Below are 56,011 nucleotides of genomic sequence, written 5' to 3' on the forward strand. Positions count from 1 at the left end.
GCCCGCACGACGACGTCGTATAGACGTTGCGCTCCAGGGTGATGTCCGGGACCGGGACCCCGGCCGCGAGCCGCACATCCACGACGTTGTAGGTGTTTGCGCCGCCCCCGCTCCCGGCGTCGCCACCGCTCGCCCCCGCGCAGTAGACGATGTGCGCCAGCTCGTCGGCGCTCGCCAGGACGCCTTCGCTGACGAGGAAGCCGGCGGCGAGCGCGAAGTCGTCCCCCGGAGTGCGCATCGTGATCGCCAGTGGCTTGCCGCCGAGCCGGATCTCCATCGGCTCCTCGGCGACGAGGGTGTCCGGGCGGGTGCTCACGACACCGTCGCGGATGCGGATGACGCGGCGTCGCTCGGTGACCCGTCCCATGTCTGATCAGTCCCGTCCCCACCGGCCCTGGATCCGGTGGTGTACGTGCGGAGGGCCGAAGCGGCCCGGAGGCAGAGGCTGTCGTGGGTCACCGGCGGCGTGGTGTGCCCCGGCGCCCTCGACCTTCTCATTCTCCTGCACGGGCCGGGGCGGGCTCCGCACGGGCCGGGCGGGTTCCCGCAGGGGCCTCAGCGCCCCGGCCCGGCGGGCCGCGCTTCCTTCAGCTCGCGGCCGCCGAACGCGCCCGAGCCGTCGGCCGCGGCCCAGGCCGCGTCCAGTCCGGCCTGGTCCAGCGTCCGCCAGTCCGGGGTGTCCTGGACGAGGGTCCGCCCCAGCCGCTGCCCCAGCTCGACCATGCTCCGGCCGGTCCCGCCGCGCTCGGTGCCGTACGCCTCCAGCGCGTCCGGCCGCTCCGGCAGGGCCCGCAGCGCGGCCTCCAGCGCGACGGCGTCCTGGAGTGCCTTGACCGCGCCGGCGCCGGTGTGCGGACGGGCGATGGTGGCCGCATCGCCCGCGAGCACCAGCCGGCCGGCGGTGTAGCGCGGCGCCGTGTAGTCGTACATGGGCTGGAGGAACAGCTCGTGACGAGGCGTCAGCCCGACCAGCCCGCCCCAGTACGGCGGCAGCAACTCGCCCGTGACGTGGCGGAGATGGGCGTACTGCGCGTCGGTGAGGGCGCCGGGCGGCAGGCCCTCGGGGGCGTGTGACCCCAGGGCGGGGCCGCCGGGCGGTGCGGTGTACAGCACCCAGTTGGCGCGCCGGCCGCCGTGGCCGTCGGGGATGCAGTAGATGATGACGTGGCCGCCGGGGAAGACGCCGTAGACACAGTCCTCTTGCGCCCACGGCTCGGACGGCAGGCCGGGAAGGTCCAGCGCCGCCAGCCGGTCGGCCGGAACGGTGCCCCGCCAGGCCAGATAGCCGGCGTAATCGGGCCGTACGCCGGGGAACGCGGCGTCGCGGACCACCGAACGGTAGCCGTCCGCGCCGATGACCAGATCGAAGCGCTCCGTACGGCCCCCGGTGCGGGCGCGGTCCCGCGGCCCGCTCACCGTCCCGCCGCCCTCGCCGGCTCCGTTCCCGCCGCCGAAATGCAGCACCGCGCCCTCCGCGTCACCGTCGACCGCGGCCACCGGGGTCCCCGTCCGGAACACCGTGTCCTGGGGCAGCCGTTGCCGTAACTCCCGCCAGAGCGGTCCCCAGCAGTACGAGCGGAACGGGAAGGGCTGGACGCCGATCTGGCGGCCGAGCGGAGCGGCGCCGTCCCGGACGTACCAGCGGCGGGTGGTCAGCTGCGCCCACGGCATCGCGGTGTCCAGATATCCGGCGGCCGCGAGCTCGGCGTACCGGGCGTTGTGCACCGCGAGGCCGACACCACGGTCCGCGAGAAGACCCGCGGTGCGTTCATGGAGGGTGATCCGGCCCGCGCCGGCGCGGTGTGCGGCCAGGGCCGTGGCGCATCCGGCGATGCTGCCGCCCACGACGGCGACATCGGCTCCTTCGATCGTCATGCGGTCCGTGCCCATACGGTGCCCCCTGCGCTGTCCCGCAGCCGAGGGTCGGTCGGCCGCCCGGTCCGATCGGGCGCATTGTCGCAGGAGTTCCCCTTCCGCGCCCGGTAATCAGGGAAGGAGAAGAGAAATCCGTACATGTGGAGAAGGAGGGATGGCCGGGCGTGGGCCTGGGTATATGCCTGAGCCGGGGCCGGCGCACACCGCGGCCCCGCGTCAAGCGGCCCGGTGGCGGGATCTGTGGGGGGTCCCGCCATCGGGCGTACGACGCGTCGCCGGAAGGACGCCGGCCGGCCGCGCCGGACCGCACGGCACCGCCGAAGCACCCCGCGCATGCTCCGCTTCCCGGGCATGCTCCGCTCCCCGCCGCTCCGACGCCCGCCCGGCCTTCGCGCCCCTGCTCAGGACCCTTCCCGTCCGCGTCGTCCGGTCCGGATTCCGACCGGTCCGCTCCGTGAGATCAGCCCGGGTCAACGGCCACCGTCCGGGTAATGTGCGTGTCGATCAGCCATGACATACCCGACGACCCATGACGTACCCGAAGCACCCCAGGGCACCGGGCAACCGACCGACCACGAATGGCGAGAACGCACATGAGCGAAGGGACAGCACGGGCGGCCGGCGACGCGAGCTCCGTCGCGGACGAGGCGGCCCGTGAGCGGCTGCGCTACCTGCGCGGCAGCATCGACAACCTCGACGCCGCCCTGGTGCATCTGCTCGCCGAGCGCTTCAAGTGCACCCAGCAGGTCGGCGAACTGAAGGCCCGGCACCACCTGCCGCCCGCCGACCCGGCCCGCGAGGCCGCGCAGATCGAACGGCTGCGCCGACTGGCCGAGGACGCCAAGCTGGACCCGGCCTTCGCCGAGAAGTTCCTCAACTTCATCATCGGCGAGGTGGTCCGCCATCACCGGGCGATCGCCGACCGCACCCAGGAGGGGGCGGCGGAACCGGCCGAACCGGCCGCGGGCTGAGTCCCGGGCACACGGCGAACGAGGGTGGGCGGGCCATGCGGGGCTCGCCCACTCTCGTCGTATTTCCGCGTGCGGCGGACCCGGACGTCCCGGGGTCGCACGGAGCCCTCAATCTGCGGGTTGGCGGCCCAAATACCCGAAGCAGAAGGTGACTTGAGCGCTACGGGAGACAGGGCACCGCTTTCCGGGCCGAGCCCCTCTCCGAGCCCGGCCGCACACGTCCCGCCGTCCTCGGACGGCACCGGCACCCGACCGCCATCCCGCCCCGGAGCGCCCACGGCCCGAAACCGGCCACCCCGGCCGCCCCGACCCGCCTCGCCCACCGGTCGCCTCACCCAGGTGGCCCCGTCGCCCGGGCCGAGTGACACTCGCCATACCTGACGCCGGACCGTCCCGCGGTGCCCCCTTGCCCACTACCGTCCAGTAACGCGGTTCCCCGGGGACCGCCCGAGCGCCACCACCCTGCCCCTCCGGCCGTGCACCGAGAGCGGAGACACCGATGGCACCCACCCCCGAATCCACCTCGAACCCGCAGCGGAACGCGCGCACCACGCCCGCCCCGACGCTCACTCTCAAACCCGGTACGTCCTGGCAGGACGCCTGGCAGCGCAGCCTGGCCGCGGCCCCCGAAGCGTTCCGGGACGACCGGGCGCTCAATCTGTGGGCCGGCGCCTGGCACCCGGACGGCGCTCCGATGCCCGCCACCAGCCCCGTCGACGGCACCCCCATCGCCGGCCCGCCCCGCCTGGAGGCGGACGCCGCGCTGCATGCCGTACGCGCCTCCCTCGACCAGCACCGGGCCTGGTGCCAGGTCCCGTTGACCGAGCGCAAGGCCAGGATCTCCGCCACCCTCGACGCCCTCACCGAGCACCGTGAACTGCTCGCCCTGCTGCTGGTCTGGGAGATCGGCAAGCCCTGGAAACTCGCGCAGGCCGACGTCGACCGCGCCATCGACGGCGTCCGCTGGTACGTCTCCGAGATCGAGCGGATGCTCACCGACCGCGCCCCGCTGCCCGGCCCGGTCAGCAACATCGCCAGCTGGAACTATCCGATGTCGGTGCTGATCCACGCGATGCTGGTGCAGGCGCTGGCCGGCAATGCGGTGATGGCCAAGACCCCCACCGACGGCGGCCTGGTCACGCTCACCCTCGCCTGCGCCCTGGCCGCCCGCGAGGGGGTGCCGGCCACCCTCGTCAGCGGCAGCGGCAAGGAGCTCTCGCCCGCCCTGGTCCGCTCACCCGAGATCGGCTGTGTCTCCTTCGTCGGCGGCCGGGACACCGGCGGCCGGGTCGCCACCGCCGTCGCCGACCTCGGAAAGCGCCACATCCTCGAACAGGAGGGCCTCAACACCTGGGGGATCTGGAACTTCAGCGACTGGCCGGCCCTGACGCCGCTGCTGCGCAAGACCTTCGACTACGCCAAGCAGCGCTGCACGGCCTACCCCCGCTTCGTCGTCCAGCGCGAGGCCTTCGCCGACTTCCTCACGGCCTATCTCCCGGCCGTGCGCAGTGTCCGCTTCGGGCACCCACTGGCCGTCGCCCGCCCCGCGGACCCGCTCCCCGAACTCGACTTCGGCCCGCTGATCAACGCCGGCAAGGCCAAGGAGCTCGCCGACCTCACCTCCGAGGCGATCACCCGGGGCGCCGTCCCGCTGCACCGGGGCAGCCTCGCCGACGGCCGTTTCCTGTCCTCCCAGGACACCTCGGCCTACTTCCCGCCCACCACGCTGCTGGCGCCGCCCTCCTCCTCCCCGCTCCATCACGCCGAGCCGTTCGGCCCGGTCGACACCATCGTGCTCGTCGACACCGAGGCCGAGCTGCTCGCCGCCATGAACGCCAGCAACGGCGCCCTGGTCGCCAGCCTGTCCTGTGACGACAAGGACACCTACGACCGCCTCGCCCCGCAGATCCGCGCCTTCAAGGTCGGCCATGGCAAGCCTCGCTCCCGCGGCGACCGCGACGAGCTCTTCGGCGGCTTCGGCAACTCCTGGAGCGGCGCGTTCGTCGGCGGCGAACTCCTGGTGCGGGCGGTGACCGAGGGTCCGGCCGCCGAACGCCTGCCGGGTAACTTCCCGGACTACCACCTGATGCCGTAGCCCGGTCCCGGCTCCCTTTGCTCCGGCCCCGGGCGCGGACTTCGCCGACCGCCGGGGGCCGTCCGGCGGGCCGGGGCCGGGGGCCGGGGGCCGGGGACCGGGAGCCGGATCCGGGCGGCCGCGGTGCACTCCAGAAACGCCCTTGGCCTGCATGGACCATTGCTATGCGCATTTTGTCCACCATTGCCCATAAATCGAGGTTATGTGGCGGACGGATACGCAGGTGAAAGGCACTCCGAAACCTTGGTATTGTTGTCCATGTCGCCGCGGGGAACGCCCCGTGAAGATCACACCTAGTCCGGGTGGCGGAATGGCAGACGCGCTAGCTTGAGGTGCTAGTGCCCTTTATCGGGCGTGGGGGTTCAAGTCCCCCCTCGGACACCAGCGAAAACCCCTGTTGACCAGGGGTTTTCTGCATTTCTGGGGCACACTCCGAACGGGGTGCAATTGATGTCCAAATTACCCCTTCCATCCCCTTTGTTTGGGAGTATCCTGGAATCCGGCCTACGGGGCGAGCGAGGGAGTTCGATTGGACCGGGCCTCGGGGAAGGGAGCTCTGGCTCTCGCCGAGGATGATGACGAAGGCCGGTCGGGCTGAGAGGCTGAAAGGTCGTGAGACCGGACGGCGACCTCCAAGTACCTGATGCGGACAATGCCGCCGAAGGGAGCCCACCTCGTAGGTCTTTGGTGTGCCCGGATCAGCCGCCGCGCATCAGGTCCGCACACCTCTCCCCGATCATCATCGTGGTGATGCACGGGTTCACGGCGGGCAGGAACGGCATCACCGAAGCGTCCGCGACCCGCAGACCGGTGACGCCCTTCACGCGCAGCTGGGGATCGAGCGGGGTCGCCTGGTCGTCCGCCGCGCCCATCCGCACGGTGCAGGCCGGGTGGTAGACGGTGTTGTGGGTGGTGCGGACGTAGTCGAGGAGCTCGGCGTCGGAGTGGGCGGAGGGCCCGGGGGCGAGTTCGGTGCCGGCCCACTCGGCCATGGGGGACTGGGAAATGATCTCGCGGGCCAGGCGGAGCCCGTGGGTCATCACGCGCACATCGTGTTCATCGGTGAAGTAGCGCGGGTCGACCTTGGGCTTGTCGCGGAAGTCGCGGGTGCGCAGACGGACGGTGCCCAGGGAGCGGGCGCGGGTCACGTTCGGGGTCAGACAGAAGGCGTTCTCCGAGGTCGGGTAGCCGCGGCGGAAGGTGTTCAGGTCGAAGGGCACCGAGCCGTAATGGAACATCAGGTCCGGGCGGTCGAGGCCGGGTTCGGTGTCGGCGAAGATGCCGATCTCCCACCACTGGGTGGACGAGGTGACCATGGGCTGCTTGGCGTCCCACATGATCACGCCCTCCGGGTGGTCCTGGAGGGCGGAGCCGACGCCGGGGGAGTCGACGAGCGGGTCGATGCCGGTGGCGCGCAGATGGGTGGCCGGGCCGATGCCGGAGAGCATGAGCAGCTTCGGGGAATCGATGGCGCCGCAGGAGACGACGGTCTCGCGGCGGGCGTGGACGGTGCGGGTGTGGATCAGGTCGGGGGCGAGGTAGTCCACGCCGGTGCAGTGCCGGGCGGAGTCGAAGTTCAGGCGCTTGGCCTGGAGTCCGGTGCGTACGTCGAGGTTCTTGCGGGTGCCCATGACGGGGTGGAGATAGGACACCGAGGCCGACGAACGGGTGCCGTCGGGAAGGCAGTTGATCTGGAACCAGTTGGCGCCGCGGATGACGGTCTCGCCGGTGTTGAACGGCGTCGTCGGGATGCCGGCCGCCGCGCAGGCCTTCAGGAGGGCCTCCCCGCACGGATCGTTGGGCGCGATGGTGCGCAGGGTGACCGGGCCGCTGCGGCCGTGGTGGTCGCCGGGGGCGTCGTTGTTCTCCAGCCGCTGGTAGAGCGGGAAGCAGTCGGCCGCGCTCCAGCCCGTACAGCCCATCGCGGCCCACTCGTCGAGGTCCTCGGCCGGGGCCCAGAAGGCGATGCACGAGTTGTGCGAGGAGCAGCCGCCGAGCACCTTGGCGCGGGCGTGCCGCAGGAAGCTGTTGCCGTTCTCCTGCGGCTCGACCGGGTAGTCCCAGTCGTAGCCGGACTCCAGCAGCCCCATCCAGCGGTCCAGCCGCAGGACGTTGTCGTCACCGACGTCGCTGGGGCCGGCCTCCAGGAGGCAGACGCTGACCGCCGGGTCCTCGCTGAGCCGGGCGGCGACGACGGCACCGGCCGTGCCGCCGCCGACCACCACGTAGTCGAACTCGTCCTCAGGGGTCTCTTGGGCCATCGTGCCGCTCCAGATCAGGGGGTGGGGGCGCCGCTGTCGCCCGGGGTGTCGCTGCCGGAGGTGACGGCGGCGTGCATGGCCAGGACGCCCGTCTTCTTGCGCTGGACGAACCAGTAGTAGGCGAATCCGCCGAGGCCGACGACTCCGATGAACAAGAAGGCGCCCCAGCGCAGATACCAGTGCTGGGGGCCGGTCGCGTTGTAGACCGTGGCGCGCGGCCAGGCGAGGTTGACGGACATCGCGAAGCCCCAGAGCACCGCGAGGACGTTCACCGGAAGGCCGAACTTGCCGAGGGAGAACCTCCCCTTGACCGGCGTCCAGTTGCCGCGCAGCCGCTGGACCAGCATCGGCAGGGTGACCGACAGGTACGCCAGATAGATCATGATGATCGCGATGCTGGTGATCACCGAGAAGATCTGCGGCTGGTTGACGTTGATGAGCAGGATGCCGATCCCCACCAGCCCGATGATGACGGCCGGCAGCACCGGGGTCTGGAAGCGCGGGCTGACCTTGGCGAGCAGCGAGGCGGCCGGGAGGTTGTTGTCCCGGGCCATCGCGAACGCCAGCCGGATGCCGGCGGTGTGCACCGCCAGCTCGCACACGGTGATCGCGATGACCACACACCAGAGCACGATCTGTCCCACGGTCGACCCGAGCGTGGAGAGCACCACGTACTGCAGACCGTCCACGGACAGCTGCTGGGCGTGCAGATCGGGCACGGCCAGCAGGGCGAACAGCAGGATCAGGCCGCCGATGATGAAGGACGCGACCAGTGCCCGCAGGATCGCGCGCGGGGCGTTGCGGCCGGGGTCCTTGGACTCCTCGCCGAGCGAGGAGGCAGTGTCGAAGCCGTACATCACGTATGCCGAGGCCAGCGACGCGGTGAGGAACGCGCCGAAGTAGCCCAGACTCTGGCCCTGGCCCAGGCCGAAGGTGTCGGTCACCGCCGAGGGGCCGCGGGTGATGTGTGCGGCCAGGAGCAGGACCAGGACGATGGCGGCGATCAGCTCGATCGCCACGCCGGCGGAGTTGATCCGTGCCATCAGCTTCACGCCGAAGGCGTTGACCAGGGTGGTGAAGGCGATCAGCACGGTGCCGAGGAGTACGGCGTTCTCGGCGGCGGATTTGCCGGTGCCGTCGCCGATGAACTGGAACCACGACGAGATCTGCGGCAGCGTCACCTGGTACGCCAGCGCCACCGCGGACAGCGAGACCATGGAGGCGGTCAGCATCATCCAGCCGCCGAGCCAGCCGATGTGCGGGCCGCCGAGTTTCTTCGCCCAGTTGTAGATCGATCCGGCCACCGGATAGCGGGCGGCCAGCTCGCAGAAGCACAGCGCCACCATCAACTGCCCGAGGAAGACCATCGGCCAGGACCACCAGTACGCCGGACCGCCGTGCGCGATACCGAAGTAGAACAGCTGGAAGGTGCCGGTGAGGATCGAGATGTAGCTGATGCCGGCCGCGAAGGTGTGGAAGTTGCCCAGCGTGCGCTTGAGTTCCGGCTTGTAGCCGAGCTCGGCGATCGCCTCGTCCTCGTGCGGGTGGCCGGCCGCGGGATCGGGCCCGGATGCCGCGGGACCGGTCACTCGAACCACCTCTGCGGACGCGGTGCGGTATTGCGCCAGACGTGCTTGGCCTCCTGGTACTCGGCCAGCCCCGCGGGCCCCAGTTCCCGCCCGACGCCCGACTGCTTCATCCCGCCCCACTCCGCCTGCGGCACATACGGATGGAAGTCGTTGATCCACACCGTTCCCGCGCGCAGCCGGGCGGCGACCCGGTGCGCCCGTTCGCCGTCCTGCGTCCACACCGCGCCGGCCAGCCCGTACACCGTGTCATTGGCGAGCGAGACCGCCTCGTCCTCGTCCCGGAACCGCTCGACGGTCAGCACCGGGCCGAAGCTTTCGTCGCGGACGACGGACATGTCCGGGGTGCACTCGTCCAGCACGGTCGGCAGGTAGTAGAAGCCGTTGGACAGCGAGGGATCGTCGGGTGCCGAGCCGCCGCAGAGGAGGACGGCGCCCTCGTCGAGCCCGGCCGCCACATACGCCTCGACCTTCGCGCGGTGTGCGGCCGAGATCAGCGGGCCGGTGCGGGCGTACTCGTCGAACGGTCCGCCGAGCCGGATCCGCTGGGCGCGGGAGACCAGCTCGTCGACGAACGCATCGTGCAGCTCCTCCTGGACGAGCAGCCGGGCGCCGGCCGAGCAGACCTGCCCGGAATGCAGGAAGACCGCCATCAGGGCGTAGTCGACGGCGGTGTCGAAATCGGCGTCGGCGAACACGATGTTGGGGTTCTTGCCGCCCAGCTCCAGCGCGATCTTCTTCACGGTGGGCGCCGCCGCGGCCATGATGCGCCGGCCGGTGACCAGACCGCCGGTGAAGGACACCATGTCCACCCGCGGGTCCTCGGTCAGCACCGCGCCCACGGCCGGTCCGGTGCCCAGCACCAGGTTGGCGGCGCCGTCCGGCACGCCCGCCTCGGCCAGCAGCCGCATGAGGTGGAGGGCGGTGTGCGGGGTCAGCTCACTGGGCTTCAGGACGAAGGTGTTGCCCGTGACCAGGCAGGGGGCGACCTTCCAGGCGGTCTGCAGCAGCGGGTAGTTCCACGGGGTGATCAGCGCACAGACCCCGACCGGCTCGTGCCGCACCGTGCTGTCGACCTCCGGGGCGCCGGCGTCCACCACCCGGTCGATGCCGCCGGCGGCGCCGAGGTTGCCGAAGTAGCGGAAACAGTTGGCGATGTCGTCCATGTCGTAGGCGCTCTCGACCAGCCGCTTGCCGGTGTCCAGCGACTCGGCCCGGGCCAGCGCGCTCTTGTCGCGCTCCAGCAGCTCGGCGATCCGCAGCACCACAGCGGCGCGCTCGGCCGCCGGGGTCCGCGGCCAGGACCCGTCGTCGAAGGCGGTACGGGCGGCGGCGACCGCCGCCGCCGCGTCCTTCGGCCCGCCCTCGTCGACCGTCGCGACCAGCGTGCCGTCCGCGGGGCAGCGGATCTCGCGCAGCTGCCCGTCGGCCGCCGCGGTCCACTGACCGCCGATGAACAGATCCGGCATGGTGCTGCCTCCGGTCTCCGGGCTCGTACGAGGCACCAGCGGCGGGCGCGGCGCCCCGGCCGGCAGCGTCAGGCAGCCGGCTGGCCCGCCGTGCGGACCTCGGTGACGATCACTGCACCGAGAGTAAGGCGGGCGCTGCGCCTCCGCACGGTACGAGCGGCCGGGGGAGAGGAAGGCGGACCCGGGTGGGGCCGACGGAGTGACGGGGCGGGCGGACGGGAGAATGGGGGGATGGGCAGCGAGCGTGACCGGGGGCGACGGCGGGCGTCGGAGCCGGGGCCGTACCCCGGGCCGATGGCGGGCCCGGTGGCGGAGCCGGGCCCGGACCTCGCGTGTCCGCACCCGTACCCGGTGCCCGATGCCGCCGCCTATCTGGCCGGCCGCTGGGACGTCGAGCGCACCGTCCACGACCTGCGGACCGGTGCCGAGGGGCACTTCCGCGGTACCGCGGAGTTCCGGCCCGACGGGGTGGGGGACGCCCTGCTGCACCATGAGGAAGGGCAGCTGACCTGGGGCGGCACGGTGTCCCCGGCGAGCCGCACGCTGCGGCTGCGGCCCCGCCCGGACGGCACCGCCGCGGTCGACTTCGCCGACGGCCGGCCCTTCCACGACCTCGACCTCAGAACCGGCCGGTGGACCGCCGTCCACCCCTGTGCCGAGGACCGCTACGAGGGGTGCTTCACCGCCGTCACCGCGGACGCATGGCAGCTGCGGTGGCGGGTCGGCGGGCCGGCGAAGGACCAGCTGCTGTGCTCGGTCTACCGGCGCCAGGCATGAGCGCGGCAGGGCCGGCGGCCCATGGACACCGAAAGGCGCCCCCGGGGGCAGGAGCTCCCCCGGGGGCGCGGTCTTCGTCCGGCAGCGGCCGGGTCAGGCGGCGGGCAGCTTGCCGTGCCCGAAGAGCTTCCGCTCGTCGTGCAGGGCGAACGGAGTGGTCCGCAGATCGACGAGCTGGATGCCGAAGATCTTCAGTTGCAGCATCAGCTCGGTCTTCAGGTCGTAGCCCGCGCTGAGCGACCACGCCGGGGCCCCGCCACCGTGAGCCGCCGCGGCCCGTCCGGTGAGGTGGACGGACAGCTCGCCGCCGACGCCGGCCGTGTCGTAGAGGAACACCTGGGCGCGCGCCCCGATACGGGCCGTCGCCGTGGCCGCGCCCTCGACCCGGGGAGTGGAACCCTTCGTCCGCTGGTTCGCCGTGTGCAGCGGCTGCCAGCCGTTCGTCCGGTCGTACTTCGCGCCCACGGCGAACGCCCCGGAGGTGCGCTGGTCGGCGTCGAGGACGATGCGGCCGCCCGCGGTGAAGCGGTAGGTGAAGGTGACTTCGGTGCTCACCACGACCGGAACCGGGCCCACCCAGAAGACGTGCCGGCCGGTGACCGCCGCCAGCGGCACCGCGACCTGTCCGGTGTCGGCGGTCCCGCGGACCTTGCCGTGCACCTGCCAGCCATAGGCGTAGGAGCCACCGAGGCCGACGGCCGCGCGCTGCGGCAGCAGGTTCAGCCCGCCGCGCTTCTCGTACTGGAAGATCAGCTCGGGCCGGAACTTCACCTCACCGGACAGCCGGGCCGGGGACCTGTCGGTGGCCTGCACGTCCTTGGGCAGCGGCACGTTGACGCCCAGCCGCAGGGTGGTCAGCGCCTTCGCCGCGCCGGGCGGCAGCGTGTCGCCGGAGGCGGCGCCGGCCGTGCCCGCGGCGGGGTGGGCGAGCTGTGCGCGCATCCCCGGCGCGTTCGACGAGGCGCCGGCCGAGGGGCTCGGGGAGGTGCTGGGCGAGGCGTCCGGGCTGCCGCCGGCGGGCGTACCCGGCTCGCCGGACGGCGTGGACGAGGCGCCCCCGCCCTGGCCGGTGCCCGGGTTCTGCACGGTGACGCCGGACGACAGCGGCTTGACGGTCAGCTCATTGGCCCGCAACGCCGTGCGCTGGTCCACCTTCTGATTGCCGAGCAGCTCGGAGAGCGTCGCGGGGGCGGTGGTCACCCGGACCTCACCGTCACGGGAACCGGTGACCTTGCCCACCTTGAACAGCGCGCCCGACGGGGCGTGCCGGTTCGGTGCGGCGGCGATGACATCGCCGGTGCGCACGGTCTTGCCGGCGGACGGCTTGAGCACCGCCCGCTTGCCGTGCGCGTCGTACGACGAGAGCCGCACCGCGACCGAACGGCGGGGACCGGTGGGTGCGTTGGACGGCTCGGCGGCCACGGCGCCGCCCTCGGGGCCGGATGCTCCCGCGGTGCCGTCCGGCGCGGAGTCCGGGCCCGGGGACCCGGCGGCGCGTATGGCGGCCGGGGACGAACCGGAGTCGTCGGAGTGCGACAGGAGCGCATGGGTGCCGAGGGCGGCGGGGACGAGTACGCCGACCGCGGCGGCGGGCACCGCGATCCGGCGCCAGGAAACAGCCATGGAATTCCTTGGGGTGCGGGGGGTGGCAACGAGCCACTACGGAGCCGCGTGCCGAACGCCGGAACGATCCGGATGACGGGGGAAAAGTCATCCAACATCGAACATCTGTAGGGGTTCGGGCGGCTTCCTCGTAGCATGGCGACGAATGATCGCTTTCGCCATGGGGAAAGACACCGAGTCGGGAGGGGACGCGTGGAGACATCCACAACGGTGCCGGAGGCCGTCGCCGCGCTGCACACCGCCATCGACGCACTCACCGACGAGGTCGTCGACGGACTCCGGGCCCAACTCGCCTCCTACGCCGCGGTGTCACTGGGCCAGCTCCGGCCGCGGGTGATGGCGTCCCTGCGCAACAGCCTGTCGCTGGTGCAGCGCTGGTCCGAGGAACGGCGGAGCCCGCAGGGAGCCGTGCCCGGCACAGGCGCCGGCTACGGCATCCCGGAAACCCATCTCGACGAGATCACGGCGCTGGCCCGCGCCCTGCCGGTCGAGGACATCATCTCGGCCTACCGGATCGGCACGGACGTCGTCTGGCGGCGGTTCGGCGAGGAGATGGCGGCCCGCCGCGGCACCGCCGAGGACCTGCTGCCGATCGCCGAGACCCTGCGCGCCTGGGTCGACGCCAACACGCTGCGCATCGTCCGCAGCTGCCGCGTCGGGATCCAGGAGGACGCCCGGACGGACCGCCGGCGCGCGGCGCTGGTCCGTGCCCTGCTGCTCGGTCAGGCTCGGTGGGACGAGGCCCTGTCCGGAGAGGGGGCGGGCGCCGCCGGGCCCGGCGACGGGGAGCTCACGGACGGCGCGTACGACCGCAGCGCGCTCCGTCTCCCCTTCCGCGCGTGCCTGCCCGAGGCCGCCGCGTCCGAGGCCGTCCTGCCCGAGGCCGTCCCGTCCGGCGGTCCGGAGGCCGCCCCCGCGGAGCACACCCCGGGTCACCCCGGGCCGGGCGACCGTGCCTTCCACCGGATCGTGGCCGCGCTGCGCCCCTGGCTCGCGCTGGACACGACGGGCCGGCCCCTGGTCACGACCGTGGACGGCGAGGTGGCCGGGCTGCTGGCCGGGCGCCCGGCCGGGCTGTGCCGCACCCTGGTCCTGGGCCTGGGCGCCCCGGTCACCCCCTCCGGGATCGCCGCGGAATTCACCCGGGCCACCCAGGCACTGCGGGCCGCCGTCGGATTCGGGCTCGTCGGTGCGTTCACCCGTGAGGAACTGGGGCTGCGGGCCACGGTCGTGGCGCTCCCCGCCGTGGGGGAGGGGCTGGTGCGGCAGCGCCTGGCGCCGCTGGCCGAACGCGGCGAGGACGGTGCCCAGCTGGAGGAGGCGGCCGCCGCCTATCTGCGGCAGGGACTGCGTCTGGACGCCGCCGCGCGGACCCTTTACGTCCACCCCAACACCCTGCGCAACCGGCTCCGGCGCTTCGAGGAGATCACCGGAACCAGCCTGCGGGACCCGGCCGATCTGGCGGAGATCTGGTGGGCGTTGGCGCACCGGCGCCTGCACGGCCCGGCGGGCTGAGGCGGACGGCCGTGCCGCCGGGGCTCAGGCCTTCACCGCCCGCAGCGCGTACAGCAACGGAATGATCGGCTCCGAGGGGGGCAGCCGCCACCAGCCGTTCTCGGCCGGCACCATGGCATCGAACCGCTTCCAGGGCAGCAGTTCGGTCTCCCGGACCAGCTGGACGGTCATCCCCGCACCGATCACCGCGGAGATGACCTCCCCGAGGCCGTGCCGCCACTCATAGCTCGTCGTGGCGCCCTGCACCGGCGGACCGTCGGTGTAGGTGCAGGGGGAGTCGCTTCTGAGCGGGCCGCGTCCGCCCAAGTAGTCGTGGTGCAGCCGAAGTTGCTGCCGCTCCGGGCTCGGCGTCGGCCCCAGGGCGTCCAGCAGCGGATGGAACTCGACCAGATAGAACGTCCCGCCCGGGCGGAGCAGCGAGCTGACGACCTCCGCCCAGGCGGTCAGGTCCGGCAGATAGCACAGCGCCCCCTTGCCGGTGTAGATCACGTCGAACCGCCGCCCGCCGAGCGCCTCCACGGCCCGGTGCACATCGGACCGGACGAACTCCACGGCCCGGCCGGCCTCCGCGGCGAGCCGCCGCGCCTGGGCCACGGCCGCGGCGGAGAAGTCCAGCCCCACCGTGTGCGCCGCGCCCCGCTCGGCGAACGCGGCCGTCTCCGTGCCCAGATGGCACTGCAGATGCAGCACCTCCCGCCCCGCCAGATCCCCCAGATCCGTCCACTCGAACGGCGCGAACCAGTCCTCGGCGGTCCGTGAACCGTCCAGCCCGTAGAACTCGCTGGCCACATGGACCGGGGTGCGCGCGTCCCAGTTCGCCTGGTTGGCCAGGACCATCTCCTCGGTGGTGGGCAGGGTCCCCGGGAGCGGCGCCGGCTCGCTCTTCTCTGTGGTCATCCGTCTCTCCTACCCGCGGGGCGGAGGAAGTCCACTCCCCGCGGGCCGGAGAAGCCGCCCACCAGGCGGGCACGGCACGGTCGCGGGCTCCTACGGCGTCCCGGACGGTGTCGTCCACACCTCGCCGTCGAGCACATTGCGCATCCCCACCCACACCATGTTCATCAGCCGCAGGGTGATCCGCTCCGGGGGCTCGCCGGGGTGCAGCGCCATCCAGTCGGTGAGCGAGTCCGCCGCCCCGACCAGGGTGTACGCCACGAACTCGGCGTCGTCCTCGGGACAGGCCGGTCCGTCGCTCTCCGCGATGTCGGCCCGTACCAGCCCGGTGACCTCGGCCAGCAGCTCCCGACGCGACCGGGCCAGCTCCGCGGTGATCGCCGGGCTCGGCTCCGAGGACTGGCGGTGCAGCACCACCCAGCTGTCGCGGTGTTCGGTGACGAAGGTGAAGAACGCGAGCAGTCCGGCCCGCAGCCGCAGCTCGGGGGAGTGCGCGGGGCCCGCGGCGGCCCGGAACGCGGTCAGCAGGCGTTCGGCCTCGCGCCGCAGACAGGCGAGGAACAGCCCCTCCTTGGAGTCGAGGTAGAGATAGACCATCGGCTTGGAAATTCCGGCGAGTTCGGCGATCTCGTCCACTGACGCGGCGTGATAGCCGCGCCGGGCGAAGATCCGGATCGCCGCGTCGATGATCTGCTGCTCCCGGACCGGCCGGGGGACGCGTTGCCTGCGTATGTCGCTCATTCGCGTCAGCCTACCCCAACCTTACTGGCGAGTAAGGTTACGTAGAAGTACGTCTGCGGGGCGCAGGGAAGGGCGGCTGTCGTGATCGTCGGCAGGTGTAAAGCGTGCCGAGGGTGGTAGGCGGATCTCCGTAACGCCCCGCTCCGCAAAGGCTGTTGATCGGGTGACGGCCGAGGCGGAGCCGTATGTGGCACGAGCCGGGATTGCTCCTCGGCCGGGCCGTGTCACACGGGGCGGAGCCCGGCGCTGGGTGTCGCCGGGGGAAGTGAGAGCGGGCCGCCGCCGATGAGTGGCGAGGCGGCGGCCCGCACCCGACCCCCGGCAGGCCGCTGACCCGGCGGGGCCGACTCGGAAGACCTCTGGCTCGGCGGGCCTCTGGCTCAGTCGCCCCCCGGAGCGATTCCCGGCCAGAAGAGCCGTGCGGACGCCTCCCCCGGAACCCGCGTGGCCGATTGAACCCCGTTGATTCGTACGCCTGTTGGGTTTGCCGCCCGCGGGCGGAGCACCAGCCGCAACTCCGTCCACGGGACCCGGTCACTTGTCTGCAACAACCCCCGTCCGGTGGGTATGTTGGGGGCTTGCGGGGCGTGGTCGTACGCACACGGAACGATCGTGGCCGCCCCCTGGCTGAATGCTGCCGAAGCGACGGGAAAGCGTGGAATGAGCCAAGAAGCACGACCGCAGTCCAGCGTCGTCGACGTCAGCATCCCGAGCGTTGCCCGGATGTACGACTACTACCTCGGCGGCAAGGACAACTACGCCGTCGACCGCGAGGCCTGCGAAGAGCTGAGCAAGGTCGTTCCGAGCACTCAGGTGCTGGCGATCAACAACCGGCGCTTCCTCCAGCGGGTGGTCCGCTGGCTGGCCCGCGAGCACGGCATCCGGCAGTTCATCGACCACGGATCCGGCCTGCCCACGCAGGACAACGTCCATCAGGTCGCCCAGCAGGTCGACCCGCAGTCCCGCGTGGTGTACGTCGACAACGACCCCATCGTGCTGGCGCACGGCCGCGCGCTGCTGGAGGAGAACGCCAACACCGCCGTCATCCAGGCGGACATGCGGGACACCGACGGCATCATGGGCAGCCCCGAGGTGACGCGACTGATCGACTTCGACCGGCCGGTCGCCGCGCTGTTCGTCTCGGTGCTCCACTGCATACCGGACGCCGACGACCCGGCCGCTCTCATCAAGCGGGTCGCCGACCGGCTGGTGCCGGGCAGCTTCCTGGTGGTGTGCCAGCTGGTCAGCGAGGACGCCGCCACCCGCGACTTCGTCACCGAGTTCATGCGGGTCAGCACCCAGGGCCAGTGGGGCCGGGTGCGTCAGGCGCATGAGCTGGCCGGGTTCCTGGAGGGGCTGGAGGTCCAGGAACCGGGACTGGTGGAGGTCTCCACCTGGATGCCGGATGCGGACATCGGCCCCAAGCAGCTCACCCAGGAATGGATCGAGTTCGGCGGCGTCGCGCGCAAGCCGTAGCGGGGCCGCACGGCGAAGAGCGGCGGGCCCCGTCGAGGCCCGCCCCTCTGTCGCTCGGTTCGGCGCGTCAGCTCTCCTTGAGTAGCCGTTCCAGCATCGCCAGGGATTCCCGCGGTGACTCGGACTGTGCGCAGAGCCGGTCCATCACCGCGAGGTAGTGGTCGACGTCATCGCGCTTGTCCAGATAGAGCGCGCTGGTCAGCTGCTCCAGATAGACGATGTCCGGCAGATCCGGCTCCTGGAACCGCAGGATCGTGATCGGCCCACCGGCCGCCGCCAGGCCACCGAGGCTGAACGGCGCGATCTGCACCGTGACGTTCGGCAGCTCGGCCATCTTCAGCAGATGTCTGAGCTGACCCGCCATCACCTCGGGCCCGCCGAGCGGGCGGCGCAGCGAGGCCTCGTCGATCACGGCCCACACCCGCGGCGCATCCGGGACGGTCAGCAACTCCTGACGCTGGACGCGCAGCTGCACCCGTCGCTCGATCTCCTCGGCCGAGGCCCGCGGATGACCGAGCTGGGTCACCGCACGGGCGTAGTCCGCGGTCTGCAACAGGCCCGGCACGAACTGGACTTCGTAGGTGCGGATCACCGAGGCGGCCTCTTCGAGGCCGATGTGCGTCTCGAACCAGCCGGGCAGCACATCGCCGTACTGATGCCACCAGCCGGGAGTGCTGGTCCGGCGGGCCAGTTTGAGGAAGTCCGAGCGGATCGATTCGTCGGTGACGTCGTAGAGCGTCAGCAGATCGGCGACATCCCGCTCCTTGCAGCTCACCCGCCCCAGTTCCAGGCGGCTGATCTTCGCGTGCGAGCCGCGGATGGCGTCCCCGGCGGCCTCGCGGGTGATGCCGGCCCCTTCACGCAGCCGGCGAAGCTGTGTGCCCAGCACGATGCGCAGGACGGTCGGGCCGCCCCGCGGGTGTTCGAGGTAGCGGCGCAGAGACGGATCGCCGCTCGGCTGCGCGGCAGTCATGCCGAAACCTCGCACTCGCGCGGCGTGCACCTTTCCACGGTTGGCTCGCGGCGCTCGCTCATGCTGACTCCCCTGGGTGGTCGGGCGAACGCCCAGTGTCCCATCGCCCCCAGCCCTCGTACAGCGGGGGCGGGTATTCGGCCGACATATGCGTCAGTCGCGGCCGAGGAGATCGTCGAAGTCGCCGTCCTTGGCGCCCTGGACGAAGGCCGTCATCTCGTCGCGGGTGTAGATCAGCGCCGGGCCCGAGGCGAAGCGGGAGTTGCGCACCGCGATGCCGCCGTCGGAAAGAACCGCCACTTCAACGCAGTTGCCGCTGGGGTTGCTGCGTCGGCTCTTGCGCCAGACGGCCCCCTCGATACTGGTCGCCCGTATGCCGTTGGTCACCGGCTCCATCTCAGATGCTCCCTTGCTGGAGGACGCTCCTCCGACCGATCCCGAGCCTGCGCTCACCTTGGCGTGAACGCGCCCCTGTGCGGCCGTACTTACCGATGTAATTGCAGATGCACTTGCACCGACGGACGGCTGACGAGGATATTAGCCCTCGGAGGAAGTCCGGCCCAGTCCCGAAATCCCCCTCGCGGAGATGTTGATGACCACTCATCCGGCAGTGACCGTGCACCACGCCCTCCGGGACGAAGCGTGTGACGACGCCTGGTGGATGCCCGCCCCGGACGACTTCGCCGCGTGCGCCCTGAGCGGCTCCGCCCGCACCGTGGCGGAGGCCCGCCGGTTCACCCGGGTGACGCTCGAAGGCTGGGAACTGTGTGCCGGCGTCGCCGAGGACGCGGCGCTGGTCGTGTCCGAACTCGTCAGCAATGCGCTGCGCTACGGCGCCCGGGCCGCGGGGGAGTCCGGGCGCCGTGAGGGCTTGGCACCTTTGTGCCAGGCCTGGCTCGCCCTGACTCGGCAGGGTGCCACGGTGCTGTGTGCGGTCTCGGACGCGGGCGCCGGTGCGCCCGTCGTCCGGCCGCACGACACCCTTGCCGAGTCAGGGCGCGGTCTGCAGATCGTCGACCGGCTGAGCGACGCCTGGGGCTGGACGCCACCGGACCGGTCCGGGAAGACGGTCTGGGCGACGGTGTCGGAGCGCGGCTGAGGCAGCCTCGCACCGCTACGACGCGGCCCCGCCCCATGGTCGGGGCGGGGCGCGGGTGTGGTGCGGGCGGTCGCTCAGGCCGGCGGGGGAGCGTCCCCCAGGCCGAACGCCGTCAGCAGCCGCTCGGCCGCCAGCGTCGCGGTGAGCTCGCCGTCGCGCACCGCGCGTTCGACCTCGGGGCCCAGCCGGCGCACCTCCGGGTGCTCCTGGAGCCGGTCGATCATCCGCTCCCGGACCATCGACCACGTCCAGTCGACCTGCTGGGTGCGGCGCCGCTCGGCCAGCGCCCCGGTGGATTCCAGCAGGACGCGATGCTGCTCGACCCGCTCCCAGAGCGCCTTCAGACCGGTGCCCTCGCGGGCGCTGCAGGTCAGGACGGGCGGTGTCCAGGCGGCGTCCGCGGGCTGCAACAGCCGTAGCGCACCGGCCAGTTCACGGGCCGCGGACCGGGCGTCCCGCTCGTGCGGGCCGTCGGCCTTGTTGACGGAGACCAGATCGGCCAGCTCCAGTACGCCCTTCTTGATGCCCTGGAGCTGGTCGCCGGTGCGCGCCAGGGTCAGCAGCAGGAAGGTGTCGACCATGTTCGCGACGGTGGTCTCGGACTGGCCGACGCCGACCGTCTCCACCAGGACGACGTCGTAGCCCGCCGCCTCCATCACCACGATGGACTCGCGGGTGGCCCGGGCCACTCCGCCCAGCGTGCCGGAGGTGGGGGAGGGCCGGACGAACGCCGCCGGGTCGGTCGCCAGCCGCTCCATCCGGGTCTTGTCGCCCAGGATGGAGCCGCCGGTACGGCTGGAGGACGGGTCCACGGCCAGCACCGCCACCCGGTGGCCCATCCCCGTCAGCAGGGTGCCGAGGGCGTCGATGAAGGTCGACTTGCCGACGCCCGGCACTCCGCTGATGCCCACTCTGCGGGCCGCACCGGAGTACGGCAGCAGCTCGATCAGCAGCCGCTGGGCGGCCGCCCGGTGGTCGGGGCGGGTGGACTCGACCAGGGTGACGGCGCGGGCGATCCAGGCCCTGGACCCCGCGCGGACCCCCTCGGCGTACCGTTCGACATCGATCCTCGCCGGCATGTCCCCCCGCTCACAGCTCGTGGCCGAGGACCGCTGCCAGGTCCCGCACCAGATCGTGGGCGGCCTCCGGAATGACCGTGCCGGGCAGGAAGACCGCGGCGGCGCCCATGTCGCGCAGCGGCTGCACGTCCTGCGGCGGGATCACGCCGCCCACCACGATGGTGATGTCCTCCCGGTCCTCCGCGGCCAGTGCCTCGCGCAGCGCGGGCACCAGCGTGAGATGGCCGGCCGCCAGGGAGGAGACGCCGACGATATGGACGTCCGCCTCCACGGCCTGGCGGGCCACCTCGGCCGGGGTCTGGAAGAGGGGACCGACATCGACGTCGAAGCCCAGGTCGGCAAAGGCCGTGGCGATCACCTTCTGGCCGCGGTCATGGCCGTCCTGGCCCATCTTGGCCACCAGGATGCGCGGCCGGCGGCCCTCGGCGCGCTCGAATTCGGCTACCAGCGACCGGGTGCGCTCGACACCGGAGGAGGGGCCCGCTTCGTCTCGGTACACACCGGAGATCGTACGGATCTGGCCGGAGTGCCGCCCGTAGACCGACTCCAGTGCGTCCGAGATCTCACCGACGGTCGCCATGGCCCGGGCCGCGTCCACCGCCAGCGCCAGCAGATTGCCCTCCAGCCCCTCGCCGGGACCGGACTTGGCCGCCGCGGTCAGCGCCCGCAGCGCCTCCTGGCAGGCCTGCTCGTCGCGCTCGGCACGCAGCCGCTTGAGCTTCTCGATCTGCTGGGCCCGCACCGAGGAGTTGTCGACCTTGAGGACCTCGATCTCCTCGTCGGTCTCCACCCGGTACTTGTTGACGCCGATCAGCGCCTGCCGCCCCGAGTCGATCCGCGCCTGGGTCCGGGCCGCGGCCTCTTCCACCCGCAGCTTCGGGATGCCCGCGTCGATGGCCTTGGCCATCCCGCCGGCCTCCTCGACCTCCTCGATGTGCTGCCAGGCGCGCCGGGCCAGATCGTGGGTGAGCTTCTCGACGTAGGCGCTGCCGCCCCACGGGTCGATGACCCGGCAGGTGCCCGACTCCTGCTGAAGGAACAGCTGGGTATTGCGGGCGATCCGGGCGGAGAAGTCGGTGGGCAGCGCCAGCGCCTCGTCGAGGGCGTTGGTGTGCAGGGACTGGGTGTGGCCCTGGGTGGCGGCCATCGCCTCCACGCAGGTACGGGTGACGTTGTTGAACACGTCCTGCGCGGTCAGCGACCAGCCAGAGGTCTGCGAATGGGTGCGCAGGGAGAGGGACTTGGGGTTCTTCGGGTCGAAGCGCTGCACCAGGCGCGCCCACAGCAGCCGGGCCGCGCGGAGCTTGGCGATCTCCATGAAGAAGTTCATGCCGATCGCCCAGAAGAAGGAGAGGCGCGGGGCGAAGGAGTCCACGTCCATCCCGGCCGCCAGGCCCGCGCGCAGGTACTCGACACCGTCGGCCAGCGTGTACGCCAGCTCCAGGTCGGCCGTCGCACCCGCCTCCTGGATGTGATAGCCGGAGATCGAGATGGAGTTGTAGCGCGGCATCTTCTGCGAGGTGTACGCGAAGATGTCGGAGATGATCCGCATCGAGGGCTGCGGCGGATAGATGTAGGTGTTGCGGACCATGAACTCCTTGAGGATGTCGTTCTGAATGGTCCCGGCCAGCTTCTCGGGCGGTACGCCCTGTTCCTCCGCCGCCACGATGTACAGCGCCAGCACGGGCAGCACCGCGCCGTTCATCGTCATCGACACGGTCATCTTGTCCAGCGGGATGCCCTCGAAGAGCTGCCGCATGTCGTAGATCGAGTCGATCGCGACGCCCGCCATCCCGACGTCACCGGTGACCCGCGGGTGATCGCTGTCGTAACCGCGGTGCGTCGGCAGGTCGAAGGCGACCGACAGGCCCTTCTGGCCGGCCGCGAGGTTGCGGCGGTAGAAGGCGTTGGACTCCTCGGCGGTGGAGAAGCCGGCGTACTGCCGGATGGTCCAGGGCTGGTTGACGTACATCGTCGGGTACGGGCCGCGCAGATACGGCGTGATCCCCGGGTACGTCCCCAGGAAGTCCAGTCCGTCGAGGTCCGCCTCCGTGTAGAGCGGCTTGACGTCGATGCCCTCCGGCGTCTCCCACGTCAGGTCCGCCACGCCCTTGCCGGTGGCCTGCTCGACGGCCTCGGTCCACCGCGCGCCGTCGCCCGCGCCGTGTGCCGCGTCCGGTTCCCCCAGCTCGACCGTGCTGAAGTCGGGGATGGCGCCGGCCTGTTGCGTCGTCTCTGTCATCACGCCACCTCCGTGACATCAAGGGCCGAGGACAGCACCTCGACCGCGTCGCAGCCGGCGAAGACGAAGGAGTCCACACCGGCCGCGGTGAATTCTTCGCGGCGCTCGCCCGGCTTGCCGGCCAGATGCACCCGCACCGCGCCCGCCGACTTCAGCGCGGCCGCCACGGCCGCCGCCTGCTCGCCGTACACCGCGTCGCTCGCACACAGACAGGCGGTCCGCGCGCCGCTGCGGGCGAACGCCTCGGCCACCGACTCCGCATCCACCGGCCCGTCTTCCTGGACCGTCTCGATGCCGCCCGCCTGGAACAGATTGGCGGCGAAGGCCAGCCGCGCGGTGTGTGCCGCCACCGGGCCCAGCGCGGCCAGAAAGACCTTCGGGCGGGCGCCGCTCGCCGCGAGATGGGCGTCGGAACGCGACCGCAGCCGCTCGTACGCGTCGTCCCGGCGCACCCGCGGCAGCCCTCCGCCGATCGGCGCGGGCGCCGGCTCGCGGTGCACCGGGGGCTCGGCGAGATGGGGGAACTCGCTGACGCCGGTGATCGGTTCACGCCGGCGGGCGAGGTCGTCGGTGCGGCGCTGCCAGGTCTCGGCCAGCCTGCCGGCGATCATCCCGGAGCGCAGCGCCGCCGCCTGGCCGCCCGCGCCCTCGATCTCCTGGAACCACGCCCAGGCGGCGCGGGCCAGCTCGTCGGTGAGGCTCTCCACGTACCAGGAGCCGCCCGCCGGGTCGATGACCTTCGACAGGTGCGACTCCTCCAGCAGCACGGACTGGGTGTTCCGGGCGATCCGCCGGGCGAACGCGTCGGGCAGGCCCAGCGCGGCGTCGAACGGCAGCACCGTCACCGCCTCCGCACCGCCCACCCCGGCGGACAGCCCGGCGACCGTGGTGCGCAGCATGTTCACCCAGGGGTCACGACGGGTCATCATCACCGTGGAGGTGACGGCGTGCTGGCGCTGCGCGGCCGCGGCGGGCGAGGCCCCGCACACCTCGGCGACCCGCGCCCACAGCCGGCGCGCCGCGCGCAGCTTGGCGATGGTCAGGAACTGGTCCGCGGTGGCGGCATAGCGGAACTCCAGCTGCCGGCAGGCGTCGTCGATGCCGAGCCCGGCTCCCGTCAGCTGCCGCAGATAGGCGACGCCGGTGGCCAGTGAGGCGCCCAGTTCCTCGGCGGCCGAGCCGCCCGCCTCGTGGTACGGCAGCGCGTCGACGGCCAGCGCCCGCAGGCCCGGCGCCTCGGCAGTGCAGCGCTCGGCCAGCCGGGCGGCGGACTCCAGCTGGAGGCGCAGCTTGGCGTCGTCACCGGTCCGGGCCAGCAGTCCGAGCGGGTCGGCGCCCAGGCAGCCGGCAGCCTCGCCGAGCGGTGCGCCGGACACGGTGTACAGCCGCAGCAACTCCTCGGCGGCCGCCGCGAAATCGGCACCCGCGTCCAGCACTACCGCGGCCAGGTCCAGATAGACGCCCTGCAGCGCCTGCTCCAGACCGGACACCGGCACCCCGCCGTCCCCGACGGTCAGCCAGACCGAGGTGACACCGTTCTCCAGGTCGGCCAGGACCGACGCGTTGGCCTGTCGCGGATCGGTGTGGACATGGCGCTGGCGTACGTCCCACCCGGCCACGGTGGTGCCCTCGGGCCGTCCGGCCCGTACGAACGGCGGGAAGCCCGGGTGGCCCGGGGCGGCCGCACCGTCCTCGGCGGTGTAGAGCGGGCGGATGCGGATGCCGTCCTGGAGGTCGGTGGCGAGCGCGTCCTCGGCGGCGGCGCCGGACGCCTCGGTGACGCCCGATTTGCGCAGCACACCTTCGACGAGGCGCTGCCACTGCTCTCGGTCGGCATCCGGGAAGGCGGCGGCCAGGGGGAGTTCGGGGGACTCGGCGGTCATGGCAGCAGGCTAGGCGAACGACCGTTAGCTGGAGCAGGGTCTCCGGCTGTGACGTTGCCCTCGTTGACCATTAGTGGTTCTCCCTGTTTTTGCGCGAGAACGGGCAGGTGGGACGGGTCGCCCGTATCGTGCCCCGTCGTGCTTTCCGGTACCGGACGCGCCTGCCCCGGCGCATGCGCCCGGTTCACTACGGTGGGCGCGGCACCCCCTGAGGAACAGGGACCTCTCCCGAGGAGCGCGATGTTCCAGGCGCCGCCGATCCGCACCGCAACCGTCGTCGGAGCGCTGCTGCTCACCGCCGGGCTCGCGTGGCTGCCGGCGCGGGACGCCGACCCCGGCCCCCGCCCGCACTGCACCGGACACCGGATCGCCTCCTGGTCCCCAGATTTCCGGCATACCGCGGATTTCGCCCGTTACGGAAACGACAACAGCCGGCTGGACGACTGGACCGGCGGCGACGGCACCCACTCGGTGCGCCTCCCCGACGGCCGCACCCTCTGGCTGTTCTCCGATACCTTCCTCGACCGGATCCACGAACCGCCCGGCCCGCACGGGCAAGGCCACCACTGGCGCACCTCCGGCACCGGCGCCGCGCCCCTCCTGCGGCACAACTCCGCCGTGGTGATGTCCCGTTCGGGCCGGCCGGAGCGCACCCTGACCGGCGGTGGGGCGGCCGCTCCCGGGCCGTTCTTCCCCGACCCGCCGGGCGGCGGGCTGCGCTGGCCGGTCGCTGCGCGCGTGGAGCCCCGGGCGCCCGGCGCCACCGGGAAGGTCGTCCGCGTCCTGCTGTGGAACCGCGCCCCCGGTACCGGGCCGTGGATCTTCGGCGAGCCGCGCGGCACCGAGGCCGCCACGCTCTCGCTCCCCGGACTGCGTCTGGAGGGGATCACACGGACCGTGGACCAGACCGCCGTCCCGGATCCGGGACGGCGGGTCCTCTACGGCACGGCGGCGGTCCGCGACGGCGGCTGGACCTACGTCTTCGGCGGCGACGACCCGCCGTCCGCACCGGCCTCCAGCGCCTTCCTCGCGCGCGCAGCGACCGGGCGGCTGGCCGACCGCGGCAGCTGGCGGTTCTGGGACGGCGCCCGCTGGCAGCGGCGGGCCGGACGGGCCCGGCCGGTGCTGCGGGGCGGCGGCCGGCGCGGTGTCGGCAGCGCCTTCACCGTCGTGCGCGACGGTCCGGCCTGGGTGCTGTTCACCATGGACACCGGCGGCGACGGCACGGCCGGGCTGCGGGCGGTCACCAGCTACTGGTCCTGCGCGCCGCAGGGCCCCTGGCACGGTCCGCGCGGCCGTCTCATCCCGCCCCGTCCGCCCGCCGCCGACCCGCGGTACGTCGCCGTCTACAACCCGCAGGCACACCCCGCCTTCACCACGCGCGGCGGGTTGCTGCTCAGCTACGACATCAACTGGCTCGGCCCGCCCGGCGTCCCGCCCGGCCCCCGGATCAATGGCGAGGTGGAGCTGTACCGGCCGCGGTTCCTGCGGGTACGGATGGCGCCGGACGCGCCGTGAGGACGGCCCGGATGCGTCGTGACGACGGCCCGGATGCGTCGTGACGACGGCTCGGCTCGGCGTGCGCCGGCCGTCGTGGATCCCTCGGCTGCTGGCGTCAACTCCCGTGTTCCCGGCGCCAGATGAGGGCGGCCTCGTCGATGTCGAACGGGACGAGGTTCAGCGGCGGGCCGTCGAGGGGCGCCCGGAGCGCCGCGCGGATCCGCTCGTTGATCTCGGACAGGATGCGGCGCAGTGCCGCCTCGCTGGGCGCCGCGGCCGCGGCCTTCCGGGCGTCCTCGGCCTCCTTGCGCAGGACCAGGCTCGGCGGCAGACAGGAGAGGTGCTCGCGGCTCATCTTCTCCTTGATCCACCACATCTCGTCGTACGGCTGGTCGAGGTGGGGGAGGGGCTTGCCGGCCCCCGTGAGCCCGTCGAAGGCGCCGCGCTCGGCCGCCTCGCGGATCTGCCGGTCGACCCAGGTCTCGAAGCTGACACCAGGGGGTTTGCGCTCGGTCATGATCTGCGTCTCCCGAGGATTCCGGCGCCGGCCGGTCCGCTCCGTCCGGCGTGCGGGGAAGGCGGATGCCTGTCTTCACCGTAACGCGGCGCCACCGCCGTACGGGCGGTCCGCGAGCCGGAGGGCTCCCGCCGCCCGGACGTGGGCGAGCCGGGCCCGGCGGGCGGTCCGCGGCGGTTCAGCCCGCCGGGCCCGAGGTCCCGTCCGCCGGGCCGGTGCCGCTCGCGTCGGGGCCGGACCGCTGGGTGCCGGACGGGCTTGTGTCTTGAGTGCCCGCGCTCGTGTCTTGAGTGCCGGACGGGCTCGGCTCGACGACCGGGGAGGCGTTGTTGCCGCCGCACACCATGGGGCCGACGCGGACGGACTTGCTGGCGAGGGTCACCGGCACCCGGTCCGGCGGCTTGTTCCCGGGCACCCGGGCATTGGCCGCGGTGCACACCAGCTGGTTGAGCGAGGCGGAGTCCAGCAGCTTGACGTCCATCGGCAGGTTGATCACCACGCTGCCGTCGTGGGCGTCGGCGGTCAGCCGACCGGGGAACTTCAGCATGCTGGACAGACCGCGCATCCGCTCGGCGTGATTCGGCCCCATCCGCAGCAGATCGATTGCCTGCTGCGGATCGGCCGGTGACTTCGCCGGGCGGGTCGCGGAGCGCAGCCCGTTGGGGCCGTAGAAGAACAGCAGGACATCGGCCTCGGGCTGGCCCGGCGACTTCACACCGGAGGCGGGCTCGCCGGCGTCGATGACATCGGTGGGCGCGATACCGCAGCCGGCCAGCGCACCGCCCAGGACACCGGCGAGCACGGCCCCCGGCAGGTACCACCGGGCACGCAGCGCACGCAGGACGTTCCGGACGGACGGGGTGTTCATACGTGGTGCGCCTTCCCGGCCGCGGGACGTGCGCCGTCCCGGTCGTCGTCCACGGCCGGCTCCGCGGCCGCCCATTCCTCGTCCGGCGGACCGGAGCCTTCCTCGTCGGCCGTCCCGCCCGCCTCCTCCTGGCGCAGCGGCAGCTCTACGGTGAACACTGCACCCCCCTCGGGGGAATTGGCGGCGTGCAGGGTGCCGCCGTGCAGCCGGATGTTCTCCTGGGCGATGGCCAGCCCCAGGCCGCTGCCCTCCGAGCGGGCACGGGCGGAGTCCGCCTTGTAGAAGCGGTCGAAGACATGCGGCAGCACCTCGGGGTCGATGCCGGGGCCGCTGTCGGAGATCTCGATCCGCAGCCGGTCGGCGCCCGGCTGCGGGGCGTGCAGCAGCACCCGGACCGGCTCGCCGCCGTGCCGCAGGGCGTTGCCGACCAGATTGGCGACCACCACATCGAGCCGCCGAGGATCGAGCCGGGCCCGTACGTCCGCCGGCAGCTCCGCGGTCACCCGCTGCTGCCAGGCCCTGGCCTGCAGCGTCTTGCGGATCGCCTCGGCGACGTCCACCTCGTCCAGATGGAGTGCCGCGGCTCCCGCGTCGAACCGTGACACCTCCATGAGGTCCTCCACCATCCGTGCCAGCTTTCCGGTCTCCTGGCTGATCAGCCGGACCGCGGAGGCGGTGTCGGGGTCGAGGGACTCGGCGTCCTCGTCGAGGACATCGGTCACCGCGGTCATCGCCGCCAGCGGTGTCCGCAGCTCGTGCGAGACATCGGCCGCGAACCGCCGGGAGTTGGACTCCAGACGGCGCAGCTCGGCCATGCTCTCCTCCAGCCGGGCCGCCATGTCGTTGAACGTCCGGGACAGCTCGGCGAGTTCGTCGGCGCCCTTGACCTCCAGGCGGGTGTCCAGCTTGCCCTCGGCGATCCGCCCGGCGGCCTGCCGCAGGCCGCGGACCGGCCGCAGCACCCCGCGCGCGGCGAGCAGCGCCAGGACCACGGTCAGTACGAGCACCGGCACCACGCCCCGCTGCGCGGCGCTCACCAGCGCCTCGACGTTGGACTCCTCGGCGCTCAGCGGCAGTTGGGCGTAGACGGACAGCGCGGACGCCCGGCCGTCGGACTGCCGTACCGGCATCCCGATCAGCAGCCGGGGAGCCCCGTGGCGGCTCACCCGCTGGAAGGCCGGCACATGCCGCTTCTCCACGGACTCCTTGAGACCGGTCGGTACCGTGAAGCCGCCCTGCAGACTGGCTTCGGTGTCGCGCACCCCGCGGTAGTGCACCGAGATGTCCCAGTCCCGTGACGTGCCCGAGCGCTCCAGCTGGAGCCGGAAGTAGTCCAGGTCGGCCGCGGACGGCGGGACCGGCAGCTCGGGGGCCAGCGAATTGACCTGCGCACGCAGATCGTTGACGGCCGTGTCCTGGGAGCGCTGGAGGATGGCGTTACGGGCCTCCTGGTAGGTCAGCAGCGCGGTGGTCAGCGCACTGAGGACAGCCACCACCAGAAAACCGACGACGAGGCGGGCCCGCAGACCCCGCAGCAGCGTGCCGGTCGGTACCCGGCTGCCCGCGCGCTTCACAGTGGACCGAAGCGGTAACCGAAGCCGCGCACGGTCTGGACGTAACGCGGGCTGCGCGGGGTGTCCTCTATTTTCGTCCGCAGCCGCATGACACAGGCGTCCACCAGCCGCGCGTCGCCGTTGTAGCTGTGCTCCCACACCTGCTCCAGCAACTGCTGGCGACTGAAGACCTGCCCCGGGGTGGCGGACAGGAACAGCAGCAGCTTCATCTCCGAGGGGGCCAGCGCCAGATCCTTGCCGGCCTTGCCCACGACCAGACCGGCCCGGTCTATGGCCAGTTCGCCATAGGTCTCGACCGGGGCGGGGCCCGGATCGGCGGCGGCCGGCGCGTCGTCGGAGGGAAGTGCGGTACGGCGCAGCACCGCACGGATGCGTGCTTCGAGGACCTCACCGCGGGCCGGCTTGACGATGTAGTCGTCGGCCCCCGCCTCCAGTCCGAGCACCACGTCCAGATCGTCGCCCCGCGCGGTGAGCATGATGATCGGCAGCTGCCGCTCGGCCCGGATCAGCCGGCAGATCTGGAAGCCGTCCTTGCCAGGGAGCATCAGGTCCAGCAGCACGATGTCCGGACGGAAGACCGGCAGCACGTCGAGGCCTTCCTCGCCGCTGGCCGCGGCCGCCACTTCGTGGCCGCGCCGCCGTAGCGCGAGGGACACCCCGTCCCGTACGGCGGAGTCGTCCTCGATGAGAAGTACACGTGGCATGGGTCCAGTATCAATAAGTTTCATGATGGATCCGTAACAGGAGCAGCCTCCCCGGCCCCCGGTGCATCTGACGTAGTGCGAGGCGGCGTGCACAGCATCCCCCGCCGACCGCTACGGACACGCGCACGGTGATTGAGAGAACGGGATCGGACATGGCGAGGCGCTTCGGAGTTGAGAGCGGCATCATCGGAGTGACCGCGGCGGCGGTGGTATCGGTCGTGGTCGCGGGGGCACTTGCCTTCTCCAATGTCGGAGGCCCCTCCAAGGCAGAGGCGGAGGGCGTCGGCCAGCAGAAGGCGAAGCGGGCGGCGGCCCCGGTCGACTCCTCCATAGCGCACGCCTCGGACCGCCCCGGCCGCAGCCTGAACATCACCATCGACGACGGCCCCGACCCGGTGTGGACGCCGAAGGTACTTGAGGTGCTGAAGCGGTACAACGTCAAAGCGGTCTTCTGCATGATCGGCCCGCAGGCCGAGGCGCACCCGGACCTGGTCAAGAAGGTGGCGGCCGCGGGGCACAAGCTCTGCGACCACACCGTCAGCCACAACACCGGTATGGGCAGCAAGCCGGAGAGCTACCAGTCGCAGCAGATACTCGACGCCCAGAAGATGATCGAAAAGGCGGCGGGCGGTACGCAGGTCGAGTACTACCGCGCCCCCGGCGGTGCCTTCACCCCCTACAGCCGCAAGCTGGCCGCGGACCACGGCATGCGCCCGCTGGGCTGGAACGTCGACAGCAAGGACTTCGAGGGCGGCTCCGTCTCGACGATCGAGTCGACCGTGCGCGGCGAACTCTCCAACGGTCCGACGGTCCTGTTCCACGACGGCGGCGGCAACCGCTCCCGGACCGTCGACTCCCTGAACCGGCTGCTGCCGTGGATGCAGAGCCAGGGCTACGGCTTCGGCTTTCCCAAGCGCTGAGAGGCAGGCAGACGGGCAGGCACGGCAGCCGCAGCAGCACCGACGACGGATCGGGGCCGGACACCTCAGGGTGCCGGCTCCGGTCCGTCTTTGGTGCTGAGGGAGCCGCCGGTTGCGGTGGAGGGGCTGGGCGGAGTCGACGGATGTGGCCGACGGATGGGGGCGTTGGGCAGGGTCGTTGGACAGGGCCGTTGGGCTGGGTCGTTCGACAAGGCCTTTGGGCAGGGCCGTTGGACACGGGCGTTGGACGGTCCCTGGGCGGGACCTCACGTGACCGCAGGCCGGACGCTCCCGTGATCCCGCCTCCTGGCCCTCGCGGCCCACCCGGCTCCTTCCGGGCCACCGCCTCTCACGTCCCGGGCGCCGCTGCCTCACGCCGCGCCGAACAGCTCCGCGAGGTCGCGCTCCATGCCGAGGAACGCCGGCTCGCTGCCCGCGGGCACGGCCCGGTAGGAGCGGGCGAGGAACCGCCGGACATCCGCGGTCTGCAACTGGACCATGGCGATGCCCTCGTCCGAATGGAACTCCATCACCGTCCGGTCCGGACCGGACGGCCGTACCCGCACATCGCCCCGGCCCGCAGGCCTCCGCAGCCCCTCGTCCAGCAGCTCACGGGCGAACGCCCAGTCCACCCCGGTGCCCTCCAGCGAGATCTCCGGCGGGAACAACATCCGCACCGCCAGCGGGTCCGCGGCGTGGTAGTGCAGCACTGCGGGCGCGGCGTGGGTGGAGGGAGCGGTGGCGATGAGGCGGACCTGGACGGCTTGGTCGATGACGCGGTGCACGCGCTGCTCCCTCACGGCTGTCGGATCACGGGCAATGGCTCATCCAGTAGGACGGTGTGCCCGCTCCCGTAGTGCACGCGACAGGTGTGTGAGGTATCTCATACAGGCGGCCAATTGACCGGCGGTCCGGTTCCGGGGGGGCGGGGCGCCGTCCGATGGGCGGGCCGCCGCCTGCGGCGGATGAACTGTCCCGGTGGGCCCGGGCCCGGGCCCGTCCAGCCCCGGCCCACCGGACGCCCCGTCCTGAGGGGCGCCCACCGGACGCCCCTCAGGACGATCGCTGTTCCGGAAGGTGCTGCCCCGGTTCCCCGGGGTGCACCAAGAACTCCTCCAGGATCCCCGGGGCCGCCGCCGCGGCGAAGCCGGCGGCCTCGGTGGCCGCGAGGTCCGGGATGCGATACCCGTCCTCGCCGGCCGCGACCGCGGCGGTGAGGGCGACGAGGCCGGCCCGGCGGGTGAAGGGCGAGGTCGTGAACGTCCAAGCGGCGATGGCCTCGCGCTGGAGGGCGAGGGTGTCACGGCTGAAGGTGCCCGAGCGGGCGACCAGATACGGGCCGTCCACGCCGTGTCCCAGGTTGCGGTACGCGTCCCGGGCCAGCCACCACACCAGCGCCGTGGTGAGCACCGCGTAGATCCAGGCGCAGTGCAGCAGGACGGGCGTGAACGCCGCACCGAGACCGGCGAGGACGGCGGTGCCGGGCAGCACCGCGAACAGCAGACCACGTACCCGGCGCCGACGCAGGGCAACGCGGGGGTGCGGCGCCAGCGCGACCGGTGCACCGCTGCCGGGGAACGGCGCCCGCAGGGTGCCGCCCGCCACCCGGAGCGCCTCCGTGCGGGGCGCCGGCGGCAGCAGGCCGCTGCGCTTGCGGTTCTCCTCCCGGTTGCCCAGACCGCCGGCCACCGCCCGCACCATCGCCCCGCCACCGGCCCGCAGCAGCAGCGGTTCGCGCAGCAACACCCCGCGCAGCCGGGCCCGTTCGAGGGTGACGGCGCGCGTGGTGAACAGCCCGCGGCGCACCCGCAGCGTGCGGGCGTCGGTCCACTCCAGGCAGTAGTTCCACCAGTTCTCGACGTACAGCACCACGGCGCCGACCGAACCGAGGGCGAGGACGGCCAGCAGGACCGCCGGGACCGTCAGCCAGAGGGCGCCGGCGCCGAGTTCGGTGAACGCCTGCTGGACGAAGCCGAGTTTCCAGGGCTCGATGCCGATGCCGTCCAGCACCCGGTAGGCCGATCCGGCCACCACGAACACCCCGCCGATGACCCAGAAGGTGAGCGGCGCGTACCGCAGCCAGCGCCAGTTGATGCGCGCCACCACCGGATCGTTCGTGGCCGCCTCGGCATCCGCGTACGCCAGCAGCTCCGCGCGCAGCCGTTCCGCTTCGGGCACCGCGAGCGCCTCCAGCGACAGCTCCTTGCTGCCGTCCCCCGAGCCCGCCGTGCCCGCCCGCAGCACGGTGACCCCCAGCAGCCGGTGCAGCGGCGAGGCCGTCAGATCGACCGTGCGGATCCGGTGCAGCGGCACACTGCGCAGCCGCCGGGTCAGCAGCCCGCTGCGGACATCGAAGGTGAGGGCGGCGCTCCCGCGGCCACTGCCGGCGGCTCCGCCCTCCGACCCGTCGCCACGGCTCCCGGGTGCGATCCGGAACTCCGTACGGGCCCAGCGGATCAGGCCGATCGTGGTCACCACGGCGAACGACGCGGCGAGGGCGGCGAGGGTGAACCAGGCCTTGGCGGGGATCCGGCCTCCGGTGGCCAGCGCCGTCAGTGCCAGCGAACCCAGCGGGGCGGCCAGCCAGCCGCAGTGCACCAGAAGGGTGCGCGGATCCAGCCGCCGCCACTCCGCCGCCCCGCCGGCGGGCGCGCCGGCTCCCTGGGACGCATGGTCTGCGCCGACCTGCGTTCCAGGTGCTTCGCCGGCCTGAATTCCGGGTGTCTCGGGGTCCAGTGGGGCGCTCATGCCGCATCACCCGGCACGTCCTGCGCGGCCTCGCCGATCCGCCGGGACAGCTCCTCGGCGTCCGCGTCGGACAGCCCCGCGATCTTGATGTCACCCGCGGTCGAGGCGGTGGTGACGGTCACCGTTGCCAGGCCGTACCGCCGCTGAAGGGGGCCGCGCACGGTGTCCACCGTCTGCACCCGGCTCAGCGGCGCGATCCGCCGCTTCTGCCAGAACCAGCCGCCCGCCGCGTAGACCGCCCGCTCGCCCAGCTCCCATGCGTGCACCGCGTACCGCCACCGCGGCATGACGACGAGATAGCTCACGGCCGGCACCACGAGCACGACCAGCAGCAACGGCCCCAGCCACGGCAGCGCGCCGGGGAAGAAGAGGAGGGACAGCACCGCCATGGTGAGCGCGAGGAGCAGCATCGGGCCGCTGAGGGTCAGCAGCGCCTGAAGCGTCCACCAGCGGCGGGCCCGGGGATCGACGCGGTGGCGGGGTGGACGCAGCAGCGCGGTGGCGTGCTCGGGCATGAAGGTCACCGGTTTCCAAGTCAAGCGTATGGAGTGGCGGTACGTTATAACGGTACAAGCGACTTGTAAAAACGCTCCGGGCTCCCCGAGCTGAAGCCCTGCCCGCGGGGCGCGCAGCGAAGTGCCGGACGAGGGAGGTCAGCCGTGCCCAAGAAGGTGGACCATGAAGCCAGGCGCCAGGAGATCTCCGAGGCGCTGTGGCGGCTCGCGAGCACCCGCGGACTTGACGGCGTGAGCCTGCGCGACGTCGCCGCCGAGGCCGGCATCTCGCTCGGCCGGCTGCAGCACTACTTCCGTTCCAAGGACGAGATGCTGCTCTTCGCCCTCCAGCGCATCAACCGGCTCGCGGGGGAGCGGATCCGCGCACGCATCGAGGCGCTGCCCGAGGAGCCGACGCCCCGCGAGGTGCTGCGCGCCTGCTTGTCGGGCATGCTGCCGCTGGACGAGAAGAGCCGGGTCGGGGTGCTGGTCGGCGCCGCCTACTTCGCCCGTGCCGTGTATGACGAGCCCCTGCGCGCCGAGGCCAAGGACGGCATCCCCCAGCTCCGCGCCTTGTTCGCCCACCAACTGCGGCGGGCCGCGGAGCGCGGCGAACTCCCCCCGGAACGCGCCACCGAGGACGAGGCGATGCTGCTGATCAGCCTGGTCGACGGGCTGTCCACCTATGTCCTGCTCGATGTGCACGACCCCCGCACCGCACTGCGGCTGCTGGACCTGCATCTGGCGCATCTCTTCGGGACCGAGGGGGGTGAGGACGCGCCCGCGTCGTCCGGCGCCGGGGCCGGGGCTGGGGCCAGGTCCGGAGCCAGGTCGGGGGCTGAGGTCGAGTCCGGGGCTGAGGCCGGGTCCGGGGCTGAGGCCGGGCCCGGGGTTGGGTCCGACGCGGCGGCCACTTCCGACGAGAGGTCGGAGCCGCCATCGCGCCCGGGGGAGGATGCGGCGAAGGCGGCGGGCCGGGCCTGACCGGGCCGGTCGGCGAGGTGGTGACGTGGCGATGTGCTGCTGCGGTGCTGCGGTGGCGACGCGGTGCTGCGGTGCCCGGCGGCCGCGCCAGGACGTTCTGTGCCGCTGTCCGGACGCGCTGGTGGTCGACGCATCCGGCCGCGGTGGCGGTTTACGCCTCCGGCCGCGTGGCGGTCTACGCTTCGCGCAACAGCGCGGCGAGATCGGCCTCGACGTCCAGGTGGCCTGCCTCGTCGCCCTTGGCGACGATCGCGTACGACCGGGTCAGAAAGGTCCGCAGCTCCTGCGCCTCGAACTGCACCACGGCCATGCCGCCGACGGCATGGAACTCCACGACCACCGCATCGGAGTCGTACGGCCAGATCTGCACATCGCCCGCCCCGGCCGGCGCGCACAGGCCCTCCTCCAGCAGGTCCCGCCCGAACGTCCAGGCCACTTCGGCCCCGTCCAGCGACGCCGCGGGCGGAAAGACCAAGCGCACCGCGAACGGGTCGGCACGGTCGTATCGCAGGTTTGCCGGAATCACCTGCGACCGGGGAGCAGTCGCGATGAGACGGGCCTGAACGGCTTGGTCGATGACGCTGGACATCGCCGGCTCCCTTGCATTCGTTGCGGACACTTGCGGCTTTGGTCACTAGGACGCACGGGATATCGCGGTAGTGCATTGGATTCCTGCGTGACATGCATCACGGGCCTTCGAATGTACGTATTTGCCCTCTTTGCTGGGCGTTCGGAGGCCCAATCGGCCGCCGGGGGCTCGGCCTGACGTCACATCACGTGCCGGTGGCGGTGGCTGTCTGGGCGACAATCCAGGCTTCCGCGCCGAGCAGGCAGGCCAGCGCCAGTGCAATGCCCGACGCCGAGAGCCATCGATGCCCAGCCCGCCGGCACAACCGGCAGCGACCCGCGCACCGATCGACAGCAGCGGTGACCTCGGAGTGAGCCTGACAAGCACCGCCCGCACCCCGTGCGGATGTCCGGGCGCGGGCCGACGCAACAAAGAGAAAGAAGGGCGACGAGGGGACGAGACAGTGACGCCAAGGAAGCGACAATGGCCGGGTGCCAGCCGCCAAGAAGAAGACGACGACCGCGAACGCGTCCCCCGAGCGTCGCCGCGAACTGCTCAACACCGCGGCGGAGGTCTTCGCCGCGCACGGCTACAACGCCACCACCGTCCGCCGTATCGCGGACGAGGCCGGGATGCTCGCCGGCAGTCTCTACTACCACTTCGATTCAAAGGAATCGATGCTGGACGAAATCCTGTCCAGCTTCCTGACCGAGTTGTGGGACGGCTATGACGCCGTACTCGCCGCCGGGCTCGGACCCCGGGAGACCATCGAAGCCCTGGTCACCGAGTCCTTCCGGGAAATCGACCGGCATCGTGCGGCCGTCGCCATCTACCAGAAGGAATCCAGGCACCTCGCCGCCCAGCCCCGCTTCGGCTATCTCACCGACTCCCAGCGGAAGTTCGAAAAGGCCTGGCTCGGCACCCTGGAGCGAGGCGTGGCCGGCGGAGTCTTCCGTGCCGACCTCGACATCCGGCTCACCTACCGCTTCGTCCGCGACACCGTCTGGGTCGCGGCGAGCTGGTACAGGCCGGGCGGACAGCACAGCCCCGAGGAGATCGCCCGGCAGTACCTCTCGATGGTGCTGGACGGCATCGCCGTACGAGGGTGACCTCACCCCGGCAGGCGGCGGCGCTCTCCCCGCCCGCCGAGATCCCTCTGCTACCGGCGGCCGGTCAGCAGGGGGTGTTCTTCACGTACAGCGCTCGTGGCCCCTGGGTCGTGCCGTAGCGGACGTCCTTCGTCGCTCCCTTGGGGAGGCTGCCGTGAGGGTCGCGGTGATGCGGGACGACGATGGTGAAGCACGAGGTCCGCTTGGTGCACAGATTCGTCAGGCGGACATAGCGCTGGCCGCCCTTGTTGAAGTACTTCCGGACCTTGACGCACTGCGGCGACCGGTCGGCGGCTGCCGCACTTGAAGCGGTGGTCAGCGTGACAGAGGCGCTGCACGCCACTATTGCCACCACTATGGCCAAGAATTTCCTCATGTGATCCCCCCGCTGGACAACTCGGTATTCCCCCGCGAAGCCCGTAGACGCTTCGCACGTTCATTCCCCATTGTCCACACTCACTCAGGGAAAATCAGCCCCGGGGGCCACACGGGGACACAAGCGCGACATGAGCGCGACCCTTTCGGAACCGGGCCGGGCCGCCGGGGTACGGCTCCTCAACCCGTCGCCCGAGGAACGCCCGGGGGTCCCGCTCGCCGGCTCATGGACTGTTACGGAGCAGGTCAGGCTCCTGTTATCGCCGCGGGGCCGGCGCCGACCTCCGATGCGCAACCGGGTCTGCCGCTCACCGTTGGGGAGATAGTTCAATGCGCGACGGGCCAGGTTGGTCACATTCTCCGGTATGCCTTGTCTGCGCCTTCCCCTGGCCCTGGCCCTGCCCCTAGCCCTGCCCCTTCCCCTGGCCTTGGCTCCTGCCCCCTCCCGCCCCCGCCCCGCCCCTCCCGCCTTGCCCGGACCAGCTCTGTCAGGACCCGCTCTGTCCAGACCTGCCGTGCCCGGCTCCACCGAGCACGGCAGGGCACTCCACTGCACGGCCTGCCCGGCCCGGCACTCCCCGGCGACCCTCCCGGCCTGGCACCCTGCGCAGACCGCCAGCCGTATCTCCACGCCGCCCTCCGGCGCGCTCTGTCCGTGGCAAGCACCGGCACCGTCGGCCCCGACCCCACATGCCTCGGGCCCCGGCTCTGCATCTCTCGCCCGGCCCCGTACGTCTCGGGCCCCGGCCCCGTAACTTTCGCTCAGCCCCCTATCTCTCGCTCAGCCCGGTACTCTCGCTCGGCCCTGCATGTCTCGCCAGGCCGCGAGCCAACGCCGCCGAAGGCCCGGAACGGTGCCCGCGATCCGGACCAGCCGAAGAGCCTGGCAGTGGGTCGGTGCGCCGCCGGATCATCGGCCGGGAGGTCACTCGCCCGCAGACGGGCGTGCCGTCACCACCCGCAGGCCCCGGTCCGCGAACTCACGGCGGGTTGCCTCCCTCGCTCCGCTGTCCGTGATGAAGGTGTCAAAGACATCCGCGTCGCCGACCCGGGCGAAGCAGCGCTCGCCGATCTTGGACGAGTCCGCGACGACCACGGCACGCCGGGCGCGCTCGGCCATGAGGCGGTTGACCCGGGCCTCGGCCTCGTCGTGCACCGTGGCGCCCATCATCGGGTCCATGCCATTGGCGCCGATGAAGGCGATGTCGATGGAGATCTGCTGAAGCACCAACTCGCTGAAGGGGCCAACCAGTTCGAACGACCGTGAATGCGCCACCCCACCCGTGAGCACAATCTTGATCTGTGGCCGCACGGCCAGCTCGTTCGCAATGTTGAGGGAGTTGGTGACAATCGTCAGATGCGGTTGTGGGCCCGCCTCCGCAAAGTCCGGACGGGTGGCGAGCACGCGGGCGATGGCCGTGGTCGTGGTGCCCCCGCTCAGTCCGACCACATCCCCCCGTTCGACCAGCTTCGCCGCTGCGTTGGCGACTGCCTCCTTCTCCGCCGAGCGGTGCGCGTGCTTGTAGCGGATCGGCAGGTCGTACGCCACGGAGCTGAGCACCGCGCCGCCCCGGGTACGGGTCAGCAACTGCTGCTCCGCCAGGGCGTCCATGTCGCGCCGCATCGTGGCGGCCGAGACCTCCAGCGCGGTCGCGGCCTCCTCGACGTCCACCCGGCCCCGGTCCCCGAGCAGCTCAAGCAGTGCGTTCATCCGTTCATGGCGCTTCATGGCGCGAGCCTAATTCGTTTCAGCAGGCCACGGTGGCGCGCGGTGGGCGCCGTCGTACTCCACTGGGCTCTCCTCCCTGTCGTTGCCCCGCCGGTGCTGCCGAGTCGTCTGCGTGATCATTCGCCGGGCGGGGCGGGGCGAGGCGTATGGATGGATGGCGTGCCGTGGCCACGCGCTGGGGGTGGGGCGGGTGGCCGGTCTGTCCGGCCGCCTCTGGCGGTCACGGGGGCGAGGCGGTGGTGATTGCTTGTCCTCCAAGCGGCTCTGCCGGGGTGAGCTGCCGAAGGGAAGGCCACTGCCTCTGCCGTCACCCCCGGGCCGGGGCCTGGGCTGCGTACTGGCCCGGGACCGCCGCCGGAGTGCCCAGGACGTCCAGGAGACGTGCCGCTTCCTCGGCCACTGCCGCCCGGGCCGGCTTGATGTACTTCCGCGAGTCGACGAGCGCCGGGTCGGCATCCAGCGTCTGCCGTATCGAGTGGGTGAAGACGGAGACCAGATGAGTGGAGATATTGATCTTCGTCATTCCGGCGGCGATGGCGCGGCGCAGTTCGTCGTCCGGCACCCCGGAGGAGCCGTGCAGAACCAGCGGCACCGGCAGGGTGGAGTGCAGCGCCGCGATGAGTTCCTTGTCGAGTACGGCCGTGCGTTCCTGCATCGCATGCGAGGAACCGACAGCCACGGCGAGGGCATCGACGCCCGTTGCGCGGACGAAGGCCAGGGCCTCATCCGGGTTGGTGCGCACCCCTGGTGCGTGGACCCCGTCCTTGCCGCCGATCTCGCCGAGTTCGGCCTCGACGTAGGCGCCGCGCTCATGGCACCAGGCCGTGAGTTCGGCGGTGGTGGCGACGTTCTGTTCATACGGGAGGGCGGAGGCGTCCACCATGACCGAGCCCACCCCGGCGGTGATGCCCTGCTGGACCAGCTCCGTGTCGGTGATGTGGTCGAGGTGTACCGCGATCCGGGCGGTGGACTCCTCAGCGAGGGCGAGGGTGGCACGTGTGAGGGGCCGCAGGCTGCCGTGATAGCGGATGCAGTTCTCACTGATCTGCAGGATCAAGGGGATGCCGGTGCGCTCGGCGGCGGTGACGAGTGCCTCGGCGGTCTCCAGATGGATGACGTTGAACGCCGCGGCACCGACCCGCGCCGCACGCGCGGCGTCGATGATCGATGAGGTCGGAACTAGGGGCATGGGACGCTGACTCCCTTGCGGGTGGGGCTGGTTGACGTGAGGCAGGCGGGTGAGGCGCGCGGAGAGGCGGGCGGCTACGAGGCGGCCGGCGCTTCGAGCATCACCGAACGGGTCAGGCTGCGCGGGTTGTCCGGATCCAGGCCGCGGGCGCGGGCCCGTTCCAGTGCCACCCGCTGGACCAGCACCAGGTCCGCCAGCGGATCGCGGGCATGGCGCACGAAGCGGGCACCGGTCCGCACCACATCGGCCTCCAGCCCGTCCGGAGCATGGCCGAACAGCCAGGTCACCCGGCCCGGTGCGGCTATCGCGATCGGACCGTGGCGGTACTCCATCGCGGGGTAGGACTCCGTCCAGCTCTGCGACGCCTCCCGCATCTTGAGCGCCGCCTCATTGGCCAGACCGAACGTCCAGCCCGTGCCGAGGAAGGAGAACTGCTCGGCGTCCACCCACTCCTTCTCCACCGGTGCGACCAGTGCCTCTTCCGCGTCGGTCACCGCCCGGGAGACGTCCTCGCCCAGATGCGCGCGCAGCAGCGTCAGCGCCGTCGTGGCGAAACGGGTCTGCACCACCGACTTCTCATCGGCGAACGGCAGCGCGACCGTCCGGTCGGAGAGGGTGACCGCCGGAGTCTCGGGATCGCCGATGATCGTCACCGTCGGGATGCGCCCCTTGACGGCATCGAGCACGCGCAGGACCTCGGTCGTGGTGCCGGACCGTGTAATGGCCACCACTGCGTCATAGCCGCGGTCGCTGCCGAGGAAGGCCTCGGAGGCGGCGAACGGATCCGTCACCCCCTGGCCGGCCGCCTCCCGCAGCGCCGCGTACGACTGCGCCATGAACCATGACGTTCCGCAGCCGATGACTGCCACCCGCTGTCCGGCCTCGGGCAGCGGACCGGCCGCCGCACCGAGCCGCGCGGCCTCCCGCCAGGTCTCCGGCTGACTGTGCAGCTCCTGTTCCATGTATGAGATCTCGCTCATGGCCACCCTCCCGTGACGTTCCTTGCACTGCGTAGAACTTGGTTGCACAAAACTGCAATATTCGGCTTCGTTGCAATCGACTGTACGCAGAAATCTCGCAGCGTTCCATCCCTCGAACGAGTGGGCGCACCAGAGGGGCGGGAAGGCTGCCGGCCTGATGTGGGCGCCTGATGTGGGCCTGATGGGCCAAGCGCGCACAGGACTGCGGCCTGCGATTGGTCGGATGGCCGGGCGGGGTGGATGCGGGGAGGAGGGGTGACAGGGAGGTGACGTGAAGGTGTTGACAGCTGCGTGAAAGGCGCCGAATACTCGCAAGATCAGTCACGCACGTTTCGTCATGCAGCAAGGCCCGCCCGCCGCACAAAGGACTTCCCGTGTCCACTGCCACGCTCTCCGCGACGCCCCCGCCGCCCTCACCCGAGACCGCACGCCGCACCGGCAGGCTGTTCGCACTCACCGGCGCCGTCGTCGGCGTCATCTACGGCTACGACACCGGCAGCATCTCCGGTGCCCTGGTGTTCCTGAGCAAGGACTTCCATCTCACCGAGGCTGAAAAAGGCCTGGTCAACAGCATCTTGGTGGGCGGCTCCATCGTGGGCGCCCTGATCGGCGGCAAGCTCGCCGACGCCCTGGGCCGCAAGGCCGCGATGCTGATCGTCGCCGGCTCCTACGCCGTGTTCGTCGCGCTCTCCGCCCTCGCGCCCGACGTCATCGTGCTGGACGTGGTCCGCTTCCTGCTCGGCGTCGCCATCGGCATCTCGATCGTCGCCGCCCCGCTCTATGTCGCCGAATCGACACCGGCACGTATCCGCGGAGCCTCCGTCGCCGCCTACCAAGTCGCCACGGTCGCGGGCATCGTCATCACATATTTCGTCAACTGGGGCCTGTCCGGCGGCGGTCACTGGCGGTGGATGCTCGGCCTCTCCGCGATCCCCGCCGCACTCGTCCTGATCCCGCTGCTCCGGCTGCCGGACACCCCACGCTGGTACGTCCTCAAGGGGCGCACGGAACGGGCCGTCGAGGTCATGGCGATGACCGACCCGGATGTCGATCCGCGGGCCGAGGTCGCCGCTGTGGGAGCGGCGCTCGCCGAGGAGAGCGGCGGCTCGGCGCGCTCCATGCTGCGCAAGCCGTATGCCCGTGCCGCACTCTTCGTCGTCGGCCTCGGGTTCTTCTGCCAGATCACCGGCATCAACGCCGTGACGTACTACAGCCCGCAGATCTTCGAGGAGATGGGCTTCACCGGCAACGGCCAGAACTTCCTGCTGCCGTCCTTCGTCCAGCTCGCCTCGCTGGCCGCGACGGTGCTCGCCATCCTCATCATCGACCGGCTCGGACGCCGGCTGGTGCTGCTCAGCGGCATCGGCACGATGGCCGTGATGCTCGCCGTCCTGACCGCGGTCTTCGGCACGGGCGAGCTGCACGGTGCCATGACCTGGGTGGGTTTCGCGGCCATTCTGCTGTTCACCGCCGCCTTCAACTTCGGCTTCGGCTCACTGATCTGGGTCTATGCGAGCGAGGCGTTCCCCGCCCAGCTGCGCTCGACGGGGGCGTCGGTCATGCTCACGGCCGACCTGGTGGCCAACCTCCTGATCGCCCAGTTCTTCCCCTCGCTGATGGCATGGGCGGGCGCCGCCCGGACGTTCGCCGGGCTCGGCGTCCTCGCGCTCGCCGCCCTGGTCTTCGCTTTCGTCACCGCGCCCGAGACCAAGGGGCGCCAACTGGAAGAGATCCAGGACTACTGGCGCAATGGGGGACGCTGGCCCGCACCACTTGCACCGGGCTCCGCGAGCCCCGACCCGCACCGCGATGCGGCGCTGCCTCCGACCACGACTGCGTAGAGGGGGGATGGCGGGGTCCCTGGAGTCCCGGTGCTCCCCGCCTGCCGCGGCACGGTGCAGCTGTGCAGCTGCCTGCTCACCGCGGGGTTGCCGTTTCAGGACGGCAGTTGCTCCCGGTACTGCTCCAGCGCGGGCGCCGTCGTCGTCGCCACGAACTCGGTGACCCGGTACTCACACACGCCGGCGAGGACGAAGGGGTCCTCGGCCACGATCCGCTCGACGGTCGCACGGTCCGGCCCGGCAGCGAGAATGACGCCGCCGTCGCGCGGCACCTTGCGGCCGGCGGCGAGGAAATGCCCCGCGGCGTACCCCCTCTTCAGCCACTCCACGTGGTCCTCAAGGGCCTCGTCGACGCGTGCGAGGGGTGCGGTATAGGTCAATTCCAGTACGAACATGGCTGCAATATAGAGGAGGTGCCGGGCGCGGCCGCTGCCTCTCCCGGTAGGGGACGTTCCGCCCCGGGCGGGCCACCCCTGGCTCGCCGTCGGCTCGGTGCCGCGGGCCCATCGGGATCCGCCCGCGAGCCGATCCGCCCGCTCCGGGCTCGCTCAGCGGTTCGGTAGCGTGGTGGCCACCATGGACACTCCCGGAACGCTCTCCTGCGACGACGAACTGCGGCACTGGCCCACCGACGAAACCCAGGCGCGCGCGGTGCAGGACCGGTTGCGGCCCCGTGTGCGGCTCGATGAAACAGGGCCGGAGCCGGGGTTCGACGGCACCGTGGTCGGCGTGGACGTGGCCTACGACGACGCACGCGATGTCGTCGCCGCGGCCGCCGTCGCGCTGGACGCCCGTACGCTCGCCGTCGTCGACGAAGCCACCGCTGTCGGGCAGGTCTCCTTTCCGTACGTCCCGGGACTGCTCGCCTTCCGTGAGATTCCCACCGTGCTCGACGCGCTCGCCCGCCTCGCCCGCGTTCCTGACCTCGTGGTCTGCGACGGCTACGGGCTGGCGCACCCGCGACGCTTCGGGCTGGCCAGCCATCTGGGGGTGCTGACGGGGCTGCCCACCATCGGTGTGGCCAAGAACCCCTTCACGTTCCGGTACGCACCCCCCGGGCCCGACCGCGGCGCCACCTCCCCGCTGCTGGACGGCGCCGAGGAGGTGGGCCGTGCGCTGCGTACCCAAAAGGGCGTCAAGCCGGTCTTCGTCTCCGTGGGGCACCGCGTCGACCTCGACCGGGCCTGTGCGCATACGCTCCGCCTGGCGGCCCGCTACCGCCTTCCGGAGACGACGCGCGCCGCCGACGCGCTGTGCCGGAAGGCGCTCGCGGCCGCCTGAGGTGGACCGGCGAGGGATCCGCGCTACTCCTGGACGACGCGGAACGTGATGCCCGCCTCCTGGAGGCGAGCGGTGAGCGCATCCCCCATGGCGACCGCGGTCGTCACCTGGCCCGCGGTCTCCGGCAGATCGTCGAAGGCCAGGCTGAGCGCCGACTCGGCAAGCATCTTCGCCGTCTCGTCGTAGCCGGGGTCGCCGCCCGCGACCTCGGTGACCAGGCGCCTGCCGCCGGCGGAGGCGACGAAGCGCACCTTGAACCAGCTGCGCGCACGGCGTTCGGGGCCCGGCCCGTCGCCCGGCTCCAGGCGCCCCGACAACCAGCGCCGTGCGGGCGGCACCTGGGCGAGCGCACACAGGGCCCCCGCTCCCAGCGCACCGCCGACGGCGATCGGCAGCCGCTGTACGCCCGCGTAGTGGCGATAGCGGAAATCGGGTCCGTAGCGCTCCAGCGCGGCGGCCGAGCGCGCGACGATCTGCGCGTCGACGGTGGGCAACGGCACACCCCAGGTCCGGGTTTCGCGGCTCTTGAGGGGCGGGCCGAGGGGCGCGCGCACCGTGCGGCCGGCCGGTCGCGGTGCGGCCCGCTGCCGTTCGCGGGCGGCCCGCGCCATGGCGACCGGGCGCGAGGCGGCGGTCAGCACGGAGGCCAGCGTGCCTCCGGAGAACGTGGCATTGCTCCGGACGAATCCGTCGATCCGCACGGGGACGCCTTCGGGGAGGAGCCCGACCGTGAAGAGCACGCCCAGATCGTGCGGGACGGAGTCGAAGCCGCCGGCATGGACGAGGCGGGCGCCCGTGGCGCGGGCGGTCGCGTGGTGCCGGAGGTACATCCGGTCGATGAACTCCGACTCCCCGGACAGATCGACATAGTCGGTGCCGGCCGCGGCGCACGCGGCCACCAGCGGCTCACCGTGGAGCACATAGGGGCCGACGGTCGTTACCAGTACCCGGGTGTCGGCGGCCAGCGCGCGCAGCGAGTCCGCGTCGCCGCTGTCGGCCCGCAGCAGCGGCAGCTCGGCACAGGCCGGGTCGATCTTCGCCAGCCGGTCGCGCAGCTGCTCCAGTTTCGCGGTGTTGCGCCCGGCCAGGGCCCAGCGGCAGTCCTTGGGGGCGTGTTCCGCGAGGTATTCGGCCGTGAGCGCGCCGGCGAAACCGGTCGCGCCGTAGAGGACGAGGTCATGGGCCCGTCCAGTGGTGTCCTGCCGTCGCATCTGCGTCCTCTCCAGCACCCGCGTGATCTGAAGTCCGGACCCTAGGCAGTCACCGTCGCCCCGTCAACGCCCGTTTGTGGCAACTCCCTTGGGCGTCCGAGGAACGGCGCGGAGCGCGGCGTGCAGTCTTGACAGTGCGTCGGCACGGGGCCAGATTCACGGAGAGCACCATGACGTAGGACGTCCGATGTCGGGTACGCCGCTCGTTGCTCTCACCCGTCTCACCTGTCTCTCCCTTCGTACGCCGGCGGTGAGCGGGCGGATGTTCCGGGGGCCAGTCGTCGCGCGGGACCCGGACGCCGGCGACCTAGCGGACATTTCCCCCGACGGCACCGCCCCCGACGACACCCGGCACCGAACCGCCCGCCTACTGCTGGAGGAGGCCGGATTGCTGTGACGATGCGCCCCTGGGACATCCCTGGCCGGATACGGAGCGGGCGGCTGGAGGTCACTGGATCCCAGTGGAAGGCGATGTTCGCCGCCTGGATCGGTTATCTCCTGGACGGCTTCGACTTCGTCCTGATCACGCTCGTACTGACCGACATCGCCGGCGAATTCCACCTGCGCACCACCACCGCCGCCTCGCTGATCTCCGGCGCCTTCATCACCCGATGGCTGGGCGGCGCCGCACTGGGCGCGATGGGTGACCACTACGGCCGCCGGGCCGCCATGATCACCAGCATTCTGCTCTATTCGCTCGGCACCTTTGCCTGCGGGTTCGCCTGGGATTACACCAGTCTATTCGTCGCCCGGCTGGTCATCGGTCTGGGCATGGCGGGGGAGTACAGCGCCGGCGCGACGTATGTGCTGGAGAGCTGGCCCACTCGATGGCGTAACCGCGCTTCCGGATTCCTGATCTCCGGTTATGCGGGCGGCACCGTCCTCGCGGCCGAGCTCTACACGTGGGTGGTCCCGCGCTGGGGCTGGCGCTGGATGTTCTGGATCGGCGTGCTGCCCGTCCTGGTCGCCGTGTGGGTGCGCAGATCGCTGCCGGAGGCCGGTGACTGGCAGCGGCAGATCGCCGCCCGTGCGGACGGGGAACGCCCCAACCCCTTCCGGCCGTTGTTCACCGGCCGCCTCCGGGGCTGGGGCAACATGGCCCTGGCGGCGACCGCCTCGGTCGCGCTGTTCTGCGTCTTCACGCCTGTCGGCGCCGGTGGTGTCCCCTGGCTGTCGGGCGTCGCCGCGCTGTGCCTGATCGCGTTCGCCGTGCAGCTCGGCGGTCGCCGGGGATGGCTGCTGTACGTCTCCCTCATGGCGACCGTCTTCTGCGCCTTCCTCTACAGCTGGCCGATCCAGGCCCTGCTGCCCACCTACCTCAAGACCGATCTCGGATACGCCCCCGCGCAGGTCACCGACGTCATGTTCTACGCGGGCTTCGGCACCATGGCGGGCTGTTGGCTGGCGGGCTTCGCCGGTGACCTGCTCGGCACCCGCCGCGCCTACGCGTACACCCTGCTGGCCTCACTGGCCTTCGTCTTCCCGGTCTTCGCGGTACGGGACAGTCTCCCGGCACTCGGAGTCCTCATCTTCGTGCTGCTCGCGCTCGGCCAGGGCATCTCCGGGATCCTGCCGAAGTACCTCGCCGGCCACTTCCCGACCGCCACCCGCGCCGCCTCCCTGGGCTTCGTCTACAACGTCGGGGCCCTGGGCGGGGCGGTGGCGCCCGTCCTCGGGGCCCGTCTGGCCGAAGGCATGCCCCTGGGGCGGGCGCTCGCCGTGCTCACCTTCGGGCTGACGCTCGTCGTCATCCTCCTGGTGGGCGGCAACGTCCCGCAGCGACTCGGACGCCTTGCGGACCGTCAGGCGCCCGACGACCACCTCGTACCGGAGCCCGGGGGAGCGGGAGCCCTGCCCGCGGCGGCGGCGCCCGGCCCGGCGTCCGGGGGCGCGGCCCCCGACGCGCCGTAGCGGTGTCCGGCTCGCCGGGTGCCACGGCCGGGCCGGACGGGGCGGGCGCCGAGCGGAGGATGGGCGCCGCGCCTCCCGACGAGCGTGGCGTCGTGCGCAGCCGGGCAGGCATGGCGGCAGGCGTTCCGCGGCCGACCGGGCGTCCGGCGCTCCGCGGGGCCGTTGTCAGTGGTCGCCGTTAGCGTGGAATGCGTTGGCCGGCCCGCGCGATGTGTGCGTGGGCCAAGCGGCACCGCGGACGGTGCCGTACGGGGGACGGACGTGGAGGAAGTCATGGCGAAGGCGTCGGATCCGGCGGCGGTGCGGGAGCGGGTGCGGGCGTTCGCGCTGGCCCTTCCCGGAGCCGTGGAGGAGTTTCCGTGGGGCGAGAGCGTCATCAAGGTCAACAAGAAGGTCTTCGTCTTCCTCGGGGCCGATGACGGCAGCCATCCACGCGGGGTCACGCTGAAACTCACGGACCCGGAGGCACATGCCCATGCGCTGACCTCGCCCGGCGCCAAGCCCGCCGGTTACGGCCTGGGCGCGTCCGGATGGGTTCAGGTCCCCCTGGAGGAGCGGGGCGCCCCGTCGGCCGAGCTGCTCTGCGACTGGGCGGAGGAGTCGTATCGCGTCATAGCCCCCAAGAAGCTCATCGCCGAGCTCGACGGGGGATAGCGGCGCAGCGGCAGCAGACGCGCAAAGGCCCGTGACGGCGATGGCAGTTGGCGCTTTCTAGGGGTCGTCGCAACACGTGGTCGTGTTGGTCAGGCCACGAGCAGATTATGCAGGCGCTCGGCTGGGGTTTCCCAGCCGAGCGTTTTGCGTGGGCGGCCGTTGAGCTCGGCGGCGACGGCGGTCAGATGCTCGCGGGTGTGGATGGACAGGTCGGTGCCCTTGGGGAAGTACTGCCGCAGCAGGCCGTTGGTGTTTTCGTTCGAACCGCGCTGCCAGGGACTAGCCGGGTCGCAGAAGTAGACCGGGATGTCAGTCGCGACGGTGAACTCACGGTGGCGTCCCATCTCCGCTCCTTGGTCCCAGGTCAACGACCGCTTCAGATGGGTTGGCAGCGTCTGGACCGTCTCGACCAGCGCGTCGCGGACCAGCTCGGTGCCCCGGCCGGCGGGCAGGTGGACCAGCAGCACGTATCGGGTGGACCGTTCGACCAAGGTGCCGATGGCCGAGGCGCCGTCCTTGCCGATGATCAGGTCGCCTTCCCAGTGGCCGGGCACCGCCCGGTCCTCCACCTCTGAGGGGCGCTCACTGATCATGACCATCGGATCGCGGAAGCGTGGCCGGCGCTGCTGGGCCAGGCGCCGGGGCTTGCGCCGGACGCGGCCGGTGCGCAGAGCGGTGGCCAGCTCGCGGCGCAGTTCACCCCGGCCTTGGACGTAGAGGGCCTGGTAGACGGTCTCGTGGACCACGTGCATCTCCGGCCGGTCGGGAAACTGGGCGCGCAGAGCCTGGCAGATCTGCTCCGGGCTCCACCGTAGGTCCAGCCGGCCCTGAACGAAGGTGCGCAGTTCGGGGTTGTTCCTGATCTTCCCGAGTTTGGGGCGGGGTCGACGGGCGTCCGCGCGGGCCTGGGCGGCGTACGGACGGTAGTGCCACAGGCCGCGGCTCCCGTCGGTGCGGTTGCGGCGTATCTCCCGGCTGACCGTGGACGGGCTGCGGCCCAGCTCAGCGGCAATCTGCCGGACTGACGCCTTCTCCCGCAGGCGGTCGGCGATGTAGATCCGCTCGTCAGTGCGCAGGTATCGGGACTGACCGGAAGGCGGCACCACCGGTCGAACTGGTGGTGCCGCCTTCTGCTTGCGGTCGGCGATACGGCCATTTCGCCAGCGGCGGCCGGTCTTGTCATTGATACCGACGATCCGGCACGCCTGATTGTTGCTGAAGCCCTGCTGCATGAGCTGGAAGTATGTCTCCCGCTCACGCAGCAGCTTCTTCGGCCCCTGAGCCGTCCGGATCTCTCGAACCTTGAAGTCCATCCCACCCCTTGAACTGGGGTGTTGCGACGACCACTAGAACGGAAGGTTGAGCATCGCCGGCGCGGGCCTTTTCCGCGGTTGCCGCCTGGCATGAGGGGCTTGTGGAAAGTGGAACACGTTCTTAACATCACGAGTGTTACATCAGAAGTGTCACAGTGCGGAAAGGCATGGGGCGCGATGACAGAGTCAGGGCACGGTCCGCTGAGCGGGGTGCGGGTCGTCGAACTCGCAGGCATCGGTCCCGGCCCCTTCGCGGCCATGCTGCTGGCCGACCTCGGCGCCGATGTCGTCCGCGTCGACCGCCCCGGAGGCGCGGGGCTGGGCATCGACCCCGCGTACGACCTCACCAACCGCAACAAACGCTCCGTGCTGGTGGACCTGAAGACCCCCGAGGGGGTGGCGCAGGTACGGGAACTGGTCGCCCGCGCCGACGTGCTGGTGGAGGGCTACCGCCCCGGGGTGGCCGAGCGGCTGGGCGTGGGCCCCGAGGAGTGCCTGGCGCTCAACCCCCGGCTGGTCTACGGCCGGATGACGGGCTGGGGGCAGCAGGGCCCGCTCGCCGACACCGCCGGACACGACATCGGCTATATCGCCATCACGGGCGCCCTCGGCATGATCGGATCGCCCGACGGCCCGCCCGCCATCCCCGCCAACCTCGTCGGTGACTACGCCGGCGGCTCCCTCTACCTCGTCATCGGCATCCTCGCCGCCCTCCAGCACGCCCGCAGCGAAGACGGCAGGGGCCAGGTCGTGGATGCCGCCATCGTCGACGGCACGGCTCACCTGACGGCGATGATCCACGGCATGTTGGCGGCCGGCGGCTGGCAGGACCGGCGCGGCAGCAATCTGCTGGACGGCGGCGCACCCTTCTACGGTGCCTACGAGACCGCCGACGGTGGCCATATGGCGGTAGGTGCGCTGGAGAAGCGCTTCTACGGCGAGTTCATCCGGCTGCTGGGCCTCGCCCAGGAGGTCCCTGACCGCGATGACCTCGCCGCTTGGGCAGAGCTGCGCTCGGCCATCGCCGCGCGCTTCAGGACCCGGACCCGCGAGGAGTGGACGGCGGTCTTCGAGGGTTCCGACGCCTGTGTGGCGCCCGTGCTCTCCCTCCGCGAGGCCCCGCGGCATCCGCATCTCGCCGCCCGCGGCACCTTCGTCGAGCACGAAGGGATCACCCAGCCCGCGCCCGCGCCGCGGTTCTCGCGCACGCCGGGTGCACTCCGCAGACCACCCGCACGGCCCGGTGCGGACACCGCGGAGATCGCGCGCGACTGGCAGGCACCCGGCCTCCTCGCCCCGCCGCCGGACGGCCCGTCCGACGCCCCGCCCGCCGGCCGGAGCCGCGCCGAGCAGAAGGACACGGCCGGCTGATGGAACGCGCCACCACGCTCCGGGAGCTCCGCTCCGCCGGGGAGCAGCGGGCGACCACCTCCGCCGTGCCGGACCGATGCCGCCCACCGATGCCGCTGCGCGGGCCCGAAGGCCGGTCCGCGACCGGAGCGGCGTTCCGGCAGGCGGGCGGGCGGGTGCCCGGCGTCCGCACCGTAGGGCCGCTGCCCGGCTTCCGCCCCGTGGGGCCGCTGCCCGCCAAGCCGACCGAGACCGTCAAGCACTGGCTCTGAGGAGGGCCCGGACAGATGAAGCGCCAGATCTTCACCGCGGACCACGACGCGTTCCGCGAGACCGTACGGACCTTCCTCACCAGGGAAGTGACGCCGCACTACGAGCAGTGGGAGAAGGACGGCATCGTCAGCCGCGACGCCTGGCGGGCGGCCGGCGCCCAGGGGCTGCTCGGGCTCGCGGTGCCCGAGGAGTACGGCGGGGGCGGACAGCCCGACTTCCGCTACAGCGTGGTGCTGGCCGAGGAGTTCACCCGGGCCGGTGCCGCCGGGCTCGCCGTGGGCCTGCACAACGACATCATCGGCCCCTATCTGACGACGCTCGCCACCGAAGAGCAGAAGCGCCGCTGGCTGCCCGGCTTCTGCAGCGGCGAGACCATCACCGCCATCGCGATGACCGAGCCCGGCGCCGGCTCCGACCTGCAGGGCATCCGCACCCACGCCGAGGACGCCGGCGACCACTGGATCCTCAACGGTTCCAAGACCTTCATCTCCAACGGCATCCTCGCCGACCTGGTCATCGTCGTGGCCAGGACGACGCCGGAGGGCGGGGCGCACGGTCTGAGCCTGCTGGTCGTCGAGCGGGGCACGGCGGGTTTCGAGCGCGGCCGCAACCTCGACAAGATCGGCCAGAAGGCCCAGGACACCGCCGAGCTGTTCTTCCACGACGTCCGCGTCCCCAAGGAGAATCTGCTCGGCGAGCTGAACGGCGCCTTCATCCATCTGATGACCCATCTCGCGCAGGAGCGGATGAACATCGCCGTCTCCGGTATCGCCGCCGCCGAACATCTGCTGGAGATCACCAGCCGGTACGTCAAGGAGCGCGAGGCGTTCGGACGGCCGCTGTCCAAGCTCCAGCACATCCGCTTCGAGATAGCCGAGATGGCCACCGAATGCGCCGTCACCCGCGCCTTCGTCGACCGCTGCATCGCCGACCACGCCGCCGGCGAGCTGGACGCGACGCATGCCTCGATGGCCAAGTGGTGGGCCACCGAGCTGCAAAAACGCGTCGCCGACCGCTGTCTGCAACTCCATGGCGGATACGGCTATATGGCCGAATACCGCGTGGCCAAGGCCTTCACCGACGGCCGCATCCAGACGATCTACGGAGGGACCACCGAGATCATGAAGGAGATCATCGGACGCTCCCTCCTGGACTGACCCGGACGGCCCCGGACCACCCGCTGCCCCTGCCCCACCTTCATGCGAAAGGCTTGTTGACTTGAGTACCGAAGCGTACGTATACGACGCGATCCGCACCCCGCGCGGCCGCGGCAAGGCCACTGGCGCGCTGCACGGCACCAAGCCGATCGACCTGGTCGTCGGACTGATCCACGAAGTGCGCCGGCGCTTCCCCGGACTCGACCCGGCCGCCGTCGACGACATCGTGCTCGGCGTGGTCGGCCCGGTCGGCGACCAGGGATCCGACATCGCGCGGATCGCGGCGATCGCCGCGGGCCTGCCCGACACGGTCGCCGGCGTACAGGAGAACCGCTTCTGTGCCTCGGGTCTCGAAGCCGTCAACATGGCCGCGGCCAAGGTGCGTTCGGGCTGGGAGGACCTGGTCCTGGCGGGCGGTGTCGAATCCATGTCCCGGGTCCCGATGGCCTCGGACGGCGGCGCCTGGTTCGCCGACCCGATGACCAACTTCGACACCGGCTTCGTCCCGCAGGGCATCGGCGCCGACCTGATCGCCACCATCGAGGGCTACACCCGGCGCGACGTCGACGAATTCGCCGCGCTCTCCCAGGAGCGCGCCGCCGAGGCCTGGAAGGACGGCCGCTTCGACCGCTCCGTCGTCCCGGTGCGCGACCGCAACGACCTGGTCGTCCTCGACCACGACGAGCACATGCGGCCCGGCACCACCGCCGACTCGCTGGCCGGCCTCAAGCCGTCCTTCGCCACGATCGGTGACGCGGGCGGCTTCGACGCGGTCGCCCTGCAGAAGTACCACTGGGTCGAGAAGATCGACCACGTCCACCACGCGGGCAACTCCTCCGGCATCGTGGACGGCGCGGCGCTCGTCGCCATCGGCTCCAAGGAGGTCGGCGAGCGCTACGGCCTGACCCCGCGGGCCCGCATCATCTCCGCCGCGGTCTCCGGTTCCGAGCCCACGATCATGCTCACCGGCCCGGCGCCCGCCAGCCGCAAGGCCCTCGCCAAGGCCGGGCTGACCATCGACGACATCGACCTCGTCGAGATCAACGAGGCCTTCGCCGCCGTGGTGCTGCGCTTCGTCAAGGACATGGGCCTGAGCCTGGACAAGGTCAACGTCAACGGCGGCGCCATCGCCCTGGGCCACCCCCTCGGCGCCACCGGCGCCATGATCCTCGGCACCCTGATCGACGAGCTGGAGCGGCAGGACAAGCGCTACGGCCTGGCCACCCTCTGCGTCGGCGGCGGCATGGGCATCGCCACCGTCATCGAGCGCCTCTGACCGCCCGTCCCCACCCCTTACGGAGAAGCCACAGTGAGCGAGTCCCCTGCGTCGTCGACCATCCGCTGGGAACAGGACGAGACCGGCATCGTCACCCTGGTCCTGGACGACCCCGACCAGTCGGCCAACACCATGAACAACGCCTTCAAGGCCTCCCTGACCGCGGTCGCCGACCGCCTGGAGGCCGAGAAGGACAGCATCCGCGGCGTCATCTTCACCTCCGCCAAGAAGACCTTCTTCGCCGGCGGTGACCTGCGCGAACTCATCGCCATCACCCCCGCGCAGGCCGAGCAGGCCTTCGAGACCGGCAACGGCATCAAGCGCGACCTGCGCCGCATCGAGACGCTCGGCAAGCCCGTCGTCGCCGCGATCAACGGCGCGGCGCTGGGCGGCGGTTACGAGATCGCCCTGGCCTGCCACCACCGCATCGCCCTCGACACCGCCGGCACCAAGATCGGCCTGCCCGAGGTCACCCTCGGCCTGCTGCCCGCCGGCGGCGGCGTCACCCGTACCGTCCGGCTGCTGGGCATCACCGACGCCCTGCTGAAGGTGCTGCTCCAGGGCACCCAGTACAACGCCACCCGGGCCAAGGACGCAGGTCTGATCCACGACGTCGCCGCCACCCCCGAGGAACTGCTCGCCAAGGCCCGCGCCTTCGTCGACGAGCACCCCGAGTCCCAGCAGCCCTGGGACGTCAAGGGCTACCGCATCCCCGGCGGCACCCCCGCCCAGCCGAAGTTCGCGGCCAACCTCCCGGCGTTCCCCGCCAACCTCAAGAAGCAGCTGAACGGGGCGCCGTACCCGGCCCCGCGCAACATCCTCGCCGCGGCGGTCGAGGGCTCCCAGGTCGACTTCGAGACCGCGCAGACCATCGAGGCGCGCTACTTCGTCGAGCTGGTGACCGGTCAGACCTCCAAGAACATGATCCAGGCGTTCTTCTTCGATCTGCAGGCCGTGAACTCCGGCGCCAACCGGCCCCAGGGCATCGAGCCCCGCACGGTCGAGAAGGTCGCGGTCCTCGGCGCCGGCATGATGGGCGCGGGCATCGCCTACTCCTGTGCCCGGGCCGGGATGCAGGTCGTCCTCAAGGACCTCTCCCTGGAGGCGGCCCAGAAGGGCAAGGCCTATGCGGAGGGCCTGCTCGCCAAGGCGGTCGCCCGGGGCCGGACGACCGAGCAGCAGCGCGATGAGCTGCTGGCGCGCATCACGCCCACCGCCGAGCCCACCGACCTCGCGGGCTGCGACGCCGTCATCGAGGCGGTCTTCGAGGACGTCGGTCTCAAGCACAAGGTGTTCAAGGAGATCCAGCACATCGTCGCCCCCGACGCGCTGCTGTGTTCCAATACCTCCACCCTGCCCATCACGCTGCTGGCCGAAGGCGTCGAGCGGGAGCAGGACTTCATCGGGCTGCACTTCTTCTCGCCGGTCGACAAGATGCCGCTGGTGGAGATCATCAAGGGCGAGCGGACCGGTGACGAGGCGCTGGCCCGCGCCTTCGACCTGGTCCGGCAGATCCGTAAGACCCCGATCGTCGTCAATGACTCGCGGGGCTTCTTCACCTCCCGCGTCATCGGCCACTTCATCAACGAGGGCGTGGCGATGATCGGCGAGGGCCTCGACCCGGTCTCCGTCGAGCAGGCCGCCGCCCAGGCCGGCTATCCGGCCAAGGTGCTGTCCCTGATGGACGAGCTGACCCTGACCCTGCCGCGCAAGATCCGCGAGGAGACCAAGCGGGCGGTCGAGGAGTCCGGCGGCAGCTGGCAGCCGCATCCGGCCGACGCGGTCATCGACCGGATGGTCGACGAGTTCGGCCGCCCCGGCCGCAGCGGCGGCGCCGGTTTCTACGAGTACGGCGACGACGGCAAGCGCGCCGGTCTGTGGCCGGGGCTGCGGGAACACTTCGCCGAGGAGGGCGCCGGCATCCCGTTCGCCGACATGCAGGAGCGGATGCTGTTCTCCGAGGCGCTGGACACCGTCCGCTGCCTGGAGGAGGGCGTGCTCACCTCCGTCGCCGACGCGAACATCGGCTCCATTCTGGGCATCGGCTTCCCCGGCTGGACCGGCGGGGTGCTCCAGTACATCAACGGTTATGAGGGCGGGCTGCCCGGATTCGTGGCCCGCGCCCGTGAGCTGCAGGCTGCCTACGGAGACCGGTTCGCGCCGTCCCCGTTGCTGGTCGAAAAGGCCGAGAGGGGCGAGAAGTTCAGCGACTGAAGGGTCATGGGGGCGGGCCCCGGCGGCCCGCCCCCGTCACCCCTGGGCCCCGTCCCGCCGGCTCCGGTCGCCCTCTTTGCCGAACGACTCCCGCAGCTCCTGCTTCATCGACCGCTGGAAGGCGGTGACCAGTGCCTGCACCACCATCGGCTGCATATCGGCCGAGAGCGACTTCATCCGCGCCATCTCCTCCTCGTCCGGCCCGCCGTGCCGGTTCGGCTCCCATACCTCGTCCTTGAAGAGCCGGCTGAGCTCCCGGGCCGCCGCCCGGGTGTGCTCGATGACGACGCTGCGCGCCGCGAGGATGGTCTCCAGCGTGATCGGCACGTCCAGCAGGCGCGTGCCCAGATGGAGCAGTCCCGGGTCGACCCGGAAGACCCGCGGGTCATCGGTCCGTACGAGCACACTCATCGCCGCCAGCCGGTCCACGTCCTCCTCGGTCAGCGCCCGGCCTACCCGCCGCTCCAGCTGTTCCCGGGTCGCGTCCTCCGCCTTGTCCGGTACCCAGCCGGCCACCAGCGCCCGGTGGATGGCCAGATCCTGGGCGCTCAGATCGGGTGGCAGCTGCTCCAGATAGCGCTCGATCGCCGACAGCGTCAGGCCCTGGTGCTGGAGCTCCTCGATGAGCGCGAGCCGCGAGAGGTGGTCCGGCCCGTAGCGGCCGACCCGGCGCGCACCGATCTCCGGCGGCGGCAGCAGACCGCGCGTGCTG

The 56,011-nt window shown here is 71.6% G+C and carries 48 protein-coding genes and 1 tRNA gene (2 of these 49 only partly in view); 20 read left to right on the top strand and 29 right to left on the bottom strand.

Annotated elements, in window-relative coordinates:
- Both fdhD and EST54_RS04210 read right to left on the bottom strand, forming a co-directional pair.
- Positions 1-367: the 5' portion of a formate dehydrogenase accessory sulfurtransferase FdhD gene (gene fdhD / locus EST54_RS04205; protein ID WP_129245132.1), read on the bottom strand. It extends 500 nt beyond the left edge of the window; only the first 367 of its 867 coding nucleotides appear in the window; it begins with the start codon at positions 365-367; the stop codon falls past the left edge of the window.
- 188 nt (positions 368-555) lie between these two features.
- Positions 556-1,875, bottom strand: coding sequence for an FAD-dependent monooxygenase (locus EST54_RS04210; RefSeq protein WP_129245133.1), 1,320 nt, complete (start codon positions 1,873-1,875; stop codon positions 556-558).
- A gap of 593 nt (positions 1,876-2,468) precedes the next feature.
- Between EST54_RS04210 and EST54_RS04215 the strand changes: the two genes are divergently transcribed.
- From EST54_RS04215 to EST54_RS04225, 3 genes are all read left to right on the top strand, one after another.
- Positions 2,469-2,846 (top strand): chorismate mutase, encoded by a 378-nt coding sequence (locus EST54_RS04215; protein WP_129245134.1) that lies wholly within the window; start codon positions 2,469-2,471, stop codon positions 2,844-2,846.
- Positions 2,847-3,345: 499 nt separating this feature from the next.
- Positions 3,346-4,941: an aldehyde dehydrogenase family protein gene (locus EST54_RS04220; RefSeq protein WP_129245136.1), complete on the top strand. Its 1,596-nt coding sequence runs from the start codon at positions 3,346-3,348 to the stop codon at positions 4,939-4,941.
- Between the two features lie 296 nt (positions 4,942-5,237).
- Positions 5,238-5,325, top strand: a tRNA-Leu gene (locus EST54_RS04225).
- Positions 5,326-5,639: 314 nt separating this feature from the next.
- On the opposite strand, the gene EST54_RS04230 is transcribed toward EST54_RS04225, so the two are convergent.
- Genes EST54_RS04230 through EST54_RS04240 form a run of 3 tightly spaced genes read right to left on the bottom strand, consistent with a single transcriptional unit; the run spans position 5,640 to position 10,257 of the window.
- Entirely contained in the window at positions 5,640-7,202 is a 1,563-nt protein-coding gene (locus EST54_RS04230; protein ID WP_129245138.1) for a GMC family oxidoreductase, read from the bottom strand.
- Positions 7,203-7,216: 14 nt separating this feature from the next.
- Positions 7,217-8,791: an APC family permease gene (locus EST54_RS04235; protein WP_129245140.1), complete on the bottom strand. Its 1,575-nt coding sequence runs from the start codon at positions 8,789-8,791 to the stop codon at positions 7,217-7,219.
- Positions 8,788-10,257: an aldehyde dehydrogenase family protein gene (locus tag EST54_RS04240; RefSeq protein WP_129245142.1), complete on the bottom strand. Its 1,470-nt coding sequence runs from the start codon at positions 10,255-10,257 to the stop codon at positions 8,788-8,790. Before EST54_RS04240 ends, EST54_RS04235 begins: the two co-directional genes overlap by 4 nt.
- Before the next feature lie 294 nt (positions 10,258-10,551).
- Between EST54_RS04240 and EST54_RS04245 the strand changes: the two genes are divergently transcribed.
- Entirely contained in the window at positions 10,552-11,034 is a 483-nt protein-coding gene (locus tag EST54_RS04245; protein ID WP_129245235.1) for a DUF6314 family protein, read from the top strand.
- A gap of 93 nt (positions 11,035-11,127) precedes the next feature.
- Here the strand turns inward: EST54_RS04245 and EST54_RS04250 are convergent, their stop codons facing one another.
- Positions 11,128-12,657 carry a hypothetical protein gene (locus tag EST54_RS04250; protein WP_129245144.1) on the bottom strand — a complete coding sequence of 510 codons (1,530 nt, stop codon included), beginning with the start codon at positions 12,655-12,657 and terminating at the stop codon, positions 11,128-11,130.
- A gap of 192 nt (positions 12,658-12,849) precedes the next feature.
- Here EST54_RS04250 and EST54_RS04255 point away from each other — a divergent pair, with 192 nt between their 5' ends.
- The gene (locus tag EST54_RS04255) at positions 12,850-14,172 is read left to right on the top strand and encodes a PucR family transcriptional regulator (protein ID WP_244942437.1); all 1,323 of its coding nucleotides are present in this window, start codon (positions 12,850-12,852) and stop codon (positions 14,170-14,172) included.
- A 24-nt stretch (positions 14,173-14,196) separates the two neighbouring features.
- Here the strand turns inward: EST54_RS04255 and EST54_RS04260 are convergent, their stop codons facing one another.
- Together EST54_RS04260 and EST54_RS04265 are read right to left on the bottom strand one after the other, a co-directional pair.
- Positions 14,197-15,069: a class I SAM-dependent methyltransferase gene (locus tag EST54_RS04260; protein WP_129245146.1), complete on the bottom strand. Its 873-nt coding sequence runs from the start codon at positions 15,067-15,069 to the stop codon at positions 14,197-14,199.
- 90 nt (positions 15,070-15,159) lie between these two features.
- Positions 15,160-15,807 carry a TetR/AcrR family transcriptional regulator gene (locus EST54_RS04265; protein ID WP_129245148.1) on the bottom strand — a complete coding sequence of 216 codons (648 nt, stop codon included), beginning with the start codon at positions 15,805-15,807 and terminating at the stop codon, positions 15,160-15,162.
- Positions 15,808-16,467: 660 nt separating this feature from the next.
- Here EST54_RS04265 and EST54_RS04270 point away from each other — a divergent pair.
- The gene (locus EST54_RS04270; RefSeq protein ID WP_129245150.1) at positions 16,468-17,283 is read left to right on the top strand and encodes an SAM-dependent methyltransferase; all 816 of its coding nucleotides are present in this window, start codon (positions 16,468-16,470) and stop codon (positions 17,281-17,283) included.
- 67 nt (positions 17,284-17,350) lie between these two features.
- On the opposite strand, the gene EST54_RS04275 is transcribed toward EST54_RS04270, so the two are convergent.
- Positions 17,351-18,256 (bottom strand): helix-turn-helix domain-containing protein, encoded by a 906-nt coding sequence (locus EST54_RS04275; RefSeq protein WP_129245152.1) that lies wholly within the window; start codon positions 18,254-18,256, stop codon positions 17,351-17,353.
- A gap of 153 nt (positions 18,257-18,409) precedes the next feature.
- Complete coding sequence (locus tag EST54_RS04280) at positions 18,410-18,652, bottom strand: DUF397 domain-containing protein (RefSeq protein ID WP_129245154.1); 243 nt, start codon at positions 18,650-18,652, stop codon at positions 18,410-18,412.
- Between the two features lie 196 nt (positions 18,653-18,848).
- Here EST54_RS04280 and EST54_RS04285 point away from each other — a divergent pair, with 196 nt between their 5' ends.
- Positions 18,849-19,355: an ATP-binding protein gene (locus EST54_RS04285; protein WP_129245156.1), complete on the top strand. Its 507-nt coding sequence runs from the start codon at positions 18,849-18,851 to the stop codon at positions 19,353-19,355.
- A 74-nt stretch (positions 19,356-19,429) separates the two neighbouring features.
- Here the strand turns inward: EST54_RS04285 and meaB are convergent, their stop codons facing one another.
- From meaB to EST54_RS04300, 3 genes are read right to left on the bottom strand one after another with little or no spacing between them, the layout of a single operon-like run.
- Positions 19,430-20,434: a methylmalonyl Co-A mutase-associated GTPase MeaB gene (gene meaB, locus EST54_RS04290; RefSeq protein ID WP_129245158.1), complete on the bottom strand. Its 1,005-nt coding sequence runs from the start codon at positions 20,432-20,434 to the stop codon at positions 19,430-19,432.
- Positions 20,435-20,444: 10 nt separating this feature from the next.
- Positions 20,445-22,676 (bottom strand): methylmalonyl-CoA mutase, encoded by a 2,232-nt coding sequence (gene scpA / locus EST54_RS04295; RefSeq protein ID WP_129245160.1) that lies wholly within the window; start codon positions 22,674-22,676, stop codon positions 20,445-20,447.
- On the bottom strand, positions 22,676-24,559 hold the full coding sequence (locus EST54_RS04300) for a methylmalonyl-CoA mutase subunit beta (RefSeq protein WP_129245162.1): 1,884 nt from the start codon (positions 24,557-24,559) through the stop codon (positions 22,676-22,678). Before EST54_RS04300 ends, scpA begins: the two co-directional genes overlap by 1 nt.
- Positions 24,560-24,799: 240 nt before the next feature.
- On the opposite strand from EST54_RS04300, the gene EST54_RS04305 reads away from it, so the two are divergent.
- The gene (locus EST54_RS04305; RefSeq protein WP_129245164.1) at positions 24,800-26,077 is read left to right on the top strand and encodes a DUF4185 domain-containing protein; all 1,278 of its coding nucleotides are present in this window, start codon (positions 24,800-24,802) and stop codon (positions 26,075-26,077) included.
- A gap of 97 nt (positions 26,078-26,174) precedes the next feature.
- On the opposite strand, the gene EST54_RS04310 is transcribed toward EST54_RS04305, so the two are convergent.
- The 4 genes from EST54_RS04310 to EST54_RS04325 form a co-directional block, all read right to left on the bottom strand.
- The gene (locus EST54_RS04310) at positions 26,175-26,576 is read right to left on the bottom strand and encodes a DnaJ family domain-containing protein (protein WP_129245166.1); all 402 of its coding nucleotides are present in this window, start codon (positions 26,574-26,576) and stop codon (positions 26,175-26,177) included.
- Positions 26,577-26,754: 178 nt separating this feature from the next.
- Positions 26,755-27,444: a hypothetical protein gene (locus EST54_RS04315; RefSeq protein ID WP_129245168.1), complete on the bottom strand. Its 690-nt coding sequence runs from the start codon at positions 27,442-27,444 to the stop codon at positions 26,755-26,757.
- Positions 27,441-29,018 (bottom strand): sensor histidine kinase, encoded by a 1,578-nt coding sequence (locus tag EST54_RS04320; protein ID WP_129245170.1) that lies wholly within the window; start codon positions 29,016-29,018, stop codon positions 27,441-27,443. Before EST54_RS04320 ends, EST54_RS04315 begins: the two co-directional genes overlap by 4 nt.
- Positions 29,015-29,722, bottom strand: coding sequence for a response regulator transcription factor (locus EST54_RS04325; protein ID WP_129245172.1), 708 nt, complete (start codon positions 29,720-29,722; stop codon positions 29,015-29,017). The genes EST54_RS04320 and EST54_RS04325 overlap by 4 nt, the downstream gene beginning before the upstream one ends.
- Positions 29,723-29,874: 152 nt before the next feature.
- On the opposite strand from EST54_RS04325, the gene EST54_RS04330 reads away from it, so the two are divergent.
- A complete protein-coding gene (locus EST54_RS04330; protein WP_129245174.1) occupies positions 29,875-30,642 on the top strand; it encodes a polysaccharide deacetylase family protein in 768 nt (255 codons plus the stop codon).
- Positions 30,643-31,013: 371 nt separating this feature from the next.
- Here EST54_RS04330 and EST54_RS04335 read toward each other — a convergent pair whose 3' ends face one another.
- The 3 genes from EST54_RS04335 to EST54_RS04345 form a co-directional block, all read right to left on the bottom strand.
- A complete protein-coding gene (locus EST54_RS04335; protein WP_129245239.1) occupies positions 31,014-31,427 on the bottom strand; it encodes a spore wall synthesis regulator SsgD in 414 nt (137 codons plus the stop codon).
- 268 nt (positions 31,428-31,695) lie between these two features.
- Positions 31,696-33,390, bottom strand: a complete 1,695-nt coding sequence (locus EST54_RS04340; protein WP_129245177.1) for a PH domain-containing protein — start codon at positions 33,388-33,390, stop codon at positions 31,696-31,698.
- Complete coding sequence (locus EST54_RS04345; RefSeq protein ID WP_129245241.1) at positions 33,387-33,905, bottom strand: PH domain-containing protein; 519 nt, start codon at positions 33,903-33,905, stop codon at positions 33,387-33,389. Before EST54_RS04345 ends, EST54_RS04340 begins: the two co-directional genes overlap by 4 nt.
- Before the next feature lie 144 nt (positions 33,906-34,049).
- Here EST54_RS04345 and EST54_RS04350 point away from each other — a divergent pair, with 144 nt between their 5' ends.
- Positions 34,050-34,868 (top strand): TetR/AcrR family transcriptional regulator, encoded by an 819-nt coding sequence (locus EST54_RS04350; RefSeq protein WP_129245178.1) that lies wholly within the window; start codon positions 34,050-34,052, stop codon positions 34,866-34,868.
- Between the two features lie 175 nt (positions 34,869-35,043).
- On the opposite strand, the gene EST54_RS04355 is transcribed toward EST54_RS04350, so the two are convergent.
- A complete protein-coding gene (locus tag EST54_RS04355) occupies positions 35,044-35,457 on the bottom strand; it encodes a spore wall synthesis regulator SsgD (protein WP_129245181.1) in 414 nt (137 codons plus the stop codon).
- Between the two features lie 470 nt (positions 35,458-35,927).
- Here EST54_RS04355 and EST54_RS04360 point away from each other — a divergent pair, with 470 nt between their 5' ends.
- Complete coding sequence (locus EST54_RS04360; RefSeq protein WP_129245183.1) at positions 35,928-36,545, top strand: TetR/AcrR family transcriptional regulator; 618 nt, start codon at positions 35,928-35,930, stop codon at positions 36,543-36,545.
- A 64-nt stretch (positions 36,546-36,609) separates the two neighbouring features.
- On the opposite strand, the gene EST54_RS04365 is transcribed toward EST54_RS04360, so the two are convergent.
- From EST54_RS04365 to EST54_RS04380, 4 genes are all read right to left on the bottom strand, one after another.
- Positions 36,610-36,921, bottom strand: a complete 312-nt coding sequence (locus tag EST54_RS04365; RefSeq protein WP_129245184.1) for a hypothetical protein — start codon at positions 36,919-36,921, stop codon at positions 36,610-36,612.
- Between the two features lie 924 nt (positions 36,922-37,845).
- Complete coding sequence (locus tag EST54_RS04370; RefSeq protein ID WP_129245186.1) at positions 37,846-38,649, bottom strand: DeoR/GlpR family DNA-binding transcription regulator; 804 nt, start codon at positions 38,647-38,649, stop codon at positions 37,846-37,848.
- Positions 38,650-38,956: 307 nt separating this feature from the next.
- Positions 38,957-39,838: a class II fructose-bisphosphate aldolase gene (locus EST54_RS04375; protein ID WP_129245188.1), complete on the bottom strand. Its 882-nt coding sequence runs from the start codon at positions 39,836-39,838 to the stop codon at positions 38,957-38,959.
- Between the two features lie 74 nt (positions 39,839-39,912).
- Complete coding sequence (locus tag EST54_RS04380) at positions 39,913-40,818, bottom strand: SIS domain-containing protein (RefSeq protein WP_129245189.1); 906 nt, start codon at positions 40,816-40,818, stop codon at positions 39,913-39,915.
- Positions 40,819-41,192: 374 nt separating this feature from the next.
- Between EST54_RS04380 and EST54_RS04385 the strand changes: the two genes are divergently transcribed.
- Positions 41,193-42,659, top strand: coding sequence for a sugar porter family MFS transporter (locus tag EST54_RS04385; protein ID WP_129245190.1), 1,467 nt, complete (start codon positions 41,193-41,195; stop codon positions 42,657-42,659).
- 95 nt (positions 42,660-42,754) lie between these two features.
- On the opposite strand, the gene EST54_RS04390 is transcribed toward EST54_RS04385, so the two are convergent.
- Positions 42,755-43,054: a YciI family protein gene (locus EST54_RS04390; RefSeq protein WP_129245192.1), complete on the bottom strand. Its 300-nt coding sequence runs from the start codon at positions 43,052-43,054 to the stop codon at positions 42,755-42,757.
- Positions 43,055-43,235: 181 nt separating this feature from the next.
- Between EST54_RS04390 and EST54_RS04395 the strand changes: the two genes are divergently transcribed.
- Complete coding sequence (locus EST54_RS04395; protein WP_129245193.1) at positions 43,236-43,940, top strand: endonuclease V; 705 nt, start codon at positions 43,236-43,238, stop codon at positions 43,938-43,940.
- Between the two features lie 23 nt (positions 43,941-43,963).
- On the opposite strand, the gene EST54_RS04400 is transcribed toward EST54_RS04395, so the two are convergent.
- The gene (locus EST54_RS04400; protein ID WP_129245195.1) at positions 43,964-45,151 is read right to left on the bottom strand and encodes a saccharopine dehydrogenase family protein; all 1,188 of its coding nucleotides are present in this window, start codon (positions 45,149-45,151) and stop codon (positions 43,964-43,966) included.
- Positions 45,152-45,550: 399 nt separating this feature from the next.
- Between EST54_RS04400 and EST54_RS04405 the strand changes: the two genes are divergently transcribed.
- Complete coding sequence (locus tag EST54_RS04405) at positions 45,551-47,062, top strand: sialate:H+ symport family MFS transporter (RefSeq protein WP_129245243.1); 1,512 nt, start codon at positions 45,551-45,553, stop codon at positions 47,060-47,062.
- Between the two features lie 273 nt (positions 47,063-47,335).
- Positions 47,336-47,716, top strand: a complete 381-nt coding sequence (locus EST54_RS04410) for an MmcQ/YjbR family DNA-binding protein (RefSeq protein ID WP_129245197.1) — start codon at positions 47,336-47,338, stop codon at positions 47,714-47,716.
- A gap of 89 nt (positions 47,717-47,805) precedes the next feature.
- Here EST54_RS04410 and EST54_RS04415 read toward each other — a convergent pair whose 3' ends face one another.
- On the bottom strand, positions 47,806-48,948 hold the full coding sequence (locus tag EST54_RS04415) for an IS30 family transposase (RefSeq protein ID WP_239012838.1): 1,143 nt from the start codon (positions 48,946-48,948) through the stop codon (positions 47,806-47,808).
- A 258-nt stretch (positions 48,949-49,206) separates the two neighbouring features.
- On the opposite strand from EST54_RS04415, the gene EST54_RS04420 reads away from it, so the two are divergent.
- From EST54_RS04420 to EST54_RS04440, 5 genes are all read left to right on the top strand, one after another.
- A complete protein-coding gene (locus tag EST54_RS04420; RefSeq protein WP_129245202.1) occupies positions 49,207-50,400 on the top strand; it encodes a CaiB/BaiF CoA transferase family protein in 1,194 nt (397 codons plus the stop codon).
- Positions 50,400-50,651: a hypothetical protein gene (locus EST54_RS04425; protein ID WP_129245204.1), complete on the top strand. Its 252-nt coding sequence runs from the start codon at positions 50,400-50,402 to the stop codon at positions 50,649-50,651. Before EST54_RS04420 ends, EST54_RS04425 begins: the two co-directional genes overlap by 1 nt.
- Positions 50,652-50,666: 15 nt before the next feature.
- Positions 50,667-51,809: an acyl-CoA dehydrogenase family protein gene (locus tag EST54_RS04430; RefSeq protein WP_129245206.1), complete on the top strand. Its 1,143-nt coding sequence runs from the start codon at positions 50,667-50,669 to the stop codon at positions 51,807-51,809.
- 61 nt (positions 51,810-51,870) lie between these two features.
- Positions 51,871-53,085, top strand: a complete 1,215-nt coding sequence (locus EST54_RS04435) for an acetyl-CoA C-acetyltransferase (RefSeq protein ID WP_129245209.1) — start codon at positions 51,871-51,873, stop codon at positions 53,083-53,085.
- Positions 53,086-53,118: 33 nt separating this feature from the next.
- On the top strand, positions 53,119-55,299 hold the full coding sequence (locus EST54_RS04440; protein ID WP_129245211.1) for a 3-hydroxyacyl-CoA dehydrogenase NAD-binding domain-containing protein: 2,181 nt from the start codon (positions 53,119-53,121) through the stop codon (positions 55,297-55,299).
- A gap of 36 nt (positions 55,300-55,335) precedes the next feature.
- Here the strand turns inward: EST54_RS04440 and EST54_RS04445 are convergent, their stop codons facing one another.
- Positions 55,336-56,011 carry the 3' portion of a MerR family transcriptional regulator gene (locus EST54_RS04445; protein ID WP_129245213.1) on the bottom strand. Its footprint extends 80 nt past the window's final position, so the window shows 676 of its 756 coding nt (coding positions 81-756); its start codon lies off the right edge, out of view — the gene reads right to left on this strand; the stop codon is at positions 55,336-55,338.

Source organism: Streptomyces sioyaensis (genome assembly GCF_004122735.1).
In the GTDB taxonomy this organism is placed as follows: Bacteria; Actinomycetota; Actinomycetes; order Streptomycetales; family Streptomycetaceae; genus Streptomyces; species Streptomyces sioyaensis.

What these genes read in the sequence shown, in the direction of transcription:
- EST54_RS04285 (WP_129245156.1), top strand. Translation starts at nt 18,849, where the DNA reads ATGACCACTCATCCGGCAGTGACCGTGCACCACGCCCTCCGGGACGAA.
- EST54_RS04315 (WP_129245168.1), bottom strand. Translation starts at nt 27,444, where the DNA reads ATGAACACCCCGTCCGTCCGGAACGTCCTGCGTGCGCTGCGTGCCCGG.
- EST54_RS04340 (WP_129245177.1), bottom strand. Translation starts at nt 33,390, where the DNA reads ATGAGCGCCCCACTGGACCCCGAGACACCCGGAATTCAGGCCGGCGAA.
- EST54_RS04425 (WP_129245204.1), top strand. Translation starts at nt 50,400, where the DNA reads ATGGAACGCGCCACCACGCTCCGGGAGCTCCGCTCCGCCGGGGAGCAG.
- EST54_RS04265 (WP_129245148.1), bottom strand. Translation starts at nt 15,807, where the DNA reads ATGAGCGACATACGCAGGCAACGCGTCCCCCGGCCGGTCCGGGAGCAG.
- EST54_RS04220 (WP_129245136.1), top strand. Translation starts at nt 3,346, where the DNA reads ATGGCACCCACCCCCGAATCCACCTCGAACCCGCAGCGGAACGCGCGC.
- EST54_RS04310 (WP_129245166.1), bottom strand. Translation starts at nt 26,576, where the DNA reads ATGACCGAGCGCAAACCCCCTGGTGTCAGCTTCGAGACCTGGGTCGAC.
- EST54_RS04250 (WP_129245144.1), bottom strand. Translation starts at nt 12,657, where the DNA reads ATGGCTGTTTCCTGGCGCCGGATCGCGGTGCCCGCCGCCGCGGTCGGC.
- EST54_RS04405 (WP_129245243.1), top strand. Translation starts at nt 45,551, where the DNA reads ATGCGCCCCTGGGACATCCCTGGCCGGATACGGAGCGGGCGGCTGGAG.
- meaB (WP_129245158.1), bottom strand. Translation starts at nt 20,434, where the DNA reads ATGCCGGCGAGGATCGATGTCGAACGGTACGCCGAGGGGGTCCGCGCG.
- EST54_RS04240 (WP_129245142.1), bottom strand. Translation starts at nt 10,257, where the DNA reads ATGCCGGATCTGTTCATCGGCGGTCAGTGGACCGCGGCGGCCGACGGG.
- EST54_RS04395 (WP_129245193.1), top strand. Translation starts at nt 43,236, where the DNA reads ATGGACACTCCCGGAACGCTCTCCTGCGACGACGAACTGCGGCACTGG.
- EST54_RS04355 (WP_129245181.1), bottom strand. Translation starts at nt 35,457, where the DNA reads ATGTCCAGCGTCATCGACCAAGCCGTTCAGGCCCGTCTCATCGCGACT.
- EST54_RS04400 (WP_129245195.1), bottom strand. Translation starts at nt 45,151, where the DNA reads ATGCGACGGCAGGACACCACTGGACGGGCCCATGACCTCGTCCTCTAC.
- EST54_RS04245 (WP_129245235.1), top strand. Translation starts at nt 10,552, where the DNA reads ATGGCGGGCCCGGTGGCGGAGCCGGGCCCGGACCTCGCGTGTCCGCAC.
- EST54_RS04215 (WP_129245134.1), top strand. Translation starts at nt 2,469, where the DNA reads ATGAGCGAAGGGACAGCACGGGCGGCCGGCGACGCGAGCTCCGTCGCG.
- EST54_RS04280 (WP_129245154.1), bottom strand. Translation starts at nt 18,652, where the DNA reads ATGGAGCCGGTGACCAACGGCATACGGGCGACCAGTATCGAGGGGGCC.
- EST54_RS04300 (WP_129245162.1), bottom strand. Translation starts at nt 24,559, where the DNA reads ATGACCGCCGAGTCCCCCGAACTCCCCCTGGCCGCCGCCTTCCCGGAT.
- EST54_RS04370 (WP_129245186.1), bottom strand. Translation starts at nt 38,649, where the DNA reads ATGAAGCGCCATGAACGGATGAACGCACTGCTTGAGCTGCTCGGGGAC.
- EST54_RS04390 (WP_129245192.1), bottom strand. Translation starts at nt 43,054, where the DNA reads ATGTTCGTACTGGAATTGACCTATACCGCACCCCTCGCACGCGTCGAC.
- EST54_RS04270 (WP_129245150.1), top strand. Translation starts at nt 16,468, where the DNA reads ATGAGCCAAGAAGCACGACCGCAGTCCAGCGTCGTCGACGTCAGCATC.
- EST54_RS04420 (WP_129245202.1), top strand. Translation starts at nt 49,207, where the DNA reads ATGACAGAGTCAGGGCACGGTCCGCTGAGCGGGGTGCGGGTCGTCGAA.
- EST54_RS04365 (WP_129245184.1), bottom strand. Translation starts at nt 36,921, where the DNA reads ATGAGGAAATTCTTGGCCATAGTGGTGGCAATAGTGGCGTGCAGCGCC.
- EST54_RS04415 (WP_239012838.1), bottom strand. Translation starts at nt 48,948, where the DNA reads ATGCAGCAGGGCTTCAGCAACAATCAGGCGTGCCGGATCGTCGGTATC.
- EST54_RS04210 (WP_129245133.1), bottom strand. Translation starts at nt 1,875, where the DNA reads ATGACGATCGAAGGAGCCGATGTCGCCGTCGTGGGCGGCAGCATCGCC.
- EST54_RS04430 (WP_129245206.1), top strand. Translation starts at nt 50,667, where the DNA reads ATGAAGCGCCAGATCTTCACCGCGGACCACGACGCGTTCCGCGAGACC.
- EST54_RS04305 (WP_129245164.1), top strand. Translation starts at nt 24,800, where the DNA reads ATGTTCCAGGCGCCGCCGATCCGCACCGCAACCGTCGTCGGAGCGCTG.
- EST54_RS04345 (WP_129245241.1), bottom strand. Translation starts at nt 33,905, where the DNA reads ATGCCCGAGCACGCCACCGCGCTGCTGCGTCCACCCCGCCACCGCGTC.
- EST54_RS04275 (WP_129245152.1), bottom strand. Translation starts at nt 18,256, where the DNA reads ATGACTGCCGCGCAGCCGAGCGGCGATCCGTCTCTGCGCCGCTACCTC.
- scpA (WP_129245160.1), bottom strand. Translation starts at nt 22,676, where the DNA reads ATGACAGAGACGACGCAACAGGCCGGCGCCATCCCCGACTTCAGCACG.
- EST54_RS04325 (WP_129245172.1), bottom strand. Translation starts at nt 29,722, where the DNA reads ATGCCACGTGTACTTCTCATCGAGGACGACTCCGCCGTACGGGACGGG.
- EST54_RS04260 (WP_129245146.1), bottom strand. Translation starts at nt 15,069, where the DNA reads ATGACCACAGAGAAGAGCGAGCCGGCGCCGCTCCCGGGGACCCTGCCC.
- EST54_RS04330 (WP_129245174.1), top strand. Translation starts at nt 29,875, where the DNA reads ATGGCGAGGCGCTTCGGAGTTGAGAGCGGCATCATCGGAGTGACCGCG.
- EST54_RS04230 (WP_129245138.1), bottom strand. Translation starts at nt 7,202, where the DNA reads ATGGCCCAAGAGACCCCTGAGGACGAGTTCGACTACGTGGTGGTCGGC.
- EST54_RS04375 (WP_129245188.1), bottom strand. Translation starts at nt 39,838, where the DNA reads ATGCCCCTAGTTCCGACCTCATCGATCATCGACGCCGCGCGTGCGGCG.
- EST54_RS04380 (WP_129245189.1), bottom strand. Translation starts at nt 40,818, where the DNA reads ATGAGCGAGATCTCATACATGGAACAGGAGCTGCACAGTCAGCCGGAG.
- EST54_RS04410 (WP_129245197.1), top strand. Translation starts at nt 47,336, where the DNA reads ATGGCGAAGGCGTCGGATCCGGCGGCGGTGCGGGAGCGGGTGCGGGCG.